This is a genomic window from Flavobacterium sediminilitoris, from assembly GCF_023008245.1.
GTDB lineage: Bacteria > Bacteroidota > Bacteroidia > Flavobacteriales > Flavobacteriaceae > Flavobacterium > Flavobacterium sediminilitoris.
In genome coordinates, this window is record NZ_CP090145.1 from 2,823,835 (window position 1) to 2,881,505 (window position 57,671).

A 57,671-nucleotide genomic window follows, 5' to 3' on the forward strand; every position below is an offset into this window, starting at 1 on the left:
TGCCCTTCAAATATTGATAATGTTAATTATCTCATTTATAGCAACAGCCTTTTTAGCCTTTCTATTAAGCAGAATAGACCATCATGTAAAGTTTATACCAATTGTACTATTAATAATTTTAATTTACGCTGTCTCTGAAATTTATCATTTACCAGCCTTGATTTTTATTATGCTATTTGGTATAATAATGGGTAATTTTGATGAATTAGAGCGCTTTAAATGGGTAAAATATTTAAAACCAAGATCCTTAGATAAAGAAGTACATAAGTTTAAAGAGTTAACCGTTGAAGCTGCTTTTTTAGTTCGTTCTTTGTTTTTCTTATTATTCGGTTTTTTAATGAAAACAGAAGATATCTTAAACCCTCATACTTTTGAGTTAGCTATTGGTATTGTAGTATTAATTTATTTAGTTAGAGCAATACAATTAAAGATTTTTAAAGTTAAATTAATGCCATTATTATATATTGCTCCTAGAGGATTAATTACAATATTATTATTTTTAAGTATTCCAACAGAAAGTAAAATTCCATTGGTTAATAAGGCATTAATAATTCAGGTTATTGTATTGACAGCCTTAATAATGATGTTTGGGTTGATATTTAACAAGCAAGAAGATAAAAAAGTTAATGATAATATCAAAGATAAAGAAGAAAATAATCTTACAATAGATATGGATGTTCCTCTATAAAACTTCTATTAAAAAAAGATAAATTAATAATTTATTAAGCTAAATATGTAAAAGTATTTAGCTTTTTTTGAATCAATATTTCTTTATACGAATTAAAACAAAATCGGATTAACATTATTGGTATATTAATGGTTTAAAATCTATAAAAAAATAAAACCCACTCGCTTTGCGAGTGGATTTTAGCACAAACTAAACCAAAAGATTGCAGTTATTTAAAAACAATATTTATTTTCGCTAATTAATTTTGCTGCAATTTTTTCTCGTAAACCAATTACGTTAGGCATATTGGTATATTTTGTAAAACGTTTTAATCCCATTAACATCATGCGTTGTTCATCACCTTCGGCAAAAGAAACAATACCTTCTTTTCCTTTTTGGTTTATAATATCAGTTGCATGATATAAATATAATTGTGCCATAGCAATTTGCTCTTGAACCTTATCAGCTCCTTCTTTCTTAGCTAATTTTTCAGTCCTAAGAATAGTACTTTCTGCCATGTATATTTCAATTAAAATATCAGAAGCAGCCATTAATAATTGTTGGTGATCTTCTAATTGTGGTCCATATTTTTGAACCGCAGCACCAGAAACCATTAAGAATACTTTTTTCAATTTTGCAATCATTTCTTTTTCTTCAGCAAATAACTCAGAATAATCTGGAGTATCGAAAGATGGAATACCCATTAATTCTTCAGCTACAGCCATTGCAGGACCTAATAAGTCTACATGACCTTTCATTGCTTTCTTCACTAACATTCCAACTGACAACATTCTGTTGATTTCGTTAGTTCCTTCATAAATTCTAGCAATACGAGCATCTCTCCATGCACTTTCCATAGGAGCATCTTCAGAGAATCCCATTCCACCAAAAATTTGGATTCCTTCGTCAGTACAGTTTTGAACATCTTCAGAAACCGCTACTTTTAAGATAGAACATTCAATGGCAAATTCTTCAACACCTTTTAATTCAGCTTCTTGATGTGTGTTTCCTTCACTAACTCTAATATTGATTCTATTTTCAATATCAGAAGCAGCTCTATAAGTAGCACTTTCTCCAGCATAAGAATTCATTGCCATTTCTGCTAATTTAGCCTGAATTGCTCCAAAACTTGAAATAGGTGTTTTAAATTGAACTCTTTCATTAGCATAGTTAACAGCACCCGAAATAGTTCTTCTTTGTGCTTCTAAACAAGCAGCTGCTAATTTGATACGTCCAACATTTAGGGCATTCATGGCAATTTTAAAACCTTCGCCACGACCTGCCAACATGTTTTCTACAGGTACTTTAGTTTCATTGAAGAAAACCTGACGTGTAGAAGAGGAACGAATACCTAATTTGTGTTCTTCATCACCTAATGAAATTCCGTTTGAAGGATCATTTTCAACTATGAAACCTGTAATGTTTTTATCGTCTTCAATACGAGCGAAAACAATAAATACAGAACAGAAACCTGCATTTGAAATCCACATTTTTCCACCAGTAATTTTATAGTGTGTACCATCTTCAGATAAAACAGCTTTTGTTTTTCCTGAATTTGCATCCGATCCAGCTCCTGGTTCTGTTAAACAGTAGGCACCAAACCATTCTCCTGAAGCTAATTTTGGAACATATTTTTGTTTTTGCGCTTCTGTACCGTATAAAGTAATTGGCATTGTCCCAATTCCTGTATGAGCACCGAAAGCTGTTGAAAATGAACCTGTTGCTCCAGAAATATAGTCACAAACTAAAACAGTGTTAGTAAATCCCATTCCCATTCCCCCATAAGCTTCAGGAACAGAAATACTTAAGAAACCAAGATCTCCAGCTTTACGCATCACTTCTTCAGTTAATGCATAATCTTTCTTTTCAAAACGTTCCTTATTTGGCCACAATTCTTTATCGACAAATTCGATAACTGAATCTTTCATTAATTTTTGTTCTTCAGAAAAATCTTCTGGTGTGAAAATATCTTCACATTTTGTTTCTTTTACAAGGAATTGACCTCCTCTGATAATATTACTCATATTTTTTGTTTTTAGGATGATAGATGATAGACGTGACTATTAATTATCATTAAATTATTTATTTTAAATTATTTTGAAATGACATTGTCGCTCGTTGAAATTCTTCAATTTTGCTTTCAATGCTATGTGTAAGTTCATTTGTTATGTATTTTCTATGATTTGCTAATATAATTTGCGTCTGTAATTCAAAAGACGATCCTAAAGAAATGTCTAGAAAATGACTAAATGATTTATCTGTTCTACTCGAACCTTCTGCAATATTTGAAGGAATAGAAATGCAACATCTATCCATTTGACTTTTTAATCCATATTTTTCATAAACTGGAAATGTGTCTGTTAAGTCTAAAATAATTTTTGATAATTCCATACTCATTAGCCAAATTTTAAGTTTCTTGAAGTTATGTCGTTTAAAATCACTCATTCTCAAAATCTATTACCTCTTCGTCTATTATCTTAGGGTCTTTATTTCAAAAACTCATAAATACCTGCGGTACCTTGACCAGTACCAACACACATGGTTACCATACCGTATTTTGCATTTCCACGCTTGCGCATTTCGTCAAATAATTGAACAGATAATTTTGCACCAGTACAACCTAGTGGGTGACCTAATGCGATTGCTCCACCATTTACGTTTACGATATCAGGATTTAAACCTAATTCACGAACAACAGCTAATGATTGAGAAGCGAAAGCTTCGTTTAATTCTATTAAATCAATATCTGACTGTTTTAAACCAGCTTGTTTTAAAGCTTTTGGAATAGCTTTTACAGGTCCAATACCCATAATCCTTGGTTCTACACCTGCCGAAGCAAAGTTTACAAGTCGAGCAATTGGTTCAAGATTTAATTCTTTAACCATTTCTTCACTCATTACCAATACAAAGGCTGCTCCATCACTCATTTGCGATGAGTTACCAGCCGTTACACTTCCATAAGCAGCAAATACAGGACGTAATTTTGCTAAGGCTTCTATTGAAGTTCCTGCTCTTGGTCCTTCATCTTTATTCACTACATAAGAACGAGTTTCTTTCTTACCGTTTTCATTAATGAAAGTTTCTTCAACAGTAATTGGCACAATTTGGTTATCAAAACGACCTTCAGCTTGTGCTTTTAAAGCTTTCATATGCGAATTATAAGCAAACTCATCTTGATCTTCACGAGAAACGTTGAATTGTTTAGCAACCGCTTCGGCTGTTAATCCCATTCCCCAATAATAATCTTCATGCCCAGCAGCAGCAGCTTTATAATCTGGAGTTGGCTTATAACCACCCATTGGAATAAAACTCATGCTTTCTGCACCACCAGCAATAATACAATCTGCCATTCCAGCTTGAATTTTAGCTGTAGCCATTCCGATTGTTTCAATTCCAGATGCACAATATCTGTTTACCGTAACACCAGGAACATCTTCTACTTTTAATCCCATTAAAGAGATTAAACGACCAACGTTTAACCCTTGTTCTGCTTCAGGCATTGCATTTCCTACCATAACATCGTCAATTCTTGTTTTGTCGAAGTTTGGTAATTCTTTCATCATGTGTTCGATTGTTTCAGCAGCCAATTCATCTGGTCTTTTGAAACGGAAAACGCCTTTAGGTGCTTTACCGACTGCCGTTCTATACGCTTTTACTATATATGCTGTTTTCATTTTTTTTTTAGATAATAGAAGAAAGAAGAAAGAGAAAAGACTAAATATTAATCTTTTTTCTTGGTTCTTTTTTCTTGGTTCTTTTTAGTTTCTCAATGGTTTCCCTTTAGTTAACATGTATTGAATTCTCTCTAAAGACTTTCTTTCACCTGTTAGTGATAAAAAGGCTTCTCTTTCAAGATCTAATAAATATTGTTCCGTTACTAATGTTGGTTCAGATAAATCACCACCAGCCATTACATAAGCTAATTTGTTTGCAATTTTCTTATCGTGTTCTGAGATATATTTACCAGCTTCCATACTGTCTGTTCCTACTAAGAACATTCCTAAAGCTTGTTTTCCTAATACTTTAACATCTTTTCTTCTTGGAGCTTGTGTATAACCTTGCTCTGCCATTTGTAATGCAACTTGTTTAGCAGTTGCAATTTGACGATCTTTATTAACCACAACAATATCTCTACCTTTTTGAAGAACTCCAGTATCAAAACCTTCATAAGCAGAAGTTGCTACTTTTGCCATACCTACAGTTAAGAAATATTCTTGTAGAACGTTTAATTCTACATCGTTTTTACGGAATAGGTCAGAAGCTCTTAAAGCCATCTCCTTAGAACCACCACCACCTGGAATTACACCAACTCCAAATTCTACTAAACCAATATAGGTTTCAGCAGCAGCAACAGCTCTGTCAGCATGCATAGTTAATTCACAACCACCACCAAGAGTCATTCCGTGAGGAGCAGCAATAACCGGAATTGCAGAATAACGACAACGCATCATAGTGTCTTGAAACATTTTGATAGCCATGTTTAATTCGTCATATTCTTGTTCAACAGCCATCATGAAAATCATTCCTAAGTTAGCCCCAACAGAGAAATTAGCACCTTGATTACCAATTACTAGTCCGTTATATTCTTTTTCAGCAATATCAATTGCTTTATTGATTCCTTGTAAAACACCAGCTCCAATAGAATTCATTTTTGAAGTAAATTCCAAATTGATAATTCCATCACCTAAATCTGTAATGATAGAATCGCTGTTATTCCATATTTTTTTGCTTTCGCGAATGTTATTTAAAATAATAAAAGCATCTTGACCTGGAATTTTTTCTACTTTTTTGTTTGTAGTAGAGTAGAAGTAAGTTGCTCCATCTTTTACAGAGTAAAAAGAAGTGATACCAGAAGCTAGCATTTCGTTAACCCAAGCAGCTGGTTCATAACCCTCAGCTTTCATTAATTCAATTCCTTTTTCAACACCAATAGCATCCCAAATTTCGAATGGTCCGTTTTCCCAGCCGAAACCAGCTTTCATAGCATCATCAATCTTATATAAATCTTCTGTAATTTCAGGAATACGATTAGATACATACTGGAACATTGAAGTAAAGTTCTTTCTGTAAAAATCACCCGCCTTATCTTTTCCTTTTACTAAAACTTTGAATCTATCAATTGGTTTGTCAATTGTTTTTGTTAATTCTAAAGTAGCAAAAGAAGCTTTTTTATTAGCTCTATATGCTAAAGTATCTAAATCTAAAGTTAAAATCTCTTTCCCTTCCTTTTTGTAGAAACCTTGACCTGTTTTACTTCCAAGCCAATTGTTTTCCATCATTTTGTTTACAAATTCAGGTAACTTAAATAATTCATGAGATTCATCATTCGGACAATTTTCATAAATTCCATTCGCAACGTGTACTAGAGTATCTAAACCAACAACGTCAACCGTTCTAAAAGTAGCCGATTTTGGACGACCAATAACCGGACCAGTCAATTTATCAACTTCTTCAACTGTTAATCCCATTTCTTTTACTTGATGGAATAAACTTTGAATTCCGAAGATTCCAATTCTATTTCCGATAAAAGCTGGAGTATCTTTTGCTACAACTGAAGTTTTTCCTAGGAATTTTTCACCATAACCATTTAAGAAATCTAATACTTCTTGTGAAGTTTGTGGACCAGGAATGATTTCGAATAATTTTAAGTAACGTGCTGGATTGAAGAAATGCGTTCCGCAGAAGTGTTTTTGGAAATCTTCACTTCTTCCTTCACTCATAAAGTGGATAGGAATACCGGATGTATTTGAAGTAATTAATGTTCCAGGTTTTCTATATTTTTCAACTTGTTCAAAAACTAATTTTTTAATATCAAGTCTTTCTACTACTACTTCTATAATCCAATCTACATTAGCAATTTTTGCCATATCATCTGTAGTATTCCCAGTTGTAATCCTATTCGCAAAACTAGGATGATAAATAGGAGAAGGTTTAGATTTTAAAGCATTTGTTAAATGATCGTTTACTAAACGATTTCTAACAACTTTGCTTTCTAAAGTTAGCCCTTTTTTGGCTTCAACATCTGTTAACTCTCTTGGAATAATGTCTAGAAGTAGAACTTCTACACCAATGTTTGCAAAATGGCAAGCAATTCCACTTCCCATAATTCCTGAACCAATGACAGCAACTTTCTTAATATTTCGTTTCATAGTTGGTTATAATTTATTTTTTCTCTGTATATATTTGTTTTTCAGCTATTAATTCATTTATTATTTCAGCCACTTCCATGAAGTGTTGTAATTTTTCTTCCGAAACATGCTCTTTAATTGTTTCATTAAATTTTAGTACTGTATTTTTTGATAATTCACGTTTTTCTTTTCCTTCATCAGTTAGATGTATAAGTACACCTCGTCCATCGATTGGATTTTTTTTACGATTAATTAATCCTTTTTCTTCCATTGACTTTAATGTTCTGGTTAAGCTTGTTGCTTCCATTCCCATTTTTGGACCTAGCATGGTTGAAGGAGTTCCTTTTTCTCGATCAATACTCAATAATGTAAATCCTGTTGCCATAGTTGCACCATATTTTGATGCTTCCTCATTATACATTCTTGAAACAGCTTGCCATGTAGCTCTAAGGACGTAGTCTATTGTTTTGTCTTTCATATAAGAATATAATTTCAAAGATAATAAAAAAATACTATGCATGCATAGTATTTATGTATTTTTTATGTTAATATTTTTATTAAAATTAAAAAGCTCACAAATAGAGTGAGCTTTAGGTAATTAATTATATATTTTATTGTATAAATCTTTATATTTTTCTAAAATAATTTTTCTTTTTAATTTCATAGTAGGAGTTAGGTGACCTTCTTCAATTGACCAAACATCAGAAGTAAGTTCAAATCGTTTAATTTTTTCCCAATTTCCAAATTTTTCATTAGCATGATCAATTTCTTCTTGAATTCGTTTAATTACTTCAGGGTTACTAATTATTGTTTCATTTGAAGTACCAATATCAAACCTTTTACGGCTTGCCCAATCTTTAACAAAATCAAAATTTAGTTGTATTAATGCTGCTGGCATTTTTTGCCCTTCACCAATTACCATTATTTGTTCAATAAAACGAGATTGTTTAAATGTATTTTCCAGCACTTGCGGAGCTATATATTTTCCACCCGAAGTTTTAAACATTTCTTTTTTACGATCTGTAATCTTTAAGAAACCTTCACTATCAATCTCTCCTATATCTCCTGTATGAAAATACCCATCTACAAGAACTTCTTTTGTTTTCTCTTCATCTTTAAAATAGCCAAGCATTACATTTGGTCCTTTACATAAGATTTCTCCATCTTCAGCTATTTTTACTTCACATTCATCGATTAGTTTTCCAACAGTTCCTATTTTGAAACCATTATTTCTCATATCATTTACAGCAATTACAGGAGAAGTTTCTGTTAATCCATAACCTTCCATTACATTAATACCCCCAGCATTAAACACACGAGCTAGTCTTGGTTGTAAAGCAGCACTTCCACATGCAATTACTTTAATATTACCTCCTAAAGCTTCTTTCCATTTACTGAAAATTAGCTTTTTAGCAATTTTTAATTTTTGTTCATAAAACCATCCATTTTTTCCGTACGGTTCAAACTCTAAGCCCAAATCCAATGCCCAGAAAAATAATTTCTTTTTAATTCCAGTTAAATCAGAACCTTTCGCAATAATTTTATCATATACTTTTTCCAAAACTCTTGGAACAGCAGTCATAACTTCTGGTTTTACTTCTTTTAAGTTATCACTTAATGCTTCAATCGATTCAGCAAAATAAATACTAACACCAGTATATTGATATAAATATAAAAGCATTCGTTCATATATATGACAAATAGGCAAGAAACTTAACGCTCTTGTATTTTTAGGAACAACTGGAAAGCGAGGTGTACAATTTATAGCATTACTAACGATATTTTTATGCGATAGCATTACTCCTTTTGGTCTACCTGTTGTTCCAGAAGTATAAATGATTGTAGCTAAATCATCAGTTTTCACACTCTCTTTTCGTTCTTCTACACTTTCTTGATTGGAACTATCTTCTCCTAAAGTTAGAAGTTCTTTCCAACTTTTACACCCTTCTATGTCATTATATGAATATATTTCTTTTAAAGATGGTATGTTTTTCTTTACTGCGTTTAATTTTTCAAACACTTCTGCATCAGAAACAAAACAATATATAGATTCAGAATGATTTAAAATATATTCATAATCTTCTGAAGTGATTGTTGGATATATAGGTACAGTTTGAGCTCCTGTTTGTAAAATACCAATATCGCAAATATTCCATTCTGTTCTATTACTAGAAGATATAAGTGCGATTTTGTCATTTTTTTGAACATTCATTCTTAGCAATGCTCTAGAAATAGCATTTGCTTTATCTATATATTCTTTTGTAGAAGTCTTTACCCATTCGCCATTATACTTAGTAACTAATGCATCAGATAAATTATATTTTTCTAGTTGGTGATAAGGAAAGTCAAATAAACGAGTGATTGTTGACATAGTTTAGGTTAAAATTTAGTATTGCAATTTAGTAAAAAAAAGGATAAATAAAAAAAATGTGAGTTAAACTATCAATATTGTTATTTTTGTACAAAATTTATAATAAAAATTAATGAAGTTGTTTTTTAGATTAGAAGAATATAAAGTTTTAGCTTATAGGATTTTATTAGCTTATTTGTTCTATTTTTTTGCCAGAATCTTATTCTATTTGTATAATTCTGAAATGGTTGAAGTTTCTTCTATTATAGAATTTTTAAAGATTTCATATCATGGATTAGCATTTGATACAACTTCAATTTTGTATATTAATGGATTATTTATTCTTTTATCAATTCTTCCATTTTTTATAAATACACATAAAAAATATCAAAAAGGATTATTTTGGTTGTATTTTATTTCAAATCTATCACTGTATTCTCTCAATTTTATAGATTTTATATACTATAAATACAATTTTTCAAGATTAACACTTGCCGCTTGGGATATTATTAAGCACGAAGAATCAAAAGGAGGTATGCTATTTCGTTTTGTTATTACATATTGGCATGTATTTATATTATATATATTAACTTGTGCATTATGGGTGTTCTTATATAATAGAGTGAAAATTAAAAATGATACACAAATAAAATCAAAAGTAGGGTATGTTCTTAAATCAATTTTAGGAGTATTAATTGTTGCTACTTTATGTGTAGGAGGAATAAGAGGAGATTTTAAAAAAAGTACACGTCCAATCAATTTAGTTGATGCAAACCGCCATGTAGCAAAAATTCAACAAGCCGATTTAGTATTAAATTCAACATTTACTTTTTTACGAACTTTAGGAGTTAAAACATTCAAAAAACAAGATTTTAATATTTCTAATGAAGTTATTGAAGAAAGCTTTAAACCAATCAAGTTTTATAGTTCAAATAATCCATCTAAACCCAATATTGTTTTAATTATAACAGAAAGTTTAGGAAGAGAATATTGTGGAGCATTTAATAAACATTTAAATATTAAAGATTACGTAAGTTATACTCCTTTTTTAGATTCACTCGCAAATCATAGCATGATTTATACTAATGCTTATGCAAATGGATACAAATCAATTCATGGAATGTCCTCTGTTCTTTCAGGAATACCTTCTTTTAAAGATGCTTTTACATCTTCTCCTTATGCAAAGCAGAAAATAGAATCGATGGTCTCTTGTTTAAAAGAAAAAGGATATGATACCTCATTTTTTCACGGTGCTCCAAATGGTTCTATGGGATTTTTAGGTTATGGAAACATCTTAGGGTTTGATCATTATTACGGTATGACTGAATATGGAAATGATACCGATTTTGATGGCTCATGGGGAATTTGGGACGAACCATTCATGCAATTTATGAATACTACAATAAGTAAAAAGAAACAACCTTTCTTTAGTACTATTTTTACCGTTTCTTCACATGAACCTTACGTCGTTCCAGAAAAATATAAAGATAAGTTTCCAAAAGGAAATATCCCAATGCATCAATGTGTAGGGTATACAGATTTTGCTTTTAAACAATTTTTTAATGCAGCTAAAAAAGAACCTTGGTTTAATAATACAATTTTTGTAATTACAGCAGACCACTGTAATCAAGTGAATTATTTTGAAGACTATTATCATAATATAATGAATAGGTTAGCTGTGCCAATATTAATTTATAAACCAAACAGTGATTTAGTAGGAAACAGTGATGAAATTGCACAACACATAGATATATATCCAACAGTGATGGATATGATAGGATATGACAAACCATTTAGAAGTTGGGGAAGAAGTTTATTAACCAAAGAAAAAGACATAAAACCATATTTAATTAATTACAATTCCAATAATTACTATTTCATGAAAGATGGTTATATTTGCGTCTTTGATGGAAAAAATGCAATTGGCTTTTATGATGAAAAGGACAAAAAATTAATACAGAATTTAATTTCTAATCGAAATCAAAAAATGAATAAATTAGAACAAGAGTGTAAAGCATTTATTCAAGACTATTTTAATAAAATAATAGATAAAAAATTATCAACCAAATAAGAATAAATGAAAAAAAAGCTATTATATTTAGTCATTTTGCTAGCTGCAATTTATGGAGGAAAATATGCTTATGATATGCATATTAATCATAATTTTGAAACAATTACAGAAGGAAAGGTATATAAAAGTGGTGTAATTCCGCCAGATGAAATTGAAGATTATGTAAAAAAATATGGCATTAAAAGTGTTATTGATTTGCGTTTTCCAGGAACAGGTGACGATGTTAACAATCCAGAAGTACCTGCTGAATTACTTGCTGAAAAAGAAGCCGTTTCAAAAATTGAAGGCGTAACTTATTTTAACAACGGTTCAGACCAAGTACCACAAAAACATAATTTAGATATGTTTTTTAAAATTATGGATGATCAAGATAATTACCCTGTATTAATACATTGTTACCATGGAGTAGGAAGAGCCGAAATGTATTCTGCTATTTATAGAATAGAATATGAAGGAATGGACAGAGATGAAGCAAGAACAAGTACACGTTTACTAACAAAATGGAGTTCTTTTGATTTAGGAACACCTAAAGGAGATTTTCTACATACTTATATTGGTAGAAAAGACAGTATAAAATAAATCGTTTAGACATTTAAAATACAAAAAAACCATAGTTTTTCAACTATGGTTTTTTTATAAACTTTTATTGCTTTCAAAAGAACAAAATTAATCCACTTTTTTAAAGACAACAGTTGTTTTATCAGGATTTGATAAAGTAAGTCTATTGTTTTCTATTTTATAATGAATACTACTAGATAATGCTTTTACAAATTCACCTTCTTTATTACCTGGACCACACATCATTCGTGTTGTAACAACATTTACGAAACGAAGTAAGCCTTTTTCAAAAAACAATTTCCCATTCATTCTGTTACAACCAGCATGTCCTGAAAAAGTATTCTCCTTAGCATTAACCTCCATTTGAGGCAATTCTTTACTAAAATCAGCAATACCAACCTTCTTTCCATTTAATTCTTCAAGAACCCAAATATCATGTAAACGGTAATCAGTAACATAATGTCCGCAACCATTAATCTTTGTAAAAGTTAAATCTTCATTCTTTTTATACTCTATACTTACTTTATAAGGCGATTTTTCACCAGACATAGCATTTGTACATTCAGATTGAGAAATAGTAATATTAAATTCATACAAATCTGTTTTTGTTCTATATAATTTAATATTACTATCCGCAGCACGAATAGGTTCTACTGAAGGAAGAGAAATAGAATCACCATCAATTGTCTTAAATATAAATGTAGAGTTAGTTAATTTAATATCCCAAAAAGGCTCAGTTCCTGTACCTATGAAATAAGCTTTTTCTTCATTTTGATTATCAGTAACAACTGTTTTTTCAATTTCTTTTGGCTCATCTACTGAAAATTCAGTACCATTTTCATTCTTTCCACTATTACACGATGCTAACATCATTAAGAAATAAAGTGCAAATAAATTAAAGACTATTTTTTTCATATCTTTTTATTTTATAATTATAATAAAATTTTTCACAAAGATAACAAATTTGATGCCATAAATGATTACACAACTGCTGCTAAAGCCAATAATCAAAAGAAAGAAGAACCAAACACTATTTTTATTTAAACCTTAAATTATGAGATATTTTTTTGAATTCAATCAAATTTTGTTCAAAATCAGTTCCAGTTATCCCATAAAAAGATATCGCCTTATCATCATTTATTAAAACGGTTAAATAAACAAGTTTTTCCATACCTTTTGATTCCGCAATATATTCAGTTTCGATACTTTCATAACCATTTATTTTTCCAATAACAGGCTTTCTTTCTTCTTTTAAGCTAAATCCATTTTGCAATAAACCATTTATTATACTTTCTGTCATCATCTCTTTTGTAGTTGAGAAATCATTAGGAAGAGTAGAAATCATAACCATTGGCTCATTATTGTAAGATTCCTTGACAATTCCATTTTCTGAATAGATAAACATATTTGCACTCGATTTTGCAAATTTAAATTTTGAATCATTTGAATCAATTTCAAAAAAGCTAGTAGCTAAAGCATCAATTATTATTTCTTTATCATACTTTATTTTTAATAATGCATCTTTAATTTCTGTTAATAAAGTTTTGTCACTTGAATTAGAAATTGCCATTACCATTACCGAAAAAGTACTATCGCCAAAAACCAAATTGATGTATTCTTCTTTTTCATTTCCTTTTAAATGCGCATATTTAGCATTGTAATTATCAATTTTAATCTCTTTGAAATCTAAGACCTTAATCCCTTTATTCTCAAATTCTGATTTTGTGAAAGTGTTTGTGTTTGAATCATAATTTCCACCTATTAAATCCATCACTTGAATCATGGATTCATTTTCTTTTTCAAGACCTACAATGCTTTTTGATATTTTGAAACCATTAGGAGGAATAATTGACAATCTAGTTCCTGGAATATTTAGATATTTGTTTTGCTTTTTTTCTTTAACATCATTACAAGAATGAAAACTTATAGAAAACAATAAAATAAAAAATAGAATGCTTCTTTTCATCAGATTTTTTTATTCAAATATAAGAATAGAATTAGAAAAGGATAAGAAGAACATATAAATTAAAAAAGACAATTTCTTGTGGAAATTGTCTTTTTATTATTTTAAAGATACATTTTTTACTTTTTTAAATTCTTTGCTAAAAAACCTAAAGTAGCCTCATACATATCAATTGAATTTTCTTCCTTATGAAATCCATGACCTTCATCATATTTTACCATATAAGGCACATCAAAACCTTTTGCTCTTAAACCAGTTACAATTTGATCCGATTCTGCAATATTCACACGTGGATCATTTGCACCTTGAATTACAAAGAGTGGTTTTTTAATTTTATTGATTTGAAAAACTGGAGAAACTTCTTTTGCAATCGCAGCTTCTTCCGGATTATCTAAATCATACCAAATTTGTTTTACAATTTCTTTATAAGGTTTCCAATATTCTGGGAATGAATCAAAGAAAGTAAAAATGTTAGAAACACCCACATAGTTCACACCACAAGCATACAAATCAGGTGTTTTTACTAACCCCATCAATGTAGCATAACCACCATGACTTCCACCATAAATAGCAATTTTATCTTTGTCTACCCAACCTTGTTCAATTGCATAAGCCACACCATCTTCTACATCATCCATTAGTTTTCTACCTATTTGTTTAAAACCAGCACGTAAAAATTCTTTTCCATAACCTCCAGATATTCTAAAGTTTACTTGTAAAGTAGCATAACCACGACTAGCAAATAATTGTGTTTCAGGATTAAAACCCCAAGAATCTCTTATACCTTGTGGACCACCGTGAGGATTCACAATTAAAGGCACTTTTTTACCTTGTAAAGCCTCTTTTGGTAAAGTAATATAGCCATAGATTGTTTTTCCATCTCTACTAGTAAATTTAATAGGTCTCATTTCTGCCATGTCAGTTTCTTTTAACTGAGGCATTAAATCATATAATAATTTAAACTTCTTCGTTTTAGCATTATATTGATAATAAGTACCATATAATTTATCACTTTGCACAATTACTAAAAATTGAGTCTCATTATCATCCTTATCAACTATGTAAGACTCTTTATTAGGAAATTCCTTTTTCATTAACCCATAAATTTCTTTGTATAGTTTACTCACAGGTATAATTTCACTTTTTTCACCTTCATAAGAAAAATTATCAATTTCATAATTTCTTTTTCTTGAAAGATTTAAACCACTCACATCAAATGTAGGGTTAGAAAACACTTCTTTAATAATTTTTTTAGTAGCTAAATCATATAATACAATACGGGTTTTGTCACTATCCAAATTAGTTATAACATAAGCCTCATCTTTATTTTTAGAAGCATAATTAAAGCTGATAATCCCAAATGAATCATCCCAATTGGTAGTAGTGTGTAATTTAAATTCTCCCGTTTTATTGTCTTTGTAATAGAATTGATTTTGTACACCATTAACCAATTTGCTATACCCTCTAAGGTTTCCGTCTTTGTCAAATTCATACCCTTGAATAGGATTAGCAATATCTTCATTTTTATACAATTGCTCTAAAGCACCTGTAACAATATTCAATTTAAAAGGCTCAAAAACTTGCTTATTGTTTTTGTTCATTGACACAATAATGTAATCCTTTTGCTCTTTTAAAATGTTATCAATACTAGCCTTAACACCATCAAAAGGAGTAAGATCTTTTAAATTATTTCCATCAAGATTTACACCATAAATATGATAATTTTCATCACCACCTTTATCCATAGCAAAAAATAAACGCTCGTCATTAATCCATCCATAACTACGCACTAGTTCATCTTTCTCCTCAATAGCCTTTTTTACAGTTCCAGTAGCTAATTCTTTAACATAAACATGACGTTTGTTGTTTTCATCCTTTTCACGATACGACATGTATTTACCATTTGGAGACAATTGAAAACCAGAAGCTTTTGGTTTAGCAAAATAATCAGAAACAGAATACTTATAACTTCCTTTATCATAAACCTTCATTTTTTCTAACTCCTCTTTAGAAGAAGGCAAAGTTATATTTCCAGGCAATTTGCTTTCGAATGAAGAAAGAGTAAGAGGTAATTTCATTCCTGCTTGACGAAATTCACCTATAATTTCTTTATTTTTAAATTCACCTACAAATTCAATCCCCATTTGTGGTGCTTTTAGCGTAATAGAATTATTATTTACTTCCGTTTTGTCTATGGCTATTCCTGAAGCTCCTTGCATAGGAACATCCATAGTTGATGTGTAAACATTGTCCTTTTGTGCAATATGAAAAATAACCTCTAATTTCATGCCTTGCACATCCAATTCTCCTTTCCAGTCTCCAACAAATTGCTGGGCTTGTGTGGTAATACTCATAAGTAATAGAATAATTAAATTTTTTGTTTTCATAGAATGTAAAATTTAGTTTTTAAAGCACCTTGCTTTTTTGCTTTAATTTTGATTGACTAAACATAGGACTTGTTTTCAACTAAAATGTTACAGACTATCGTTTGAATATTTGTAAAATTATGACAAATTTAACGCATTATTGCCCTCTAAATCTAAGATTCGATAGTAAGACGATTAACACCCGATTTTTCAATTTTCATTTATTATTTGTTGTTTCAAATATAACTATTGTCTGCCTTAGAAGCAAGACAATAAGAGTGTAAAATATAGATCAGTTAAATAAAAATAAAAACATAATTGTATTTTTAAAACAAATAATTATTTTTAACTATATACAAGAAAGTATAGATTTATCAAGTAAAAAAGCAAAAAATAATTATATTTTTTTACAACAAGTTATTTTTACACAAAGATGTTATCATTTTTTTTATTTCCCACAATCTTGTCATTCCGACGCTAGGAGGAACCCCATTAGCAACAATCAATCACACCATCTTGTCATGCTGTAAGCATCCCATAAGTAGCCCCACAAACCGATTCAATGCTTCATTTCTAACTTCCAACTTTTCATTACTCACAATCTTGTCATTCCGACACTGGGAGGAATCCTATTAGTAACAATCAATCACACCACCTTGTCATGCTGTAAGCATCCCATAAGTAGCTCCACAAAACAATTCAAAGATTCATTTCTAACTTCTAACGCTTCATTTCCCCATCATCTTGTCATTCCGACACTAGAAGGAATCCTATAAGTAACAATCAATCACACCATCTTGTCATGCTGTAAGCATCCCATAAGTAGCTCCCCAAACCGATTCAATGCTTCATTTCTAACTTCTAACTTTTCATTTCCCCATCATCTTGTCATTCCGACACTAGGAGGAATCCCATTAATAACGATTAATCACACATCTTGTCATGCTGTAAGCATCCCATAAGTAGCTCCCCAAAGCAATTCAACACTTCATTTCTAACTTCTAACGCTTCATTTCCCCATCATATTTCATTCCGACGCTAGGAGGACCTCATCAGTAATAATTAATCACACCATCTTGTCATGCTGTAAGCATCCCATAAGTAGCTCCCCAAATCGATTCAATGCTTCATTTCTAACTTCTAACTTTTCATTACTCACAATCTTGTCATTCCGACGCTAGGAGGAATCCCATTAATAACGATTAATCACACATCTTGTCATGCTGTAAGCATCCCATAAGTAGCTCCACAAACCAATTCAACGCTTCATTTCTAACTTCTAACTTTTTATTTCCCCACAATCTTGTCATTCTAACACTAGGAGTAATCCCATTATAACAATCAATCACACCATCTTGTCATGCTGCAAGCATCCCATAAGTAGTTCCTCAAACAAATTCAACGCTTCATTTCCCCATCATCTTGTCATTCCGACACTAGGAGGAATCTCATTAGTAACAATCAATCACACCATCTTGTCATGCTGTAAGCATCCCATAAGTAGCTCCCCAAACCAATTCAAAGCTTCATTGAAACTTTAAACTGTAAACTTTCCATTCTTCAAATACGGTTTCCCGTAAGCTTGCCTTAGCAGCTTAGTTTATCTTTGCAAAAAACACGTAGAAATACCTGTTGGTAGTACCAATAATTTTCGCTAAGTTTGAAAAGCATCATATAAAACAAATGACCAACCAAAACCCAGAACAAATAGCACGTGATACCATTGACAAACAATTAGTTGCTTGTGGATGGATTATACAAGATAAAAATAAATTTAATCTTGCGGCGGGTTTAGGGATTGCTATAAAGGAATACCAAACAGATATTGGTCCTGCCGATTATGTTTTATTTGTAGATAAAAAGCCTGTGGGAATTATTGAAGCCAAGCGTGCAGAGCTAGGTGGTATCTTAACCGCAGCAGAAGACCAAGCGGAAGGTTATGCCAAAGCAAAATTACGTTTACTCGATAATAAACCTTTGCCTTTTGTCTATTTAAGCAATGGAGAAATTGTAAAGTTTACCGATTATAGAGACCCAAAACCACGAGCAAGAAACTTGTTTACATTTCACAGACCAGAAACTTTAGTGCAATGGATTGGACAAGAAAAATCCTTACGTGCTCGTTTACAAGATTTACCAGCATTGCCAGTAGAAGGTTTGCGGGATTGCCAAGTAACTGCTATTACCAATTTAGACATTTCTTTTAAAGACCAACGCCCAAAAGCCTTAATACAAATGGCAACAGGTTCTGGAAAGACTTTTACAGCCATTACCTTTATTTATCGATTGCTAAAATATGCCAAAGCCAAACGTATTTTATTTTTAGTAGATACCAAAAACTTAGGAGAACAAGCCGAAAGTGAGTTCCGAGCTTTTACGGCTAATGAAGACAATAGATTATTCACCGAATTGTATGGGGTTACGCGATTAAACAGTTCGTTTATCCCTAATGATTCGCAAGTCTATATCAGCACCATTCAACGCATGTATTCTATTTTAAAAGATACAGAACTAGACGAAAGTGCCGAAGAAGAAAATCCTAATGAATCTCGTTTTATTCCAAAAGAACCCGTTCCTGTTGGGTACAATGAAAAAGTGCCAATTGAGTTTTTTGACTTTGTAGTCATTGACGAATGCCATAGAAGTATTTACAACCTTTGGAAACAAGTGTTGGATTATTTTGATGTGTTCCAAATTGGGTTAACCGCTACACCAGACAATAGAACCTTTGGTTATTTCAATCAAAATTTGGTGTCTGATTATGGCTATGAAAAAGCCGTTATTGATGGGGTTTTAGTGCCTTATAATGTATTCACCATTGAAACCGAAATTACCAAAAACGGAGCTAGTATTTTAAAAGAGTTTAGTCCTCTTATCGACAAGCGTTCCCGACAAACCCGTAAAAAGTTTTGGGAAGCCTTGGATGAAGATGAAGTATATAGTGGCAAACAATTAGATAAAGACATTGTGAACCCAAGTACGATAAGAACCATTATAAAAGCAACAAAAGACAATTTGCCAGCCATGTTTCCTGACCGATACCCTGTAGAGACAGGTTGCGACCTGTCTGCTGTAGAAAAAGGTTGCGACCTGTCTGCTGTAGAAAAAGGTTGCGACCTGTCTGCTGTAGAAAAAGGTTGCGACCTGTCTGCTGTAGAAAAAGGTTGCGACCTGTCTGCTGTAGAAAAAGGTTGCGACCTGTCTGCTGTAGAAAAAGATTGCGACCTGTCTGCCTTTGAAGTACCAAAAATGTTGATATTTGCCAAAACCGACAGTCATGCAGAAGACATTATCGACATTGTACGAGAAGAATTTGGAGAAGAAAACAAGTTTTGTAAAAAGATAACCTATCGTTCAGAAGAAGACCCCAAAAGCGTCTTGCAACAGTTTCGAAACGAGTATTACCCACGTATTGCCGTTACGGTAGATATGATTGCCACAGGAACCGACATTAGACCTTTAGAAGTGTTGTTGTTTATGCGTGATGTGAAAAGCAGAAGTTATTACGAACAAATGAAAGGTCGTGGCACGCGTACTTGTTCTATTGAGGAATTGAAAGCCAAAGGTACACCTACAGCCAAGTTTAGCAAAGATCATTTTGTAATTATCGATGCTATTGGTGTGGAGCAATCGCAAAAAACAGATAGCCGACCTCTAGAAAAAGCACCAGGCATTTCTTTAAAAGATGTAATTACGAGTGTAGCGATGGGTAATACTTCCGAAGAAATGATGAGTACGCTTGCCAATCGCTTAATTCGTTTGGAAAAACAATTGCAAGACAAACATAAAAAGGAATTTACCGAAAAAGCCAATGGTTTAAGCATTAACCAAGTGGTACAAAAACTACTAAATGCGCACGACCCAGATACAATTGAAAGTCAGAAGTGGAAAGTCAAAAGCGAAATGAGAGGAATGCCTCCAGCTGACATAGAAGCTGCCATTGAAAAAGCCAATCAACAATTGATAGACGATGCCGTAGCGGTTTTTAACAGTCCTGATTTACGTAATTTTATTATTGACATTCGTAAAAAGCTAGACCAAATTATTGATGTCGTCAATATAGATACCATTACCAATATAGGTTGGGTAAAAGACCAAGAAGTAACCAGCAAAGCATTGATTGAAGACTTTAAAACGTGGATTGAAACCAACAAAGACGAAATAACCGCTTTGCAAATCTTTTATGCCCAAGAGTTCAGACACCGCACTTTTACCTATACCATGATAAAGGAACTGTGCGAAAAACTAAAAACTGAAAAACCTTTATTAGCTCCTGTGAGTGTTTGGAAAGCCTACGAACAATTAGAAAAAACCAATGGCTCTGCTAAAAACGAGTTAATCGCTTTAGTATCTTTGATACGAAGAGTGGTGGGTATGGATAGTACGTTGACCAGTTATGACAAAACGGTAGATGCTAATTTTAAAAAATGGATTTTTGAAAAAAATGCAGGAAAACACAATGCCTTTACCGAAGACCAAATGCAATGGTTGCGCATGATGAAAGATTATGTAGCCAAAAGTTTTAGCATAGAAAAAGACGATTTTGATTTAAGCCCTTTTAATGCAGAAGGTGGTTTGAGTAAAATGTGGGCGTTGTTTGGGGAAGAAACTGACTTGATTATTAATGAATTAAATAAAGTATTAGCAGCGTAATGGCAGAAGGAATGAAAAACTCAATACCAATTCATGATATAACAGATCCTGATTTATTCCAACAAATTGTAGCTGAATATTTTCGTTGCTTAAAAAATGAAAAGCAAGATTTTCATATCTCAGATATTGATGTAGATGATACAGGAATTGGCTGTGACAATGGTTGTGATATTTTAGTAGATTTTCATTTTGAAGATGCCATAGGAAAACACACACATAGATGGGTCGTTGAATGTAAATCTCAAAAAAGAGCTGTTGGTAATAAAGATATTAATACTAATAATTTATATTCGATATTAGATAGTAATAAAGCAAGTGGTTATTTGTTAGTATGCAAAAGTGATGCAAGTAGTCAATTAAAAAAACTATTAAAAGATAATGACAAATTAAAAGCAGTAATATGGAATGGTGCACAACTATGGAGAAAATTAATAGCTTCTGAATCACTACTAAAATCATTTTTCCCAAAATATTATAAAGAGAACTTTATAATAAATAATGCTAAAGTAGATTTTGAAAATGCATTTGAACAATTTGAAAAACAAATAGAAGAATGAGAGTTTTTGTATCATATTCGTTTATAGATAAAGAATTATATCTATTAACACTCTTAGTGAGTAAACTAAGGGAGAAAGGAAATACTGTTCAATTATCTGATAATAATTATTTATCTAAAAATTACATTAATAATTCTGAATTATTTCTTGGATTAATTACAAATCACAGTGACTCCATAAACAATGTATTTAACGAGTGGCAAATTGCTGAAAAGCTTGGCAAACAAAGAATTTTATTAGTAGAAGAAGGTGTAAATGTATATAGAAATGATATTGAATTTATAAGATTTAATAGAAATAATCCACAATTAGCCATTCAACAATTGTTCAAAGAAAACGAAGATAAACCTGTTAGAAAACCAAATGTAATAGAAGACATTGTAACTGCGGGTGCAGTAATAGCAGGTATTGCAGCTTTACTATCATTATTAGATAGTGGCAATAAGAAGAAGTAAAATGAAAAAAAACTGGCAAATAAAAACTCTAGACGAAGTTTGTAAAATTATTATGGGACAATCACCACCGAGTGACACTTATAATGAAAATGCAATAGGAATGCCTTTTTTTCAAGGTAAAGCAGAATTTACAGATTTATATCCAATAGCAAGAAAATATTGTAATAAACCTAAAAAAATTGCAGAACCTTTTGATATTTTACTTTCTGTAAGAGCTCCTGTTGGAACTACAAATATTGCTAATCAACAATGTTGTATTGGAAGAGGATTAGCAGCTTTAAGATTTGAAAATTATAAATATGGTTTTTACTTTTTAAGAAGTATTCAATATGAATTAGATAGTAAAGGAACTGGAACTACTTTTAGAGCTATATCTGGTGAAACTATTAGAGAAACTCTAATTCCTTATCCATGCATAGAAACCCAACAAGCCATAGTCTCCAAAATAGAAGAACTTTTTAGTGAGCTAGACAAAGGCATAGAAGATTTAAAAACCGCACAACAGCAACTCAAAACCTATAGACAAAGTGTTTTGAAATGGGCTTTTGAAGGAAAGTTAACGAATGATAATGTTAAGGATGGTGAGTTGCCAAAGAGTTGGGAAATTATGAAATTTGGTGAAGTCGTAAATAATTATGACGGAAAAAGACGCCCACTTAGTAGAGATGTAAGAGCTAAAAGACAAGGAAAATTTAGATATTATGGAGCTACCGAAATTGTTGATTATATAGACGATTTCTTATTTGATGGTAAATACTTACTTATTGGAGAAGATGGAGCTAACTTAGTAAGTAAATCAAGACCACTTGCATTTTTAGTTGAAGGTAAATTTTGGGTTAATAATCATGCTCATATTGTCCAAACTAAAGAATTATTAAATATTGATTTTTTGTCATATTATTTCAATTCATTAAATCTTGCAGAATATGTAACTGGAACTGCTCAGCCAAAATTAAATCAAGCTAACATGAATAAAATTCCTATTCCTATTCCTAAAATAGAAGAGCAAAATGAAATAGTCCTAGAGCTAGAAAGACGTTTAAGTGTTGCCGATAAAATGGAGGAAAGCATTGCACATAGTTTGTTACAAGCAGAGTCGTTGAGACAGAGTATATTGAAAAAGGCTTTTAGTGGGGAGTTGGTTTAAAAAGATAAAATATGAGTGCTATAAAAGAAAGTCTATTAGAAAATTCAAAATCAGCTATCATTGCTGGAATTGAAATTCATAATAAACCAATATTTAGTTACAGATATGAAATTACATCAATATTAATTATCAATGCATGGGAATTATTATTAAAAGCTTACATAGCCGAATATAACCCAGAAGTAAGAATTATAAAAAAAGATGGAACAACAAAACCTTTTGAAGAATGTTTGCATTTTGTTTCCTCTAAAATAGGAAATAGTTTTAGAACCACTGAAGAAAACTTAAATAAAATCTATGAGTTTAGATGCAATGTCATACATTTCTATAAAGATAATTTAGATGCTGTGTTATATTCACTTTTGCACAAAAGTGTTTATTTCTACAATGATTTTTTGAAAAAATATTTTAATAATGATTTAGCCGAAGAAACCAACTTAATATTATTACCTATTGGATTTAAACCATTTGTTAGTCCAATAGATTTTTTAAATAAAGAATCAATATTAAATGAATCATCTTCTTCAGTTCAAAACTTCATTAAAAGTATAATATATTCTACAGAAAAATTAAATAAAGAAGGAATTGAAGAGAGTATTTTAACTGGTTTTAATGTATCAGTGGTTAATGAAAATAGAGTGAAAAATGCTGATATTATAGCAGCTATAACTAAAGATTCTTCAAAGGCATCAATATTTGTAAACAAAGTCATAGAAGGAAAATTATCTAATGATATAGATGCTCAAAAAATTAGCATTGAAGAAGAAAGTTTATTTAAAACAATTTATACTTTAAAATATAATCAAGTTACGAATAAATGTAGGGAAATATATTCTGATTTTAAACAAGGCACTAAATTTAATAAGATCATGAAATCAATAAAAGATAACCCTGATTTTCATAAAAAAAGATACTTAGATATTGTTAGCAAATCAGGTTCAGGTCAAGATTTTTATAGTAATAAAATTTTTGAAGAATTAAATAAAAATTATACTCTCAAATCATAATTTCTCTATAAAAATATATAAAATAAGTGGAATACATAATAGAAAAATACAATTTAAAACTCATTGATGCAGAAAACAACAGCTGTAAAACAGAGATATTTCCACATGAAGGACTAGCCTTTTTAAATGAAAGACGTAAGTTGTATGTAGTTTATCATGCTAGTGAAATCTTCTATGTAGGTGAAGCTCACACTTCTATTAAAACACGATTTCAAAGAGGATACAATGCATACAACTATTATAAAAGAAATAATGATACTGCTCGCAATGGCTATAAAGGTTATAAATGGTTGAATAAAGAACATAATTCTCATAGAACCCTAGCAGTAAGTGTAGTAACATTTCCCGAAGAGTATGACTGTAATAGAGAAATGATTGAGGCTATTGAAGGAGAGTTAGTATATTTGATTAGAAATAAATTTGGCTATTGGCCTAATTTTCAGAATGAAATACATTTTAGTAATTGTGAAGGAGCTTTGGAGATTGCTGAGGACATTTTGAATGAGATTTTTGGGGAGTTAGATTAAATAAAAAATATGAAATTTTACGTTAGAGCTTATCGTGAACAAATTAAGGAAGATCTACTTTATCCTTGTTTTATTTTAGTTAGTAATAATTGGGATGATTACGGTTTTAAGACAACTTTTCAGTTACAATATTATCATTCTAGGAATGAAAGATTTATAATTGAGGAAGTTAAGATTATGGATTTGAATTTAGAAGAGAAGGAAGGATTTACTTTATTAAATAGTCCTTTTGAAAATTTGGAAGATAATTTTGCTTCATTAGGAACTGGAATTAAATATTATGAGCAATTAAAAAAATTAAAAAAAGAATATGAAATTGATGTTTTAAAAGTTTTAGACTCTTTGAATGATCTTGCTTGTATGCCTGGTTTGTATGGGAATTTTGAAGATTCAAGTGCTCTAAAACATTCTCTTTTGAGAGAAAGGGAAGCTAAAACAGCTCTACAGCTTGGAAGTAGTATTATTAGTGGAGAAGGAAAAAAATATACCATTGAATTTACATTTACAACAACTTTAAAAGATGCTTTAAATCCCCATATTGTTAATTTTAAATTTGATAAGAGAAAAAAAATTCCATTAAGAACTTTTGCTATAATTGGAAAAAATGGAACAGGCAAAACCGTTTTTTTATCAAATTTAGCTAACTCTTTAAATTACTCAAGAACAAAAGACTTTACAAATACTTTTAATTCTAGAAAAAATATAAAACTAAAAGAACATGAAATTGGTTATTTTAATAATCAAATTGGACCTCCTTTTGGAAAAATAATTGCTTTATCTTATAGCATGTTTGATACTTTTAGAAGACCAAAGCCATCTAAAAGATTTTCTTATGTTTATTGTGGATTAAGAAATCAAAATGATGAAATAGATAAAATGGAATTATTTAAAAGACATATTGCATCTTTAAAAGTAATTAATAATGATTATTTAAAAAGAGAAGCTTGGGTAAGCACATTGAGTAAATTTGTAAATCTTGAAGATTTAGGTTATGATTATGATAAATGGATATACACAATTAAAAATATTGACGAGATTGAAAAATCAAATTCTATAAATTTAAGTTCTGGTCATAGTATCATTATTTATACTTTAACTGAATTGATTGCAAATATTTCAACAAATGCACTCATTCTATTTGATGAACCTGAAAATCATTTACATCCAAATGCTATTTCGAATTTAATTAATTCTATAAATGATTTAATGTCTGATTTTGATTCATTTGCTATAATTTCAACTCATTCCCCAATTGTAATTCAACAAATTCCTTCAAAAAATGTATATGTCTTTGAGAGAGATGAAAATATTTCATATACAAGACCACTAGACATTGAATCATTTGGTGAAAATTTAACAACAATCTCTGAGCATATTTTTGAAACTAATGAAATTAAAGATGGCTTTAAAACTGTGTTGAAAGACTTAACTAAAAAATATAGTCTAGAAGAAATTATTCAAATGTTTGATAATAAATTGAGTTTAAATGCTAAAATCTATTTAAGCAGTTTATTTAATAAAAATCAATAATGAAAAATCTTAATAATATTTCTACTGAAAATTTAATTGATTGGTATACTAATATAGTAAACAATAAAGACCATGGAGATATAAGAGATAATCTATTAGCACTAACAGATGATATAAAAAATAGATTTGATGATTATATAGATAAGTTTAGTTCTAGTGAATTAATTACAATTGAAGATTCTTTATATATACAAAATCATCCTAATTTGGTTAGTTGTTATAAAAGTGAGGGGAATACTTTAAAATTATTAAAGAAAGCTATAAAAGATAATCAAGATAATGATTTAAAAGGTGTTTGTCAGTATTGTGGAATTCTAAAACCTAAAACTTATGATCATTATTTACCAATTTCAATATATCCTGAATTTTCAGCTTTAGCAATAAACTTAATACCATGCTGTAAAGATTGCAACGGAAAGAAAAAGAACTATTGGAAAGAAAATCAAGAAAGAGGAATTATAAATTTTTATATTGATAATATTCCTGATAGTCAATTTCTCTTTGGGAATGTTATATTTGTATCAGGTATTCCACATATCGAATATCAATTATTGAATCCCAATAATATTATCAACTCCTTCTTTTTTGACATTGCTAAGAAGCATTATAAAAGACTCGAATTATTACAATTGTTCAAAGATACATCTACGGATGAATTAGGAGAAATGATAAGAATGTTCAAAATATATGTTGCAAACCCTACGGTTGAAGATTTAAGTCAAAAATTAAATACTGATGCTAATCAATTACAAATGCAGTTTGGATTGAATTACTGGAAAGCAGTAATGAGACTTACACTTTCACAATCTGAACCCTTTTTAAATTATTTAATAAACCAAATAAACAAATGAGCAAAGAAAACACAAACGCATCCAGTATAGTCAGTAAAGTATGGGCTTTTTGCCAAACCCTTAGAGACGATGGTGTTGGGTATGGTGATTACTTGGAACAACTAACGTATTTGTTGTTCCTAAAAATGGCAGATGAATACACTAAACCACCACACAATAGAACCATGCCTATTCCTAGCGAGTTTGCTTGGGAAACCTTAACTAATAAAAGTGGTAGCGAGTTGGAAAGCCATTATAACATAATGTTACGCGAACTGGCAAAAGAAAAAGGAATATTAGGACAAATCTTTGTCAAGAGTCAAAACAAAATACAAGACCCAGCCAAGTTGTATAAGCTCATCGCTTTAATCAATGCCGAAAGTTGGATTTTAATGGGCGTAAAAGACAAAGGGGATATCTATGAAGGTATTTTAGAAAAGAACGCAGAAGACACTAAGAGTGGAGCGGGTCAGTACTTTACCCCAAGACCTTTAATTAAGGCTATGGTAGAATGTCTGCAACCCGAACCTATGAAAACCATTGCGGATCCAGCTTGTGGTACAGGAGGTTTCTTTTTAGCAGCTTATGATTGGATTGTAGAAAATCGTAACCTAGATAAAGAGGCAGCCAAGTTCTTGAAATATGAAACGTTTTTTGGTAATGAAATTGTAGCGAGTACAAGACGTTTGGCTTTAATGAATTTGTTTTTGCATAACATTGGAGACATTGATTCTGATAATTTTATTTCACCAAATGATTCCTTAATAACCGATTCAGGCACTCGTTTTGATTACATCCTTGCCAATCCACCTTTTGGTAAAAAAAGTAGCATGACGTTTACCAATGCAGACGGTGAACAAGAAAAAGAAGATTTAACGTATAACCGTCAAGACTTTTGGGTAACAACAAGCAATAAGCAGTTGAATTTTGTGCAACACATTCGCACTATGCTTAAAACTACAGGTCAAGCCGCAGTAGTATTACCTGATAATGTTTTATTTGAAGGTGGTGTGGGTGAAACAGTTCGTAAGAAATTATTAGAAACTACCGATTTACACACTATTTTACGTTTGCCTACAGGTATTTTCTATGCCAATGGTGTAAAAGCAAATGTGTTATTCTTTGATGGAAAACCGTCAAGCAAAGAACCTTGGACAAAAGAGGTTTGGGTCTATGATTATAGAACCAATGTACATCATACCTTAAAAAAGAATCCTTTAAAACTTTCCGATTTAAAAGACTTCATTGATTTATATAAATCTGGCAATAGAGCTAAACGAAAAGAAACCTACAATGCAGAAACCAATCCAGAAGGACGTTGGAGAAAGTTTGGTTATGATGAAATTATAGCAAGAGATAAAACTAGTTTAGATATCACATGGTTAAAAGACAAATCATTAGCGGATTTAGATAACTTACCTGACCCTGATGAATTGGCTTTGGATATAGTAGAGAATATTGAGGCTGGTTTGGAGAGTTTTAGAGCGATAATTACGAGTTTGAAAAATTAAACGGACTACTTTTAGAAAAAATGTAAAAAAGTAAAATACAGTTTAATATTCCTATATGCCTAAGTACTTCAATTGAAAAATGAATCACTATCTATTTTGTAATAATTTGAAATAATTGCAACCAAAAACTTTTATCAATAAGAGTAAAACCATGGATTTAAAAAATATAACAAACTTGTTGCATCAAGTAAATACAATCTCTAAGTATAATAAAGAACTTGCTCGACTTAATGGAGAAAATTTTAATATTTTTTCCATTCTTGGGATGGAATCAGATGAAAATAAAACACATTCAAGATTTATTGCCGAACTTTTAAATCCAAAAGGTTCACATGATTTAGGTGCTATTTTTCTTGAATTATTTTTAAAACAAATCGATTTAAATACGGTATCTTTAGATAGCAACAATACCAATGTTTTTATAGAAAAATCGATTGGTAAAACAAATTATTTAGATAAATCAGGAGGACGCATAGATATCGCCTTAATAGATGATAAGAATCACAGCATATATATTGAAAATAAAATATATGCAAATGATCAAAATGCCCAAATTGAAAGGTATTACAATCATAATACAGATAAAAGTACTGTCCTATATTTAACACTACTAGGTAACGAACCTACACAAAAAAGCAAGGGCAATTTAGTATCAGGTACAGATTTTCATTGCATCTCTTATAAATATACGATTGTTGAATGGCTAGAAAAATGTGTAAAAGAAGCATCAACACAACCAGTGCTGAGAGAAACCATTAAACAATACATCATTTTAATTAATAAACTAACAGGACAATTAACAAACCAAAAAATGGAAGAAGACGTAATAAAACTTATTCAAGCTAATTTTGAAAGTGCAAGTCTGATAAATTCAAATTTTGACAATGCTAAATTTAGTATTGCAGAAAAAGTAAGAAATAGATTATTTCAAAGATTTGAAGTAACTTTTTCAGAAAAATATCGAATGATAAAGTCAGGAAAAATTAGTGATACGTATGCTAAGATTATGTTTTATCCTATATCATATCAAGATTTAGGAATATCTATTAGTATTGAATCTTTTAGTGGAAATGGACACCATCAAGGTAAGCTATTTATCGGTTTTTTAGATATAGGAGATAACAATAGATCCCTTTTTAGTGAATTTAATGTTCCTATATGGGGATGGTGGCGTAATTTAATAGAGTTTAATAATTTTGAAGGCCTTCCAGTTAGTTTTAAAGATATAAATCTCTTACAACTATTGATTAATGAAGAAAAAGCAATAGATAATTTAGTAGAAACACTATTTAGCCAAACAAAAAATTATATAGATGAAAATGAATTTATATTGTTAGAAATATATAAAAAACTGCATCTTATAACTCAAAATAAATAAACTAGTAAAAAATAGATGTATAAAAGACATACAACTGAGAATTCAATGAAATGTATATCGAACTCAAGTTAATTCATAGCTCATAGTTTTTCATTACTCACAATCTTGTCATTCCGACGCTAGGAGGAATCCTATTAGTAACAATCAATCACACCACCTTGTCATGCTGTAAGCATCCCATAAGTAGCTCCACAAAACAATTCAAAGATTCATTTCTAACTTCTAACTTTTCATTTCCCCACCATCTTTCATTCCGACGCTAGGAGGAACCCCATTAATAACAATCAATCACACATCTTGTCATGCTGTAAGCATCCATAAGTAGCTCCCCAAACCAATTCAACACTTCATTTCTAACTTTTCATTTCCCCATCATCTTGTCATTCCGACGCTAGGAGGAATCTCATTAGCAACAATCAATCACACCATCTTGTCATGCTGTAAGCATCCCATAAGTAGCTCCACAAAGCAATTCAACACTTCATTTCTAACTTCTAACTTTTCATTACTCACAATCTTGTCATTCCGACACTAGGAGGAATCCCATTAATAACGATTAATCACACATCTTGTCATGCTGTAAGCATCCCATAAGTAGCTCCACAAAACAATTCAAAGATTCTTTGAAACTGTAAATTTATTTCAAGAGACCACAAACCCACAATCCACAACCTATAACCGAGAACAAAAAACAAAAAAACTCCCTGCTGAACAACAACAAGGAGTCTAAAAAATAACAGAGATCAAACAATTACAATACATCTAAAATATGCAAAACATTATAAGATTCATTTTTTAAAGAATACTGCACCCCATTAACCTCTTGGAAAAAAGTAATACCAATCAAAAAAAGTTGTACACCCGTACCCGTAGGAACAGCAGTAGGAGTTAACACCGGTGAAACAGCCGTATAATTAATAGGAACATTCACCACCGCGCTATAAGCCAACTCAGAAACCTCCGTTTCAAAATCAATAGCCAAAGCAGCACTTTGAAAACTCACATGCGTAGCCCCTGGAGGAAAAAGCAATTGCTCAGCCGGAATAAAATCATTAATACTAACACCTCCCGTCGAAGTATCCAATACATAAGGAGCAAAAAACACAGTATTAAACGGAGCATTCGCATTAAAATCAAACCCCTTCAAAACCATCCTTCCCTCAAGAGAAGACAAACCAAGCCCCACTCTTCGCATACCCCTAGAAGAAGTTAAATCCAAATTCTTAATACGAGACATAACCGTTAGCAAACGACTAGAAAGCTTACTATCCTTAGCCTTGAAAACCATACTTCCCAAAGCCAAACGAAGCACCTTGCCACTCTTGCCACTATGCCCAAACTCCGTATTATTCTCGCGAGTACGAACAAAATTCGAGTCATTTTCAATACGCTCCTTAGAGATACCCCCTTTTCTGCGTACAAAAATCTTCCCATTTCTTTTGTAGAAAGTAAGATCCTCAACCGTACCTTCAATCTTGATAATTCCATTAATTTTTGCCATAGCATATAAAATTTAAGTGAAACAAAATGTGATCTCAAAATCACTTGTAAAACCAAAATCAAGCACAATGCCAAAGACCAAAAAAACAACCCAGCACTTCTGTAATAGACTGATATTGCCGTTTTTGCCGAAAACAACAACAAGAAAGCTAAAAAAATGTTAATAGATAATTCCTACAAATAATTGGAATAATTATTGTCCTCAAAAAAACTATAAAGCCCTATCAAAGCCTTATCAAAGTCCTATCAAAGCCTAGGATAAGTGCAATAACACACCAGTAAGCAATAATGAAGTATAATCATAAAAATAAACAACATGAACAGAATTTGTATCTACCCAAAAGACATCCAGAGAATAACAGGAAAAAGCGAAAGACAATGCCGAAACATTATTGCTAACATAAAAAAACAACTAAATAAACAAAAACACCAAGTAATCACACTAGAAGAATTTTGTGAATACATGGGACTGCAAATAGATCAAGTACTACAATTCATTAAATAAGCAAGCAAATTACCAAAATTCAAATGTAAAGGCAGTAATTCAAATAAGCGGTAATAGTAATAAAAATAAATAAAAAACAATTTCAAAAGAAGAAACACAAAATATTCTAATACTAAACTTCTTACAAGACCTTATTTTTGAGATATTTAACTCTTTTAAAATTTTGATAGTTATGGAAAATAAAATTCACAAAATTGTATTAAAAAAAATGTAATAAATTAAATACATTTGAGTTATTGATAAATAAACTTTTAAATTCAATATTTTTAGATAAATAAATGATTAAATCACCAACTCATAAAATATGTTTTATTGTTTTAAATATTTTAATAGTTTCTTTTGTTTCCTGTAATACTTTAAAAGTAAGTAAACACACAAATAAATACATAGAATATACTCATAACATAAATAAAGCAGAATCATACGTTTTGAATGGAGAAAACAGCAAGGCCTTAACGTATTATTCAAAAGCCCTAAATATAAAAGTAAAACCAATTGCTAAAAATTGTTTTACCGCAATGCAAGTTGCAGCCGTTGAAAATGATAAGAGACAATTTAAAAAATTCCTTATTAATGGAATGGAAAGAGGATTATTACCTGAATATTTTTATAAAGATACCTTATTAAATGAATATATGAATAAACATGTTGGTAAGGATTTTATTGAAAAAAAATTTCAGATTGCTAACCAAAAATATAAAAGCCAAATTAACCAATATATGGTTGACACAATTAATAAGCTTTCAGATTTAGATAATAAATGGAAGATACATTATTTAGACTCCTTGTCAAACATAGATACAGTTAATAAAGCACTTTATGAAAAAAAATATGATTCCATCGTTAAAGAAATTGTCGAAAATAAATTAATTCCAATAATTCAAGAACACGGATTCCCAGAAGAAAGAATGATTGATGTATATCGTATAGGAAGAAAAAACTCATATAGTTATACATTTGGAAATAACAAAGCGAAACTCATTTTAATTCATTATTACACTTTTCCAAGAGAAAATAATGATATTAACAATTTATTAAAAGAAGAAGTCTATAAAGGAAATTTACCATCAGATTTATATGCTGAAATTATTGACTTTTATGCTTTAAAAAGCGATTCTAAAAGTTATTATAACGAATGGCATCAAACAAAAGATTCAACTTTATTTGAAGAAATAGATCGTAAAAGATTAGAAATTGGTTTATTACCATTCAACGAAAAAGCAAAGAAATACGATAGAGGGAAAAAGACATGTAAAGAAATCAGAGAAAATAAAGCATATAAACAAATTAAACTTTTTTATTGGTGTGGATAAATAATTGATACTTTACAGTTTTTATACGTAGGTTTTTAGATTATCTGTGTAAAAAATCAATTTTCTTTTTGATATAAGCTATCTAAAACAGCAAGGTCTGCTTTAATTTCAGATATATTTTGACTAAAAGTAGCAATAGAAAAAAGTATGATGATGATTTGAAGTAGTTTTTTAATGTTATTTCTAAAATTCCCACCATTTTCGACTGCTAAGATTTATTGTAACATTGCCTATTTCATCAATCTCCCAAATAGAAGTAGCTTCAATTGTTATTGTATTTCTTTCTAAAAAATCAGAGATATCTTTATCAAAATTTAATATATTTTTTCCTAATCGTGGTATTGGTATTATGTTTGAATCATTATTTTCAATTTTCATTATGCGTTCTTTTAATAACTTTAAAATCTCATTAGAATAACTTGATTTTATATTTTTTGGAATATTAAAATTTTCATCAAAATGAAAATAATCAGTTATAAGTATTGAAAAAAATTGTTTGTTCATTATGTCATAATAAAAAATTCTTCATTAGACTGACTAAAAGCAATTTGTAACCAATTTTGAACCTGTTCTTGATAGGTTATTTCTAATTCAGATTCATTCTCAAGCATAAAAAAATAATTTTAAAAAGTAAATATAAAACATTTCCAAAAACAAAACAGCCTCAATTATAGAAACTGAGGCTGTTTTTTATATCATTTAAAAAATATTATTTCTTCTCAATCCATTCTCTTGCATTAACAAAAGCTTCAATCCATGGAGAAACCACATCGTTTCTATCTTTTGGATAATGCGCCCAGTTCCAAGGGAAAGTAGAACGCTCAATATGTGGCATCATCACTAAATGTCTTCCAGTAACATCACACATCATAGCCGTGTTAAAATCAGAACCATTTGGATTAGAAGGGTAACTTTCGTAACCATATTTAGCTACAATATTATATTGGTCTTCGCTATAAGGCAGATTAAACTTTCCTTCACCATGTGAAATCCAAACCCCTAAGGTACTTCCCGCTAAGGTTTTCAACATCACTGAATTATTCTCTTGTATCGTTACCGAAGTAAAACCACTTTCGTGTTTGTGAGAATCGTTATGCAACATTTTACCATGCACTTCATGCTCTGGATTAATCAACTCTAATTCCATCATCAATTGACAACCATTACAAATACCAACCGATAAAGTATCTTCTCTTTTGAAGAAGTTTTTCAAAGCGGTATTAGCTTTTTCATTGTATAGAAAGGCTCCAGCCCAACCTTTAGCACTTCCTAATACATCCGAATTAGAGAATCCTCCAACAGCACCAATGAACTGAATATCTTCCAAAGTTTCACGACCCGAAATCAAATCGGTCATGTGAACATCTTTAACATCAAAACCAGCTAAATACATCGCATTAGCCATTTCACGCTCAGAATTACTTCCTTTTTCACGAATAATAGCCGCTTTTGGTCTTGTTCCACTTTGAGTAACAGGAGCCAATCCAGTAAAGTGAGTTGGGAATGTATAGTTCAACGGTTGATTGGCAAAGTTTTCAAAACGTTCTAACGATTTTCCATTTTTGGTTTGTTTTTGGTCGAGTAGGAAAGAGGTTTCAAACCACATTTCTCTATATTGGTTAATATCGAAAGATAAAAGTCCAAGGTCTAAAGTAGTACTGTTAGAAACTTTTCCTAATTTAAATACTTCAACACCTGCTAAAGCTTTTTCAAAGGCAGCATCGTCTTTTGCTTGTAAAACAATTCCAATGTTTTCTGCAAAAAGGATTTTAACTAAGTCTTTTTCGGCAAACGAACTAAAATCTAATGCAGCACCAACATTTACATCAGCAAAACACATTTCTAGTAAAGTAGTAATTAAACCACCACTTCCTATGTCATGTCCAGCAACAATTAAATCAGCTTTTATCGCTTCTTGAATAGCATTGAAGGCCTTTTTAAAGAAAGCACTATCTTTTATGGTTGGAGTTTCACTACCAATCTTATTTTGTATTTGCGCAAACGAACTTCCACCTAATTTAAAATCATCTTGCGATAAATTGATATAGTAAACAGAACCTTTATCGTTTTGGAAAACAGGTTCCACAACTTTAGTAATGTCATTACAGTTTCCAGCAGCAGAAATAATTACAGTTCCAGGAGCAATAACCTCATCATTAGGGTATTTTTGCTTCATAGAAAGCGAATCTTTCCCAGTTGGAATATTGATTCCTAATTCGATAGCAAATTCCGAACACGCTTCAACAGCTTCATACAAACGAGCATCTTCACCTTCGTTTTTACAAGGCCACATCCAATTGGCAGACAAAGAAACACTTTTTAAATTGTCTTTTAAAGGAGCAAAAACAATGTTAGACAAAGCCTCAGCAATAGCATTTCTACTTCCTGCTTTTGGATCAATTAAAGCAGAAATAGGAGAGTGTCCAATAGAAGTAGCAATACCTTCCTTTCCATTATAATCTAAAGCCATGACACCTACATTGTTTAAAGGCAATTGTAAAGGTCCAGCACATTGTTGTTTGGCAACTTTTCCACCTACACATCGGTCTACTTTATTCGTTAACCAATCTTTACAAGCAACTGCTTCTAATTTTAGAACCTCTTCTAAATAAGTAGGTATATTTTCTTGCGAATAAACTATTTCTGAATAATTTCTATCTATCGTTTTATCCGTCATAATAGTTTTAGGAGAACTTCCAAAGAAATCTTCTAAAGCATAGTCCATAGGTTTTGCACCAGTAGTTTTGCTTTCAAACGTAAAACGATGATCACCCGTTACATCACCCACCTGATACATAGGAGCACGTTCCCTGTCTGAAATGCGTTGTAAAGTGTCAATATCTTGTTTACCAATAACCAATCCCATTCTTTCTTGCGATTCGTTACCAATAATTTCCTTAGCCGATAAAGTAGGGTCTCCTACAGGTAATTTGTCCAAGTCGATTAATCCACCTGTTTCTTCTACTAGTTCCGATAAACAATTCAGATGCCCACCAGCACCATGATCGTGAATAGAAACAATAGGGTTGTTATCGCTTTCTACCAAACCACGAATAGCATTAGCAGCACGTTTTTGCATTTCAGGATTCGAACGTTGGATAGCATTTAATTCAATTCCCGAACTAAATTCTCCTGTATCTGCTGAAGAAACAGCAGCTCCACCCATTCCAATTCTATAATTCTCACCACCAAGAATGACAATTTTATCACCTTCTTGAGGTTTCTTTTTTATCGCTTGATCTAATTTTCCGTAACCAATTCCACCAGCTTGCATGATTACTTTATCGTAACCCAATTTACGAGCCTGCTCTTCATGTTCGAAAGTAAGAATAGAACCCGTAATCAAAGGTTGTCCAAATTTATTTCCAAAATCAGATGCCCCGTTAGAAGCTTTGATTAAAATATCCATTGGAGTTTGATACAACCATTTTCTTTCAGCCATACCATTTTCATAACTTCTGTTGTTAGTCAAACGCGAATAAGAAGTCATGTAAACCGCAGTTCCAGCTAAAGGTAAAGAACCTTGTCCACCAGCTAAACGATCACGAATCTCTCCTCCAGAACCCGTTGCAGCACCATTGAATGGCTCAACAGTAGTTGGGAAATTATGAGTTTCCGCTTTTAAAGAAAGTACCGATTCAAACTCTTTTTTCTCGTAAAAATCAGGTTTATCTGCCGATTTAGGTGCAAATTGCTCCACTTTTGGTCCTTTTATAAAAGCAACATTATCTTTATAAGCCGAAACAATATCATTTGGATTTTCAGACGATGTCTTTTTAATTAATTTGAATAAAGACGTTTCTTTTTCTTTTCCATCAATTACAAAAGTTCCGTTGAAAATTTTATGACGACAGTGTTCTGAATTCGCTTGTGAAAAAGCAAATACTTCAGAATCAGTTAACTTTCGTCCTATTTTCGCAGCTAAATTATTTAAATACTCAATTTCCTCATCATTTAGAGCTAACCCTTCTGTTTGATTGTATTTTGCAATATCATCAATTTCAAGAATAGCTTCAGGAGAAATATTAATAGTAAAAATTTCTTGATTTAATTCGGAATATTTCTGAAAAAGCATCGGATCAAAATCTAAATAAGCTTCTGTTACTTTTTCAAATTCTTCAATTCTAATAATGCCTTCAATCCCCATATTCTGAGTAATCTCAACAGCATTAGTACTCCAAGGTGTTATCATGGCAGCTCTTGGACCAACAAAAAAAGCATCAATTGATGCCTGAGTCTTGTTTTGATCATCTACAAGTAAAGAAGCGTTAAAAAGCCAATTTAATTTCGATACAGTTTCTACTGATAGTTCATTTTGAGATTGAACAGCAAATAGAGTAGCAGTTTCGTTTCCGAAAAAATGAATCATTGTGTTGTGTTGTTTTATTCCGTTGTGTCCCATACAATTTGGTCCACTTCAGGCGTTGTTGTTTATGATGCAAATTTATTTTAAAAATATTGAAGTTCAAAAGATATTTGTAGCAACTTGATAATAAAAAATAGAGATGACTCAAAAGGCTTGAATAATCCCAGATTATGCCTTAGACTTTGTTATGAGAGAAAGGGATGCAAAATAGTTGCGAAGTACAGAAGTTTTGACCCACAAATGTAATATTAACTACATTGAGGACGTAAAACCGAATACTGAAGCAAATATAAAGTAGCCCTTTTTCGTAATAGAACTCTAATGTGTAATTTGAGATAATGAGATATTGTCACTTAATTTCTGTTCTAAATTAAGACTCCTTGTTTTTCTTTCTTTTTAAAAGAAAAAGAAAGAAAAAATAGTTGCATCCATTATTTTTTTGAACAATCTCCAGTATTTCTTTATAATTTCTGTTTAGCTAGAAAGGTTATTTTAGCGTTAGTTCGAGTATTTTTTGTGCAATAAAATGGAACAAAAAATGTATCGAGAACATATTAATGATGCTTCTCAATATAATTTCCCTTCATCCCTCTACGGAAAACCACTCGCCCCGAGGCAAAACCGAATGGAACAAAGCGAAGTGACCGAGAACCAGATTAAACTTACATCAAACTCACGTTATTTATGTGTCTGTTAAACCTCAAAAACCCGATGTTAAGCTATTCAAATTCTTACAGTTAAATTACATCTAAAAAACAAACTTTCTTTAAATCACTTTAAAAGAGATTGAGTCTTTATGTTTTTTCAGATTATTTTAAAAAAGGGGAGTTGTGCAACAGTTACTGCCGTTACCTGCTTCAGAACTATCTTTATTATTAGTAGTTTTTAAGATGTTTTGATAAAAGTCCTTAAGTTCTTACGGACTCATTATTTTCGCAAATTCAATCATTCTTGTTATGTTAAATGGCAGGTAACGGTGCGTATAAACGCAGTAGCGGATTATTGTTATGCCTCTGCTTTTCAGGTAACAATATGCTTTAATAAAATGGAATAGCGGGTTAAGATTGTACTTAACCCGCTATTGCATTTATACATTGTTGTGCACAGACTTTATCATTCCATTTCAATTATTTTTTGGTCTTTAAGTATCCCTTTTCCACCAGCCATAAGACTATTGATTTTGTTGTCTTCTATGTCCAAGTCTACTATGATAAGACTGTTAGATGGTTTTTCCATATACTTACCTTGTTGGATTTTGAATGTGTTTTTATTGATTTTAAAAATATCAAATAAATAACAAGCCAAAGGTCCGGCTGCCATCCCTGTACCCGATTCTTCCAAAATACCATAACGAGGACCAAACATTCTGGATGTTGCGTCCAAGTTTTCGCTTTCCGTTTCATCCGTAAAAACATAATAACCTATCAAGTCAAATTCTGCACTTATCTCACTGATGAGTTCGTAGTTTGGTTTTATGCTAGCCAGTACTTTACTAGATTTTACCGGAATTATTATAAATGAATTTCCTGTATTAACCAATTTCATAGGAGCGTTTTCGATAAGTTGGCTTTTCTTAAGCCCTAATGATTCCAAAATCTGTATTTCTTTGTTCTCTACATCTAAATATCTGGGTGCTGATTGTTCCATAAATGCCAATTCTCCAATGAGCTTAATTCGTCGGTTGCCGTCAATGGTTTCTTTAGAAGATTCCTCATTGGCTAACCTGCCTAACTGTTTTAGATAAGAGAACGTTGCAACGGTTGCGTGCCCGCAATGTGCAATCTGTTTTGTCGGGGTGAAAAAGTCCAGTTTAAAATCTGCAAATTGAGAACGGGAAACAAATGCAGTTTCAGAAAGGCCTACTTTTTTCGCAATTTTAAGTTTGTCTTTTATTGACAGGTTGTCTGCATCAAGAACGACTCCCGCAGGATTACCACCTGAGTTATTTTCTGCAAATGCATTAAGAATCTGTACTGTTATTAATTTTTTTTTGTCCATTGTAAATAATTTTGGATTGTTTAGAAGATGGACGCAAAAGTTTCAAAAAAGACGAAGTTTAATTTAACTTTTTTGGAAACCGAGTATATTACCTGAAATATCCGATTCTACATTCGGACAATCAAGAATATCTTCTTTCAGAATATTTCTTGCCTTTTGAACCCTTGATTTTGCACCTGAATAAGAAAGCTGTACTTGTTGTGCATATTGTTTTTGTGAAAACTTTTTCAAGTAAGTAAGAACGATTGCTTCTTTATATTCTTTTGTAAGATTTTCTATTTTTCTATTTATACAGTCAGTAAGTTTTGCATATTCAAAATCTTGATCGTTGTCTTCATTTAAATTCAAGTTTTTCATAAGCACTGAATCATTTTTCTTTTTCCGATAATAGTCTATAATCGTGTTTCTGGTAATTTGATATACCCAAGATGTAAGCTTCGATGTTTGCTCAAGTCGATGTAAATTTTCCTGTACTTTAAGAAAGACATCTTGCAAAATGTCTTTTACCGTATTTTCATCTTTAACTTTGGAAAGAATGAAGATATATAACTCTTCGTTTAAATCAATCCATATGGTTTCAATTTTATCCTGCATTTTTTTAGTTTGCCACTAATGTTTTGTAGCTAGCCTTTGTGGCGGTGATTCAAGACTAACTTTAGCAAATATAAAATTATTTTGGCTAACTGCGGTTTTTCAGAAGTAAAAACCAAGCCCAAGTCATTGAGGCTAAATGCTGTTAGCGGTTCGGTTTACGCACCCAGTTTACGTCTTGGTCAACCAACCGAAAAAAGATTTCTTTTTTCTCAAGCTAAATTTTGTTCCATCGTCTTTATAACCTGAAGGGAAAACAGGACTCTTAATTCCGAAAGGTCCAGTCCCACCTTTTTGATAATAAAACTCATTAACGTCGTCAGAATAGCGTCCCGAACATAGTAGTTGAAATACTGTATGATCTTTTTTAATTGACTCCACGGATATGTCAATCCAAACAGGAACTTTGTTTTTACGACATAATAAATCAACAACTTCTGTGGCTGTAACAAGTTCTACTGTTTTGTCGTTGTCGTTTGGATAAATATCGAACTGCTTTAAGTTTGTTTGGGTCGTCGTGAGAAAAATTAAGCCTAACATTATATTTAAAGTCATTTGGTAAATTGTCTAGAACATAAATTTTTGCAAAGTCAAATGCTAACTTAGAGGAGTCTGTGAATAATTTATGAAATTCTGTCTTTGTCATTGAAAATATCATTGTCATTCATCCGAAATTTATTTTCAGACAACTTTTTCCACGTACATTATCGTAGTTGACCTATCTCTTTTGTTGTAAAGTTTTATTTAAAATTCTTGAGTATTGATTTTTCAGCTTGCAGGTAACGGTTTTGTATATGAAAAGTAGAGGATTTATCCACTAAGTTTTCGGATTATAACAGACCTTTAATGTATTTATTTTATTTCGATTAAGCGATTAAACTGCTATTTCTTATAAGCGCTGTTAGCAGAAGATTTTTAAATAATATTTAGAGCTTTCTTCTGTTGCTCAGTTAAGTTCCATTTCTCTTGTATATCCAAATTTAATAAAATGCAATTTATTTTTAAATTTGAATTTGAATTTGACTTTTTTAACTGATTATACCATTCAAATGATTGTTCATTAAATTTATCAACAAATTTTGCCCAATTAATTATAACATAAATATTATTTTTTTCTGTTAAATCTTGATGTAATGGAGAAATATATTTAAGCCAATCATTGATAGTTACGTTTTTATTAAATTTTAAAGAATTGATTTTTTCAATTTCATTAATAACCTGCGAACATTCATTATCATTAAATCTGTTTTTAACCAAATAACCATTAGAATTAAAGAATAAAATCTCAGGGACTTGAAGTTTATCATTATTGTTAAGGTAAACAAAACTATTAAAATCTTTAATAGTATATAAATCATTTTCTTCTAATTTTACTTCATTGTCAATAAGGTAGTTGTTTAAGGTTTCTTTGTTTTCAATTGTGAAAGAAATTGATATATTTTTTTGTGCAGAGCAAGAGATAAAAATGATAAAGAAAAAAAGTTGTATTAATTTACTCATAGTTAATAATTTAAAATCCCTGCTTTGTTTACAAAACAGGGATTTATTATTTAATTAATTAGATATTTTTACTTCAAACATTGAGTTTGATTCATTTTTAATGAAAGTATATTGACCTGCTTTGATAGTAAAATTATCTGACAAACCCAAGTTGTCAGTTTCTTCTTTATCAATTGTGTAATTTTCTTCTAAAATTAGATATTTACCTCCATATTCTTTAATAATATCTCTCATGTTTTCTTCATCAACTTGAAGGATAAAATTATTAGAATCAATATTCTTTATGTTAGCAGCAAACATTCTATTACCATATACTGTTGCTTCAAGAGATTCTACTTTAATTTTAACTTTTTTCAGCTTACATATCCCAAGTCTAAAGCAATTCATTGATTTTCTACCAATTGTCCATACAGTTGTCACACTGCCACCTCCATCTTCTTTTAAAAATGATGTGTCATTTTTAAAAGCTTCACGTTCTAAATTCTCAGTATCTTCGTTTGAAGAGCAACTTGTAGTTAAAATTAAGCTTGTAATGATTCCAAGTGTTAAAAAAACTTTTTTCATAAAATATAAGTTAATTGTTAATAATAGTGAGAAAACGTTATGTCAGAAATTTTATTATCTAAATGCAGAATGTTTGTTTAATTTTCTGCTAACATTTTGCAGCTTGGCACAGTAACAGCTGCATGAACAATTATTTTCTGTTAAAGATAAAATTTATTGCGAAATGTAAACGTTTATTTACTACAAAATTCGCAATCTTGCCAAGCGCTTGTTAGCAGTAGGTTTTTTAATCATCTGCGGTTCCTTTTCTTGCTGGCTCAATATTGTCTGGCAAATTTGCTTTTACAATTTTTAGTGCTTCTTCTGCATTTCCTTCGCCAAGGTATTCATTTCTATTTTTTGTCACTACAAACTGAATTTCAAATCTATTAATATCCAGCTCATTAATCCTTTTTGCTCCTTTAATAGGGAAGTAGTTCTCAAATTGTTTTGGTGTCACATTTGGTAAATCAAGTGTGTCGTATGGATAACCTGTACATCTGCTAAAACATAAGGTGTACAGACTTGTAAAAGGAAATAACTTATTTAAAATGTTGTCATTAATTGCAAGTTTAAGAAAAGCATTAAGTTCAGTTCTCGGTTTTGATTGGTCGTTCAGAATTAAGTTCCAAGCATATTCTACTTCTTTATTTTCGTCAAATGCAAATGCTTTGTCGTTTGGCAGTACAAATAAGAATTTGTCAGCGAGTTCTTTTGTAGAAATGTCGTTGCATAGCCAAAAATCTATAACTTGAGCGAGTTCTGAAATGTCTTTAGTCTGACCATTTGCAAGACAAACACCCTCTTTCCAAAAGTCAGATAAATATATTTTTTCTTCTGCACTAATGTAAACTTGTGAAAACCTGTGACCGTTTTCAATTCTTGCATATGTCAATGGAATTTTATCCAATTCATTGTCTTGAGAAACTTTTAAAGTTGAATTAAGCTTTTTTAATTCAATATCTATTGCATTACGGAGTCCACCAACATTTTCCAACTCGGGATACATTTTCTGAATAGTTGTCTTTGATTTAAAAATATTTAAAAATTTCTTCCACATTTTAGTTATCTGTTAGTGTCGCACTAAACTTACTGCTAACGGTCTCGGTTATGTGCAGTGGCGTGGTTTAGCGTTAAACTTAGCTAGTATACACCAAATTGAAAATCCGTGAGGATTTTCAGAAGTAGGCGAGAACAAGCAATTACTTATGGCCATTGTTGTGCGACGTTTTTTTTATTCATAATCTGGAATGTTTAGCCCCAATATTAAATTTCTATTGGCTGTCCAAATTCCAAATTCCATTTTTAGTTTTACGATTCCAGAACCACCTCTATTTTTATTCAATTGTTTTTTTTTTGCTGTTAGTTTAGGGTCACTTTCAAAAAAATAACTATCAATATAATAGGAAATAGTATTAGGTTCTTTCACATAAATATGAATATGTTCAGGTTCTTGAACTTTCGGATATGGCGCTGGTCTGAAGGTATAAAAAGTAAATTTTCCGTCTTTGCCTGTTTTTAACCACCCTCGATATTGTCCGTGAGTTTTTTCCCAACCAATAGGTTTTTCACTTGGTTGATAAACTCCATTTAGGTCAGTGTGATAAATGTATAGTATTACATTTTCTGCTGGTGTTTTTCCGTCTTTTTGAAATACAGTTCCTGTTATTTTTATTTTTGGCTCATTATTTTCAAAGCCTGGCAAAGTATCAGTTGATTTTGGTTTAATATTCAGCTCTTTAAAATCTAAAACTGCTTCACAATCTTGACAAGGTCCTCCAACATTTCTTTCAATATTAGAGTTTGATTGCCCTTTACAGGAACAAACAAAAAAAGTCAATAATAACATTCCTAAGTATATTTTCATTCTCAATGTTTTTCAAATGTTGCACAATCTGTTTATAGGTACTACATATATAGCATTTTTCATATTACAATTATCAACTAGATTTTCTATTTATCTTAAACTTTACAGAAGTCTTCTTAGAAGAATATTCTTTTGGTTTACTTCTAAATTCACATAGTGAATAAATTGTAATTGAAGGGCCTAGCTATTCTTTTCTACAAACTTAAACCATTCCTCACAAACACACAATACGTATAAATACGTACAAAAGACAATTCCATCTCTTTTTCAAAGATAATGCAGTGCTTTTTTAATTTTTTACGGAAAACAGTAAACAAGAAAAAAAATCAGGAGTGCTATGTTATGTACTCTCCATTTGTATCACTTCCCTCAAAGAGCGTTTTGTAGTTTCGTTGGCTATCCCTTTTAGCTTAAACCCAGAGTTTCTAATCCCTATTTGGGATTATTACACTTGTAGGTAATACATAATTAGGATTTGGCTCACTTTTATAATAAAAAGAGGTTGTCTTATAAAAACCTTTTAGGTTCTATAAAACAACCTCTATTAGAGTTGTTGTGTTACCAACAATATATCTTAAAACAGTTTATTACGATTATTGAATAACAAGTACTTTAGTCGTGATGTTGTTTTCTTTATTTATTTTAACAAGATAAGTTCCTTTTGGAAACGTTGGAAAACGTTCTACACTTACAATCTCTTTTTCAAGTATTTTTTGCCCCACTATTGAATAAATTTCTATGGTAAAATTGTTTTCGCCCTCTATTGTAAATGAACCGTTTGTAGGATTTGGAAATATTTTGAAGTCATATTCTTTTGTTGTTATGGATAACGCTGTCTTATTTCCTAAGCCATTACAAGTGTCAATACTGTAAGTATCCCAATCACTATTGCTAAATGATGTTTTAGGAGCTGTTGCTGTGCTTTTTCTTCTTAGGGTAATATCAGAAGCAAAGTTTGATGAACCTCCATTATAAGTGCCTATTATATCAATTAATACTCCATTTTTAAATAATCCTATAGGATCATTACCATTATAAGCCATTTCAGTAGCACTAGTTGTTAGATTTGCATTTGAATAGCAACTTGAAGAAATGGCACTATTAACAATTACATATTTACCATTATTTGCGATAGTTCCACTCAAAGTTAATCCAGTACTCCAAGAACCAGAACCATTGGTTTGTTTTTTAATAGAATAGGAGGCTAAATTAATACTATTACCTGTTTCGTTCTTAATTTCAATCGCCTTATTGTTTGATGAACCTTCAATATATTCAGATAAATACAAGTCACTTTTTGTAGTGGTATTTCCTCCATCTGGATTGCTACCTCCAGAAGTTCCTCCCCAAATAGCATTTACGTAGCTTGGATTATCAATAAAGGGGTTTCTATTGTTTTGACGAGCATAAATGGCATTGTTTCGTTCAATTTCTCTTGCACTAACAGGATCTTGTGCATGCCATGCTAAAAGCATATTTAGGAAAGGAGTAGTAAAAACCTGTGTACTAGTATTATTAAACATATCGTAATTGTAATTTGCAACTGTATTTTGATAGCGTGTTGCAAAATAAAAATACATACGAGCTATATCTCCTTTAAAAGCATCTACAGGTTCAAAAACAGTCCCAGAATATCCAGAAACAGCACTTGTTCCTAATTTACTTCCATTTCTAGTTGTTATAGATGCTGATGCAACATCTCCGTGAGGATAATTAGAGCGAATACCATTTACTTTTCCATCTGTAGGTGTTATAAAATGAGCATCTGCAACCATTGGAGAAGCAGAATTAAATACAGATTGAGGAATCATGTGTTCCCTATTATAACAATTCCCTTCTACAGAGTAAGTACCACATTGATTTGAACCATAAGTAAAATTATAAGGATCTCTTCCATTTTGAATTTCAGAGTATAAATCGAAAATAGTATTATCATTTTCGTTTTGATGATCCCTGTCAGATGTGCTATATGTAGTCCATAAACCACTATATCCTCTATTGGTATGATTTTTAATTATATTGTAGAGTTGAGTTTTTAGTGTATAACCGCTACCAGTAGCAGCAGAATAATAACCATTTGGAGCTTGTGCGTAAGTAATACAGCTTGAGAGTATTACAAAAAATAATACGTTAATTTTTTTCATAATAGTGTGTTTTGGTTTTTAGTAAAATTAAACACAAAAATTAAATTTAAAATTAACGTATTATTAATTTATTAACATTTTTGTTAAGAATTTTTAAATAAAAGTTATTTTCTTCTTTTTAATAAGATTTCCATCGTTTTATATTCAACATTATCATAACCAGTATCATATATTTCTAATCTATGTGTGTCATTGTCAATATAAGTAATTACTTCTCTCATCACTTTCATTTTTTTTGTTACAGGGTCAATGCTTTGTCCTTCCATTTTTAAAACATTAGACTCCTTATCTAATTTTCCCCTCATAGTAGTAATACCAGAACTCATATTGTCTATCCAAGTAGAAATGTATTCTTGTGATGCATTATCAAAAGACATCGTTCCTCTTCCTTCAAATGGCATACCCATAAAATCTCCTTTATGAATCATTTCCTGATGCAATCCATTAAGAATCATTCTATATTCGGCTGTTGCTTTCGTGGTTTCTGGTTGTGCGTCTGCACTCATCCACATAGTTAATTCTTCATCCCAAATCCCATTATCCTTAGCTAAGTTTGTATGCATATCTGAAGGAGTCATATAATCCATCCATGCTTTATTTATTGTAGCAGAATCAGGAATTGAAACAGGTTCTTCAATTGCAATTTCTGTAGTATCAATGACTTCTTTAGTTACTTCAGGTTCAGGAGTTTCAACTTTTTTACAAGAAACAATACTTATTGAAACCAATAAGAGAGGTAGTGCTAATTTTTTCATAATTAAAAGTTTTTAGAATTTGTTTAATCTTTGTTTAATCAAAGATAGTAAAATTATAAGCACCAATATCAGTAGGGTTTATTCTTGGATATCCTAGAATATCATTTGTTCCAGATGAGAAATTAAAATCTGCACTTCCTTTTGCAGCCGAATTTTCACCTATATATAATTGATTATCATTTGGGTTTTTAAAATCCGGTTTATTCGTGTTTGAATTTGTAGCAATTAGACAATTTGTGTATTTACTTCCTGTAAATTGATATTCTGGATGCGATGAAAACTGATTACTAAAATCATTAAATTTTATTAAACAATTATTAAACTGATAATTAAAATTAGAGTCACTTCCTTCTTTTTTTAATGAGATAGAATAGTTGGTAGAACTGTAAATAAGACAATTGTTGAAATTAGCCTGTGTTAAAGCATAAATAGGATTACCATCATAATCATCAATTACGATAGCAGTTTGATTTGGAGTAGGCCAATAGTTAGCAAAAGTACAATGAGTAAAATCATAGTTTCCTCCAAATGTACAAGCTAAACTAGACTGTCCAGAATTATTGATGACTATGTTTGAACCTGTAATATTACCTGTTCTGGCTAAAATTCCGACGTTACTAGAATTGTATATTTGAACATTGTTCATGGTTAGTGTTGGAATGTTTGTTTCATCATTTCCTGTTACTAAAAAGCCTACAGTTGCATTTTTTAAGGTTAAATTAGTAATAGTATTATTAACACTTCCTTTAGTTAACCATATCGTTCCCCATTGCCCAGGTATTTCTGAAAAATTAGGTTCTAAACGATCTCCTTCAAAAATAACTTCATTTTCTAAATCATCAGTATTTGAAAGGGTTCCATTAACTTGTAAAGATGCGTTATTTGCAACTATTAACCCTGATTCGGCATGAAAATGTACTCTTGCTCCAGCATCTACAATAAGCGTTTTATTTGAAGGAACAACTGCATAACCATATATTACATAAGGTTTCAAATTGGTCATGTGCAATTCATTTCCGTTAATCGGATCCGTCTCGTCGAGTACAGTTCCTCTAATTTCAATAGGATTTCCATCGTTATCTATTCCTAAATTTATTGTTTCATAAGTAAAACTCTCATCAGGATTTTGTGTTCTTTGAGGATATATGAAATAAGCATCTTGAATTAATGTTACTAATTCTACTTCTTGAGTTTGGCTACCTTCACCAAATAAAATAGTATCAGTATATAAAAAATCAGTTGGATCTGTGTCTATGACATCAGCAGTAACTTCAATAAAAATATACATACTATCTTTGGCTAACATTTCAACACCTTCAAATACTTTTCCAGGAACACCATCTACCATTAATCGATATTTTGAATTATTTCCATTGCCTAATTGTATTTTTGGAATCGAAATATTCTTATTACTTTTATTATAAACCTTTAAAGTGTATGTACTTGAACCAATATTTGTGAAAACAGTATCTAAATACACAGTATCTTTTGAAAAAGCTAAATTTCCAGTACTCGATTCAAAGTCAAAATCATTTCTACAAGAATAGAAAACAGTAAATAATAAGATGAATATATAAAAGTAATTTTTCATTAGATTTCTTAGATTAGCAATTTTGATTTGTAAATGTAATTATTTTTTTAAAAGTATAACGTAGTATATATTGATTTGTTATATGTGATTTTAGTTAGTAAGAATTTGTATTTTTGTGAAAAAGAAGATAATGTTTAATAGAGAAAAAATATTGGAAGTTTGTGAAAAAATGTCTCAAAATACATTAATGCAAACTTTAGAAATTGAATATATAGATGCTGGAGAAGATTTTTTAACAGCAAAAATGCCAGTAAATCCAAGAGTACATCAACCTATGGGATTACTTCATGGAGGAGCAAGTGTAGCTCTTGCAGAAAGTGTAGGTAGTGCTGCTTCAGTGATGTTTATTGATTCAGCAACACAAGAAGTTAGAGGTATTGAAATAAGCGCAAATCATTTAAAAAGTAAAAAAGAAGGAACTGTTTTTGCAACAGCTAAAATTATCCATAAAGGAAGAAGTATTCATTTGTGGGAAATTAAAATTACGGATGAAGAAGGTAGTTTAATTTCACTTTGTAAATTAACCAATATGGTTTTGTCAAGAAAATAATTATAATGCAGAGGATTTTATACGAAGCGAAAACGCAAATTAAAAAAGAATTACCTTTTGTTTTATATGCAAATCCTAATTCTAATAAATTAAATGCTTATTTTCAAAAAAATGATGAATTAGAAGTTTTTAAAGGACAATCTGGATTTGTTTTTGCTCCATTTTCTAATACTGAATCATACATTATTAGTCTTAGCAATAGTAATTTTCTTTCGGAATCTATTGAAGAAATTGAAATTGAAAATATCTTACTTGATATAAGTATTGATCAAAAAGCTAAAAAAAACTTTGAAGATTTAGTTAATAAAGGAATTGTAGAAATTAATAATAATCTTTTTGAAAAAGTAGTTTTATCAAGAAAAGTAGTAGTTCCTGTAAAAATGGATTTTGAAGCTACTTTTTTAAGATTATTACAGAGCTATAACACTGCTTTTAGGTATCTTTTTTATCATCCAAAAATTGGAATGTGGATGGGAGCAACACCAGAACAATTACTTAAAGTAGAAGGGGACAAGATAAGTACAGTTGCATTAGCAGGAACACAGTTGTACAAAGATTCATTAATATGGGAAGAAAAAGAATTGCAAGAACAACAATTTGTGAGCGATTTTATTATTCATGAAATTACACCTTTTGTAAAGAATATTACAATTTCCGAACCTTTTACGGCAAAAGCAGGAACACTAGCACATATTAAAACAACGATAAGTGCTTATTTAAAAGAAAAAGAATCTGCGAATAAATTATTATTTCAAATACACCCAACACCAGCAGTATGCGGATTACCTAAAAAAGAAGCAATGGCTTTTGTGTTGCAAAATGAAGGATATGATAGAAAATTTTACTCTGGTTTTTTAGGAGAGTGGAATATTAAGGATGAATCCAATTTGTTTGTTAATTTAAGATGTATGGAAGTTGAAGAAGAGAAAATTAACCTATATGTAGGATGTGGAATTACAAAAGATAGTAATCCAGAAAAAGAATTTTTTGAAACAGAAAATAAATTAGTTACAATGCTAAAAATAATAAAAGTATAACATGAAAATAGATATTTTAGCTTTTGGAGCCCATCCAGACGACGTTGAATTAGGTTGTTCAGGTACTATTGCAAAAGAAGTTTCTTTAGGTAAAAAAGTAGGAATTATAGATTTAACTAGAGGAGAACTTGGCACTAGAGGTTCGGCCGAAATTAGAGACGAAGAAGCAGCAGCAGCAGCAAAAATACTAGGCGTTACAATAAGAGAAAATTTGAAATTTAGAGATGGCTTTTTTGTTAATGATGAAAAACATCAATTAGAAGTTATAAAAAAAATACGAAAATATAAACCAGAAATTGTATTGTGTAATGCAATTGAAGATCGTCATATAGACCATGGTAAAGGAAGTAAATTAGTAAGTGATGCTTGTTTTCTTTCTGGCTTACCGAAAATTGAAACTATAGATGAAGAAGGTAATAAACAGGAATCTTGGAGACCAAAGCGAGTATATCATTATATACAATGGCAAAATATTGAACCAGACTTTGTTTTTGATATCTCAGGATTTATGGATAAGAAGATGGATTCGGTTTTAGCCTATAGTTCACAATTCTATGATCCAAAATCTAATGAACCAATTACTCCAATTACATCTAAAAACTTCTTAGATAGTATAAAATATCGCGCACAAGACCTTGGAAGATTAGTAGGAGTAGATTGCGCTGAAGGATTTACTGTAGAAAGGTATTTGGCAATCAATAGTTTAGAAAATTTAATATAATTTTTTTATTTTTTATTTGCAGAATCAAAGTTTTGCTGTATATTTGCACTCGTTAAACAAATGGTGATTGTAGCTCAGTTGGTTAGAGCATCGGTTTGTGGTACCGAGGGTCGTGGGTTCGAGCCCCATCATTCACCCTAAAATAAAAAAGTGTTGAAGTAATTCAACACTTTTTTTAGTTTATAGCAATTTGAATTACCATTATAATTCCAATGAATAAGATTAAAACCAAAGAAGTTTGTTTGAATCGTTCTTGTGGTATAAACTGTAAAATGTATTTTCCAATATAAGTACCAATTAATCCAATTATTAGTAAAAAGGGAACATAGATTAAATCGTGTTGGTGTATAAATCCGTTTTTGAAATAAACAATAGTACGTGTAAAATCAATAGCAAAATCGATAGCTGCAGAAGTAGCAATAAAAACGGTTTTTTCTAAATTAAAAGCTGCCATTGTAATACCTCTAATAGCTCCACCAGTTCCTAATAAGCCTGCTGTAAAACCAGATAAAACTCCACCTGTAATAGATTGCTTTGGTCCAGGTTTAATAACCAATTCTTTTTTTATTAGAAATAACAAACTAAAACCTATTAAGAAAATAGCTAAAATGATTTTTAAAACATAAGAATCCAAATAGTTAGATAATATACCTCCAAGAATAACAAAAAGAACAGAAGGAACACCTATATATAACAATAATTTTTTATCCAATCCTTTTCGGAAAAGTGCAATTTTACTTAAATTACTAGATAAATGAAAAATAGCAGTTAAGCCTAATACCGTTTGAAAATCGAAGAAAAAACTGGAAATAGGAACAAAGAATACAGAAGAACCAAAACCACCAATTGTTCCGATAACTTCTGCTATTAGTGCAAAAAATAAAAAGAGATAATTGATTCTTTCAAACATAGATTCTTTTTTTTCAAATATAAATAAAAAAAACTCCTGAACATCAGGAGTTTTATAAATGTATTTTCTAATGCAAAATTATAATTTATGCATATTTTGAGATAAAGTCTCAATGAATTTACTAATAGGTCCTTTAATCATCATTGCCATCATAGGGTTAAACTGACCTTCAAAAAGAAGCTGTACTTCACTTTTATTCTCTTCTAAAGAAATAATATTACCAGTTAAAGTAAAAGGTAACTTATCACTTGCAGCACCTAAAACTACTTTTGAATTTGGAGTTTGTTCTTTCATTTTTAATTTTATCTCTGGCATACCTTTTAGACCAAAAATGAAAGCATCTTCACCTAATACTTCAAATTTTGAAATAGTATCAGGCATTAACTTTTCAAAATTTTTAACATCAGTTAAAGCAGTGAATAAATATTCAGAAGATTTATCAACGGTTACTTTTGGGCTTTCTAAATTCATTTTATAGTTATATTTTATATATTATATTTCAACTTTCCAAGTAGAAGGGCTTTTTCTCCATTCTTGTAAATTTATTATTTCATCTTGATCGATATATTTTTTAGTAACAGCTTGTTTTAATAAATTTTCATAATCACTTAATGTGAATAAGTCAATGTTTTCTTCTTTAAAACGATTAATAGAAATATCAAACCCATATGTAAAAATAGCAGCCATTCCTTTTATAATAGCCCCTTCATTTTTAAGAGCTTCAACGGCCAATAAACTACTACCACCAGTACTAATCAAGTCTTCTACCACTACAACACTTTGTCCTTTTTGTAAAAAACCTTCAATTTGATTTTGACGACCGTGTTTTTTAGGTTCAGGTCTTACATATACAAATGGCAATCCCATATACTCAGCAACAAGTATGCCAATACCTATTGCTCCTGTGGCAACACCAGCAATGACATCAGGTTTTCCAAATTTTTTCTCAATATTCTTTGCAAATTCTTCTCTTATGAAATTCCTAACAGGTGGAAATGAGAGAACTATCCTATTATCACAATATATTGGAGACTTCCATCCAGAAGCCCATGTAAAAGGATTTTTAGAATTTAATTTAATTGCGTTTATTTGTAAAAGCAATTCAGCTGTTTTTTCGGCGGTGTTGTTATTAAAAATCATATTGCAAATGTATAAAGTTTTTGTGAACGATAAACCACTTTTTTTGACAAATAAAGTTCAAAAAGAGGTCAACTTTCAAATTTTTCTTTTAGAAAGTATTGATATTAAAAAGTTAATTGTAAAAATGTTTCAAAATAAAATTGAAAAAGCTTTTCTATATCATCCAGATGAAAAATTGATAATGAAGACATTAAAAGCTAAAATTCCAGTTGTAAAAGCAGGAGGAGGTTTAGTTTATAATGAAAAAGGTGAAGTATTGTTTATTTTTAGAAATGGAAAATGGGATCTTCCTAAAGGAGGAACTGAAAAAAATGAAACAATTGAAGAAACTGCAATGAGAGAAGTGGAAGAGGAAACAGGTGTTTCAGGGTTGTCAGTTGTAAAAAAACTCGAAAAAACATACCATGTTTTCAAACGAAACGGACATTATAAATTAAAACAAACCTATTGGTTTGAAATGAAATCTACCTTTAAAGGTCTACCTAAAGGACAAGAAGACGAGGGAATTGAAAAAGTTGAATGGGTAGAACCAGAAAGGATTCCTGAATTATTAGAGAATTCTTATGAAAATATCAAGTTATTATTTGAAAAAGAAAACGTATAATATTTAGTTAGTAAAAAACTAAGGATTCTTAAGATATGATTAAGTTTCACTATTACAAGTTAGATTATTAAATCAAATAGATAAAAAATATTTATATTTGCCTACATGAAATGGTTAAACATCATATTATCTATCTACCTTATTATTTTGTCATGTATGCCTTGTACTGATGATGTAGTTAGTGCTGATGTTTCAAATTCTTCTCATTCTGAGTTAGCTTTAAATCATGAAAACCACTCACATGATGATAAAGAAGACACTTGTCCACCATTTTGTATTTGCAACTGTTGTGGAATACAAGTTATGACTTATTCAACTATTGTAACATTTGATTTTCCTTTTACATTTAAAATAATACAGCCTAAACATACTTTCTATAAATCAACACTATCTTCTAGTTTTTTTGGAAGTATTTGGCAACCACCTCAATTAGTATAATGAAATCCGAATAAGTTCGGATACTATCATTTGGCCTTTAAAGAAAATGTAAAGGCAATTAACTTATTATTTTCATTCATTATACTAAAAAATGTTAGATAAAATCATTCATTTTAGTATCAATAATAAATTTATTATTGGACTATTTACATTTATTTTAGTCATTGTAGGAGTATATTCAACCTATACTTTACCAATTGACGCCTTACCAGATATTACAAATAATCAGGTACAAATAATTACGACTTCACCTACATTAGCTACACAGGAAGTAGAACAATTCATAACCTATCCAATTGAACAATCGGTAAAATCTATTCCAAAGGTTATTGAATTGCGTTCAATAAGTCGTTTTGGATTAAGTGTAGTTACCGTTGTTTTTGAAGAAAGTGCAGATATATATTGGGCAAGAGCTCAAATTTCAGAACGGATTAAGGAAGCTGAAAATGTTATTCCAGGAAATTTAGGAACTCCTGAAATGGCTCCAGTATCTACAGGCTTAGGCGAAATTTATCAATATGTTGTTTTTGCAGAAAAAGAGTATGAAGATAAAATAGATATTACACAATTGAGAACTATTCAAGATTGGATTATAAAACCACAACTTATAGGAACAAAAGGTGTTGCTGAAGTAAATACTTTAGGCGGAAATTTAAAACAGTATGAAATTGCCGTTCAACCAGATAAGTTGAAAAGTATGAATACTACAATTACTGAAATTTTTGATGCTTTAGAAAGTAATAATGAAAATACTGGTGGAGCATATATTGATAAAAAACCATATGCCTATTTCATTCGTGGAATAGGAATGGTAAACAGTATAGAAGATATTGAAAAAATAGTAGTTAAAATTCAAAATGGAATTCCAGTTTTAATTCGTGATGTTGCTAAAGTTCAAATAGGAAGTAGTATTCGTTATGGAGCAGTTACAAAAGATGGAAAAGGAGAAGATGTTTCTGGTATGGTAATGATGCTAAAGGGAGAGAATAGTGGGGAAGTGGTAAAATTGGTAAAAGATAAAATAGAGAAAATCAGAAAAACATTGCCTGAAGGTGTTGTTGTTGAACCATTTTTAGATAGAACTGTTTTAGTTGATAATGCCATTGGTACTGTTCAAAAAAATTTAATTGAAGGAGCTTTAATTGTTATTTTCATTTTAGTCTTATTATTAGGTAATTGGAGAGCAGGATTAGTAGTAGCTTCAGTAATTCCACTTGCATTATTATTTGCCATTTCAATGATGAAGCTTTTTGGAGTAAGTGGTAATTTAATGAGTCTTGGCGCAATCGATTTTGGACTTATTGTAGATGGAGCTGTTATTATTGTAGAAGCTATAATTCATCGATTACAGATAGGTAAAAAAGGAAAACTCTCCAAGCAAGAAATGAATGATGAAGTATATCAAGCTTCTTCAAAAATTAGAAGTAGTGCTGCATTTGGAGAAATTATTATTCTAATTGTTTACCTACCTATTCTAGCATTAGTAGGAATAGAAGGTAAAATGTTTGGACCAATGGCTCAAACAGTCTCTTTTGCGATTTTAGGTGCTTTTATTTTGTCTTTAACTTATGTTCCTATGATGTCTGCTTTAGTGCTTAAAAAGCAAACAGGACATAAGAAAAATTTTAGCGATAAAATTATTGAAAAAATTCACAATATTTATGAACCTATTTTAGAAAAAGCATTAAAAATTAAGGTTGTAATTATATCTGTAGCTGTAGGGTTGTTTGCAATTTCGTTATTTATTTTTAATACTTTAGGAGGTGAGTTTATTCCAACATTAGATGAAGGAAATATTGCAACACATGTAATTATTGCTTCTGGTAGTTCACTGTCACAAGAAATTGAAACAACTACAAAAGCAGAACAGATTTTAAAAGCCAGATTTCCTGAAATAAAAATGATTGTTTCTAAAATTGGTTCAGCAGAAATCCCTACAGATCCAATGCCTATTGAAGCAGCCGATATGATGATTATCTTAAAAGATAAAGATGAATGGACTTCAGCAGAAACAAAAGAAGAGTTAATGGAAAAAATGGAACATGCTTTAGATGAAATTCCAGGTGTATTTACCGAATTTTCTCAACCTATTCAAATGCGTTTTAATGAATTAATGACTGGAGTAAGAAGTGATGTTGCTGTTAAAATATTTGGAGAAGATATTGACATGCTTGTTAGTAAAGGAGATGAAGTTGTGCAACTTATTAAAGATATTAAAGGAGTAACAGGAGTAAAAGCCGAACGTGTTGCAGGTTTGCCCCAAATTACAATTCGATATAATAAAGATAAAATGGCAGCTTATGGCTTAAATGTTAATGATTTAAACAGAGTTGTAAGAATGGGATTTGCAGGAGAAAAAGCAGGAGTTGTCTATGAAGGAGAAAAACGTTTTGATTTAGTAGTTCGATTAGAAAGTAATAATAGAAGTGATATTTCAAATTTACAATCACTTTTTGTTACATTACCATCAGGAAACCAAATCCCTTTAAATCAGGTTGCAGAAGTAAACTATGAAGATGGACCTATGCAGATTTCTCGTGAAGATGGAAAACGTAGAATTGTTGTAGGCTTCAACGTTCGTGGTGCAGATGTTAAAACAGTAGTTGAAAAAATTCAAGCTAAATTAGATACGAGTTTAAAATTACCAGATGGTTATTATACAACATACGGAGGACAGTTTGAAAATTTAGTTCAAGCAAATAAAAGACTTTCTATTGCAGTACCAATTGCATTAGGATTAATATTGGTCTTGCTATACTTTACTTTTAAATCAATGAAGCAATCTTTATTAATTTTCACAGCTATTCCGTTATCAGCTATTGGTGGTGTATTTGCACTTTGGTTAAGAGGAATGCCTTTTAGTATTTCAGCAGGAGTAGGATTTATTGCCCTTTTTGGTGTTGCAGTTTTAAATGGAATAGTATTAATAGGATATTTTAATCAGTTAAAACAGGAAGGAATGGATAATATTTATGATAGAATTAAAGAAGGAACAAAAGTAAGGTTACGTCCAGTAATTTTGACTGCTGCGGTTGCATCATTAGGATTTTTACCAATGGCAATAAGTAGTAGTGCTGGAGCAGAAGTTCAAAAACCATTAGCAACAGTTGTTATTGGAGGACTTTTGACAGCTACATTATTAACCTTAATTGTGCTTCCTATTCTGTATTATTATTTAGAAAATGGAATAAAAAAATCAATTGGTATAAATACTAAAATTATTCCTATTGTTATACTTAGCTTGTGGTCAATGAATAGCAATGCACAATCTACACAAGAATTGGATATAAACAAAGCAATTGAATTAGGACTAAAAAATAATCAAAATGTTCAAGCTTCTGTTTTAGAATCTAAAATGGCAGAACAGTTAACAAAATCAGCATTTGAGTTACCTAAAACAGATATTTCAGGAACTTTTGGGCAAATTAATACATATTCTAATGATAAAAACTTCAGTATTAGTCAAAGTATTAATCCTTTTCAAATAGGAGCGAAGAAGAAACTGCTAAAAGAAAATAGTAATGCAAGTCAAAACAAATTAGGAATTGCAAAGCAAGAAATGATATTTAGTATTAGACAATCTTGGAATGAGATGCTATTTTTTCAAAAACAAAAAACATTACTTGAAGAACAAAATATTGTAATGCAAAAATTTGTAAAAGCGGCATCACTCAAATATTCAACAGGAGAAACAAATGCACTAGAAAAAAATATAGCAATAGCAAAACAGCAAGAATTAGAACAAAAGATAAAACAAAATAATACCCAAATTTCCATTGAAAAATCAAAACTAAAAATGTTAATGAATTTGGAAACAGATTTTGTAGCTGTTGATACTTCTTTTTTAGTATTACCAATAATTATATTAAAAGATAGCACTTATTTTGAAAGTAACCCTTC

At 30.7% G+C, this 57,671-nt stretch carries 46 protein-coding genes and 1 tRNA gene (2 of these 47 only partly in view); 22 read left to right on the plus strand and 25 right to left on the minus strand.

The annotated features are described in order from the left end of the window. Positions 1 to 688 carry the 3' portion of a cation:proton antiporter gene (locus LXD69_RS12890; protein ID WP_045966909.1) on the plus strand. The gene continues 548 nt to the left of window position 1, outside the view, so only the last 688 of its 1,236 coding nucleotides appear in the window; its start codon lies off the left edge, out of view; it ends in the stop codon at positions 686 to 688. 212 nt (positions 689 to 900) lie between these two features. Here the strand turns inward: LXD69_RS12890 and LXD69_RS12895 are convergent, their stop codons facing one another. The 6 genes from LXD69_RS12895 to LXD69_RS12920 all read right to left on the minus strand — a co-directional run bounded on the left by LXD69_RS12895 (position 901) and on the right by LXD69_RS12920 (position 9,166). Further along, entirely contained in the window at positions 901 to 2,691 is a 1,791-nt protein-coding gene (locus LXD69_RS12895; protein ID WP_246915708.1) for an acyl-CoA dehydrogenase family protein, read from the minus strand. Between the two features lie 58 nt (positions 2,692 to 2,749). Further along, positions 2,750 to 3,112: a four helix bundle protein gene (locus LXD69_RS12900; protein WP_246915709.1), complete on the minus strand. Its 363-nt coding sequence runs from the start codon at positions 3,110 to 3,112 to the stop codon at positions 2,750 to 2,752. A 41-nt stretch (positions 3,113 to 3,153) separates the two neighbouring features. Further along, positions 3,154 to 4,341, minus strand: coding sequence for an acetyl-CoA C-acyltransferase (locus LXD69_RS12905; RefSeq protein WP_246915710.1), 1,188 nt, complete (start codon positions 4,339 to 4,341; stop codon positions 3,154 to 3,156). 84 nt (positions 4,342 to 4,425) lie between these two features. After that, positions 4,426 to 6,816: a 3-hydroxyacyl-CoA dehydrogenase/enoyl-CoA hydratase family protein gene (locus tag LXD69_RS12910; protein WP_246915711.1), complete on the minus strand. Its 2,391-nt coding sequence runs from the start codon at positions 6,814 to 6,816 to the stop codon at positions 4,426 to 4,428. Positions 6,817 to 6,829: 13 nt separating this feature from the next. After that, positions 6,830 to 7,273 (minus strand): MarR family winged helix-turn-helix transcriptional regulator, encoded by a 444-nt coding sequence (locus LXD69_RS12915; protein ID WP_045966918.1) that lies wholly within the window; start codon positions 7,271 to 7,273, stop codon positions 6,830 to 6,832. A gap of 120 nt (positions 7,274 to 7,393) precedes the next feature. Continuing rightward, on the minus strand, positions 7,394 to 9,166 hold the full coding sequence (locus LXD69_RS12920) for an AMP-dependent synthetase/ligase (protein WP_045966920.1): 1,773 nt from the start codon (positions 9,164 to 9,166) through the stop codon (positions 7,394 to 7,396). 112 nt (positions 9,167 to 9,278) lie between these two features. Between LXD69_RS12920 and LXD69_RS12925 the strand changes: the two genes are divergently transcribed. After that, positions 9,279 to 11,216, plus strand: coding sequence for an LTA synthase family protein (locus LXD69_RS12925; RefSeq protein ID WP_045966923.1), 1,938 nt, complete (start codon positions 9,279 to 9,281; stop codon positions 11,214 to 11,216). 6 nt (positions 11,217 to 11,222) lie between these two features. Next, entirely contained in the window at positions 11,223 to 11,795 is a 573-nt protein-coding gene (locus LXD69_RS12930) for a dual specificity protein phosphatase family protein (protein WP_246915712.1), read from the plus strand. A gap of 87 nt (positions 11,796 to 11,882) precedes the next feature. On the opposite strand, the gene LXD69_RS12935 is transcribed toward LXD69_RS12930, so the two are convergent. The 3 genes from LXD69_RS12935 to LXD69_RS12945 all read right to left on the minus strand — a co-directional run bounded on the left by LXD69_RS12935 (position 11,883) and on the right by LXD69_RS12945 (position 16,124). Next, positions 11,883 to 12,689 (minus strand): META domain-containing protein, encoded by an 807-nt coding sequence (locus LXD69_RS12935; RefSeq protein WP_045966926.1) that lies wholly within the window; start codon positions 12,687 to 12,689, stop codon positions 11,883 to 11,885. A gap of 121 nt (positions 12,690 to 12,810) precedes the next feature. Beyond that, positions 12,811 to 13,740: a hypothetical protein gene (locus tag LXD69_RS12940; protein ID WP_246915713.1), complete on the minus strand. Its 930-nt coding sequence runs from the start codon at positions 13,738 to 13,740 to the stop codon at positions 12,811 to 12,813. A 116-nt stretch (positions 13,741 to 13,856) separates the two neighbouring features. Next, positions 13,857 to 16,124: an alpha/beta hydrolase family protein gene (locus tag LXD69_RS12945; protein ID WP_246915714.1), complete on the minus strand. Its 2,268-nt coding sequence runs from the start codon at positions 16,122 to 16,124 to the stop codon at positions 13,857 to 13,859. A 1,662-nt stretch (positions 16,125 to 17,786) separates the two neighbouring features. On the opposite strand from LXD69_RS12945, the gene LXD69_RS12950 reads away from it, so the two are divergent. The 10 genes from LXD69_RS12950 to LXD69_RS12995 all read left to right on the plus strand — a co-directional run bounded on the left by LXD69_RS12950 (position 17,787) and on the right by LXD69_RS12995 (position 29,698). After that, on the plus strand, positions 17,787 to 20,756 hold the full coding sequence (locus LXD69_RS12950; protein ID WP_246915715.1) for a type I restriction endonuclease subunit R: 2,970 nt from the start codon (positions 17,787 to 17,789) through the stop codon (positions 20,754 to 20,756). 11 nt (positions 20,757 to 20,767) lie between these two features. Further along, a complete protein-coding gene (locus tag LXD69_RS12955) occupies positions 20,768 to 21,313 on the plus strand; it encodes a restriction endonuclease (protein WP_246915716.1) in 546 nt (181 codons plus the stop codon). Continuing rightward, the gene (locus LXD69_RS12960) at positions 21,310 to 21,768 is read left to right on the plus strand and encodes a toll/interleukin-1 receptor domain-containing protein (RefSeq protein ID WP_246915717.1); all 459 of its coding nucleotides are present in this window, start codon (positions 21,310 to 21,312) and stop codon (positions 21,766 to 21,768) included. Before LXD69_RS12955 ends, LXD69_RS12960 begins: the two co-directional genes overlap by 4 nt. Position 21,769: 1 nt before the next feature. Beyond that, on the plus strand, positions 21,770 to 22,915 hold the full coding sequence (locus tag LXD69_RS12965; protein WP_246915718.1) for a restriction endonuclease subunit S: 1,146 nt from the start codon (positions 21,770 to 21,772) through the stop codon (positions 22,913 to 22,915). Between the two features lie 11 nt (positions 22,916 to 22,926). Next, a complete protein-coding gene (locus LXD69_RS12970; protein WP_246915719.1) occupies positions 22,927 to 23,922 on the plus strand; it encodes a DUF3644 domain-containing protein in 996 nt (331 codons plus the stop codon). Positions 23,923 to 23,948: 26 nt separating this feature from the next. After that, positions 23,949 to 24,449, plus strand: coding sequence for a hypothetical protein (locus tag LXD69_RS12975; protein WP_246915720.1), 501 nt, complete (start codon positions 23,949 to 23,951; stop codon positions 24,447 to 24,449). Positions 24,450 to 24,458: 9 nt separating this feature from the next. Beyond that, the gene (locus LXD69_RS12980; RefSeq protein WP_246915721.1) at positions 24,459 to 25,979 is read left to right on the plus strand and encodes an ATP-dependent nuclease; all 1,521 of its coding nucleotides are present in this window, start codon (positions 24,459 to 24,461) and stop codon (positions 25,977 to 25,979) included. Continuing rightward, a complete protein-coding gene (locus tag LXD69_RS12985; RefSeq protein WP_246915722.1) occupies positions 25,979 to 26,830 on the plus strand; it encodes an HNH endonuclease in 852 nt (283 codons plus the stop codon). The genes LXD69_RS12980 and LXD69_RS12985 overlap by 1 nt, the downstream gene beginning before the upstream one ends. Next, complete coding sequence (locus LXD69_RS12990) at positions 26,827 to 28,320, plus strand: class I SAM-dependent DNA methyltransferase (RefSeq protein ID WP_246915723.1); 1,494 nt, start codon at positions 26,827 to 26,829, stop codon at positions 28,318 to 28,320. Before LXD69_RS12985 ends, LXD69_RS12990 begins: the two co-directional genes overlap by 4 nt. 151 nt (positions 28,321 to 28,471) lie before the next feature. After that, a complete protein-coding gene (locus LXD69_RS12995) occupies positions 28,472 to 29,698 on the plus strand; it encodes a PDDEXK-like family protein (protein WP_246915724.1) in 1,227 nt (408 codons plus the stop codon). Positions 29,699 to 30,449: 751 nt separating this feature from the next. Here LXD69_RS12995 and LXD69_RS13000 read toward each other — a convergent pair. Further along, complete coding sequence (locus tag LXD69_RS13000; protein WP_045966932.1) at positions 30,450 to 31,199, minus strand: hypothetical protein; 750 nt, start codon at positions 31,197 to 31,199, stop codon at positions 30,450 to 30,452. A 315-nt stretch (positions 31,200 to 31,514) separates the two neighbouring features. Between LXD69_RS13000 and LXD69_RS13005 the strand changes: the two genes are divergently transcribed. Both LXD69_RS13005 and LXD69_RS13010 read left to right on the plus strand, forming a co-directional pair. Beyond that, positions 31,515 to 31,703, plus strand: coding sequence for a hypothetical protein (locus LXD69_RS13005; protein ID WP_082084288.1), 189 nt, complete (start codon positions 31,515 to 31,517; stop codon positions 31,701 to 31,703). 278 nt (positions 31,704 to 31,981) lie between these two features. Beyond that, the gene (locus tag LXD69_RS13010; RefSeq protein WP_246915725.1) at positions 31,982 to 33,016 is read left to right on the plus strand and encodes a hypothetical protein; all 1,035 of its coding nucleotides are present in this window, start codon (positions 31,982 to 31,984) and stop codon (positions 33,014 to 33,016) included. A gap of 183 nt (positions 33,017 to 33,199) precedes the next feature. On the opposite strand, the gene LXD69_RS13015 is transcribed toward LXD69_RS13010, so the two are convergent. The 12 genes from LXD69_RS13015 to LXD69_RS13070 form a co-directional block, all read right to left on the minus strand. Continuing rightward, entirely contained in the window at positions 33,200 to 33,520 is a 321-nt protein-coding gene (locus LXD69_RS13015; RefSeq protein WP_246915726.1) for a hypothetical protein, read from the minus strand. A 205-nt stretch (positions 33,521 to 33,725) separates the two neighbouring features. Next, a complete protein-coding gene (gene purL / locus LXD69_RS13020; RefSeq protein WP_246915727.1) occupies positions 33,726 to 37,385 on the minus strand; it encodes a phosphoribosylformylglycinamidine synthase in 3,660 nt (1,219 codons plus the stop codon). 1,110 nt (positions 37,386 to 38,495) lie between these two features. After that, complete coding sequence (locus LXD69_RS13025; RefSeq protein WP_246915728.1) at positions 38,496 to 39,380, minus strand: PhzF family phenazine biosynthesis protein; 885 nt, start codon at positions 39,378 to 39,380, stop codon at positions 38,496 to 38,498. 63 nt (positions 39,381 to 39,443) lie between these two features. Further along, entirely contained in the window at positions 39,444 to 39,974 is a 531-nt protein-coding gene (gene sigZ, locus LXD69_RS13030) for an RNA polymerase sigma factor SigZ (RefSeq protein ID WP_246915729.1), read from the minus strand. 168 nt (positions 39,975 to 40,142) lie between these two features. Then, the gene (locus tag LXD69_RS13035; RefSeq protein ID WP_246915730.1) at positions 40,143 to 40,526 is read right to left on the minus strand and encodes a hypothetical protein; all 384 of its coding nucleotides are present in this window, start codon (positions 40,524 to 40,526) and stop codon (positions 40,143 to 40,145) included. A gap of 360 nt (positions 40,527 to 40,886) precedes the next feature. Further along, positions 40,887 to 41,471 (minus strand): hypothetical protein, encoded by a 585-nt coding sequence (locus LXD69_RS13040; protein WP_246915731.1) that lies wholly within the window; start codon positions 41,469 to 41,471, stop codon positions 40,887 to 40,889. A 54-nt stretch (positions 41,472 to 41,525) separates the two neighbouring features. Further along, positions 41,526 to 42,035, minus strand: coding sequence for a hypothetical protein (locus LXD69_RS13045; protein ID WP_246915732.1), 510 nt, complete (start codon positions 42,033 to 42,035; stop codon positions 41,526 to 41,528). 226 nt (positions 42,036 to 42,261) lie between these two features. Next, a complete protein-coding gene (locus tag LXD69_RS13050; RefSeq protein ID WP_246915733.1) occupies positions 42,262 to 43,074 on the minus strand; it encodes a DUF6193 family natural product biosynthesis protein in 813 nt (270 codons plus the stop codon). 174 nt (positions 43,075 to 43,248) lie between these two features. Beyond that, positions 43,249 to 43,881 (minus strand): dioxygenase family protein, encoded by a 633-nt coding sequence (locus tag LXD69_RS13055; RefSeq protein WP_246915734.1) that lies wholly within the window; start codon positions 43,879 to 43,881, stop codon positions 43,249 to 43,251. A 593-nt stretch (positions 43,882 to 44,474) separates the two neighbouring features. Then, a complete protein-coding gene (locus LXD69_RS13060; RefSeq protein ID WP_246915735.1) occupies positions 44,475 to 46,025 on the minus strand; it encodes an endonuclease in 1,551 nt (516 codons plus the stop codon). A gap of 104 nt (positions 46,026 to 46,129) precedes the next feature. Then, the gene (locus LXD69_RS13065) at positions 46,130 to 46,780 is read right to left on the minus strand and encodes a DUF1579 domain-containing protein (protein ID WP_246915736.1); all 651 of its coding nucleotides are present in this window, start codon (positions 46,778 to 46,780) and stop codon (positions 46,130 to 46,132) included. Between the two features lie 34 nt (positions 46,781 to 46,814). Then, positions 46,815 to 48,371: a hypothetical protein gene (locus tag LXD69_RS13070; protein WP_045966945.1), complete on the minus strand. Its 1,557-nt coding sequence runs from the start codon at positions 48,369 to 48,371 to the stop codon at positions 46,815 to 46,817. A 130-nt stretch (positions 48,372 to 48,501) separates the two neighbouring features. Here LXD69_RS13070 and LXD69_RS13075 point away from each other — a divergent pair, with 130 nt between their 5' ends. The 4 genes from LXD69_RS13075 to LXD69_RS13090 all read left to right on the plus strand — a co-directional run bounded on the left by LXD69_RS13075 (position 48,502) and on the right by LXD69_RS13090 (position 50,817). Further along, the gene (locus LXD69_RS13075; protein ID WP_369793048.1) at positions 48,502 to 48,921 is read left to right on the plus strand and encodes a PaaI family thioesterase; all 420 of its coding nucleotides are present in this window, start codon (positions 48,502 to 48,504) and stop codon (positions 48,919 to 48,921) included. 5 nt (positions 48,922 to 48,926) lie between these two features. Further along, positions 48,927 to 49,958: an isochorismate synthase gene (locus LXD69_RS13080; protein WP_246915737.1), complete on the plus strand. Its 1,032-nt coding sequence runs from the start codon at positions 48,927 to 48,929 to the stop codon at positions 49,956 to 49,958. A gap of 1 nt (position 49,959) precedes the next feature. Then, complete coding sequence (bshB1, locus tag LXD69_RS13085; protein WP_045966949.1) at positions 49,960 to 50,679, plus strand: bacillithiol biosynthesis deacetylase BshB1; 720 nt, start codon at positions 49,960 to 49,962, stop codon at positions 50,677 to 50,679. 62 nt (positions 50,680 to 50,741) lie between these two features. Continuing rightward, a tRNA-His gene (locus LXD69_RS13090) sits at positions 50,742 to 50,817 on the plus strand. Between the two features lie 37 nt (positions 50,818 to 50,854). Here LXD69_RS13090 and LXD69_RS13095 read toward each other — a convergent pair. The 3 genes from LXD69_RS13095 to pyrE form a co-directional block, all read right to left on the minus strand. Continuing rightward, on the minus strand, positions 50,855 to 51,589 hold the full coding sequence (locus LXD69_RS13095; RefSeq protein ID WP_246915738.1) for a sulfite exporter TauE/SafE family protein: 735 nt from the start codon (positions 51,587 to 51,589) through the stop codon (positions 50,855 to 50,857). A gap of 78 nt (positions 51,590 to 51,667) precedes the next feature. Then, on the minus strand, positions 51,668 to 52,060 hold the full coding sequence (locus LXD69_RS13100; RefSeq protein WP_045966953.1) for a hypothetical protein: 393 nt from the start codon (positions 52,058 to 52,060) through the stop codon (positions 51,668 to 51,670). A 21-nt stretch (positions 52,061 to 52,081) separates the two neighbouring features. Next, positions 52,082 to 52,729 (minus strand): orotate phosphoribosyltransferase, encoded by a 648-nt coding sequence (pyrE, locus tag LXD69_RS13105; RefSeq protein WP_045966955.1) that lies wholly within the window; start codon positions 52,727 to 52,729, stop codon positions 52,082 to 52,084. A 7-nt stretch (positions 52,730 to 52,736) separates the two neighbouring features. Between pyrE and LXD69_RS13110 the strand changes: the two genes are divergently transcribed. The 3 genes from LXD69_RS13110 to LXD69_RS13120 form a co-directional block, all read left to right on the plus strand. Beyond that, positions 52,737 to 53,333 carry an NUDIX hydrolase gene (locus LXD69_RS13110; RefSeq protein ID WP_045967456.1) on the plus strand — a complete coding sequence of 199 codons (597 nt, stop codon included), beginning with the start codon at positions 52,737 to 52,739 and terminating at the stop codon, positions 53,331 to 53,333. Between the two features lie 105 nt (positions 53,334 to 53,438). Beyond that, positions 53,439 to 53,771 carry a DUF6660 family protein gene (locus LXD69_RS13115; RefSeq protein WP_045966957.1) on the plus strand — a complete coding sequence of 111 codons (333 nt, stop codon included), beginning with the start codon at positions 53,439 to 53,441 and terminating at the stop codon, positions 53,769 to 53,771. 91 nt (positions 53,772 to 53,862) lie between these two features. Next, a protein-coding gene (locus LXD69_RS13120) for a CusA/CzcA family heavy metal efflux RND transporter (protein ID WP_246915739.1) crosses the window boundary here: on the plus strand, positions 53,863 to 57,671 show its 5' portion. 541 nt of this gene lie beyond the right edge of the window; only the first 3,809 of its 4,350 coding nucleotides appear in the window; its start codon is at positions 53,863 to 53,865; its stop codon lies beyond the right edge, outside the window.

Coding starts and splice junctions, on each gene's coding strand:
- purL (WP_246915727.1), bottom strand. CDS start 37,385: ATGATTCATTTTTTCGGAAACGAAACTGCTACTCTATTTGCTGTTCAA.
- LXD69_RS12905 (WP_246915710.1), bottom strand. CDS start 4,341: ATGAAAACAGCATATATAGTAAAAGCGTATAGAACGGCAGTCGGTAAA.
- LXD69_RS12970 (WP_246915719.1), top strand. CDS start 22,927: ATGAGTGCTATAAAAGAAAGTCTATTAGAAAATTCAAAATCAGCTATC.
- LXD69_RS13000 (WP_045966932.1), bottom strand. CDS start 31,199: ATGGCAAAAATTAATGGAATTATCAAGATTGAAGGTACGGTTGAGGAT.
- pyrE (WP_045966955.1), bottom strand. CDS start 52,729: ATGATTTTTAATAACAACACCGCCGAAAAAACAGCTGAATTGCTTTTA.
- bshB1 (WP_045966949.1), top strand. CDS start 49,960: ATGAAAATAGATATTTTAGCTTTTGGAGCCCATCCAGACGACGTTGAA.
- LXD69_RS12940 (WP_246915713.1), bottom strand. CDS start 13,740: ATGAAAAGAAGCATTCTATTTTTTATTTTATTGTTTTCTATAAGTTTT.
- LXD69_RS13080 (WP_246915737.1), top strand. CDS start 48,927: ATGCAGAGGATTTTATACGAAGCGAAAACGCAAATTAAAAAAGAATTA.
- LXD69_RS13110 (WP_045967456.1), top strand. CDS start 52,737: ATGTATAAAGTTTTTGTGAACGATAAACCACTTTTTTTGACAAATAAA.
- LXD69_RS12985 (WP_246915722.1), top strand. CDS start 25,979: ATGAAAAATCTTAATAATATTTCTACTGAAAATTTAATTGATTGGTAT.
- LXD69_RS13050 (WP_246915733.1), bottom strand. CDS start 43,074: ATGTGGAAGAAATTTTTAAATATTTTTAAATCAAAGACAACTATTCAG.
- LXD69_RS12935 (WP_045966926.1), bottom strand. CDS start 12,689: ATGAAAAAAATAGTCTTTAATTTATTTGCACTTTATTTCTTAATGATG.
- LXD69_RS13035 (WP_246915730.1), bottom strand. CDS start 40,526: ATGACTTTAAATATAATGTTAGGCTTAATTTTTCTCACGACGACCCAA.
- LXD69_RS12915 (WP_045966918.1), bottom strand. CDS start 7,273: ATGAAAGACAAAACAATAGACTACGTCCTTAGAGCTACATGGCAAGCT.
- LXD69_RS12925 (WP_045966923.1), top strand. CDS start 9,279: ATGAAGTTGTTTTTTAGATTAGAAGAATATAAAGTTTTAGCTTATAGG.
- LXD69_RS12920 (WP_045966920.1), bottom strand. CDS start 9,166: ATGTCAACAATCACTCGTTTATTTGACTTTCCTTATCACCAACTAGAA.
- LXD69_RS13005 (WP_082084288.1), top strand. CDS start 31,515: ATGAACAGAATTTGTATCTACCCAAAAGACATCCAGAGAATAACAGGA.
- LXD69_RS12895 (WP_246915708.1), bottom strand. CDS start 2,691: ATGAGTAATATTATCAGAGGAGGTCAATTCCTTGTAAAAGAAACAAAA.
- LXD69_RS13045 (WP_246915732.1), bottom strand. CDS start 42,035: ATGAAAAAAGTTTTTTTAACACTTGGAATCATTACAAGCTTAATTTTA.
- LXD69_RS12930 (WP_246915712.1), top strand. CDS start 11,223: ATGAAAAAAAAGCTATTATATTTAGTCATTTTGCTAGCTGCAATTTAT.
- LXD69_RS13025 (WP_246915728.1), bottom strand. CDS start 39,380: ATGGACAAAAAAAAATTAATAACAGTACAGATTCTTAATGCATTTGCA.
- LXD69_RS13095 (WP_246915738.1), bottom strand. CDS start 51,589: ATGTTTGAAAGAATCAATTATCTCTTTTTATTTTTTGCACTAATAGCA.
- LXD69_RS12945 (WP_246915714.1), bottom strand. CDS start 16,124: ATGAAAACAAAAAATTTAATTATTCTATTACTTATGAGTATTACCACA.
- LXD69_RS13055 (WP_246915734.1), bottom strand. CDS start 43,881: ATGAAAATATACTTAGGAATGTTATTATTGACTTTTTTTGTTTGTTCC.
- LXD69_RS12950 (WP_246915715.1), top strand. CDS start 17,787: ATGACCAACCAAAACCCAGAACAAATAGCACGTGATACCATTGACAAA.
- LXD69_RS13075 (WP_369793048.1), top strand. CDS start 48,502: ATGTTTAATAGAGAAAAAATATTGGAAGTTTGTGAAAAAATGTCTCAA.
- LXD69_RS12980 (WP_246915721.1), top strand. CDS start 24,459: ATGAAATTTTACGTTAGAGCTTATCGTGAACAAATTAAGGAAGATCTA.
- LXD69_RS12910 (WP_246915711.1), bottom strand. CDS start 6,816: ATGAAACGAAATATTAAGAAAGTTGCTGTCATTGGTTCAGGAATTATG.
- LXD69_RS12900 (WP_246915709.1), bottom strand. CDS start 3,112: ATGAGTGATTTTAAACGACATAACTTCAAGAAACTTAAAATTTGGCTA.
- LXD69_RS12990 (WP_246915723.1), top strand. CDS start 26,827: ATGAGCAAAGAAAACACAAACGCATCCAGTATAGTCAGTAAAGTATGG.
- LXD69_RS13100 (WP_045966953.1), bottom strand. CDS start 52,060: ATGAATTTAGAAAGCCCAAAAGTAACCGTTGATAAATCTTCTGAATAT.
- LXD69_RS12960 (WP_246915717.1), top strand. CDS start 21,310: ATGAGAGTTTTTGTATCATATTCGTTTATAGATAAAGAATTATATCTA.
- LXD69_RS13070 (WP_045966945.1), bottom strand. CDS start 48,371: ATGAAAAATTACTTTTATATATTCATCTTATTATTTACTGTTTTCTAT.
- LXD69_RS13060 (WP_246915735.1), bottom strand. CDS start 46,025: ATGAAAAAAATTAACGTATTATTTTTTGTAATACTCTCAAGCTGTATT.
- LXD69_RS13010 (WP_246915725.1), top strand. CDS start 31,982: ATGATTAAATCACCAACTCATAAAATATGTTTTATTGTTTTAAATATT.
- LXD69_RS13040 (WP_246915731.1), bottom strand. CDS start 41,471: ATGAGTAAATTAATACAACTTTTTTTCTTTATCATTTTTATCTCTTGC.
- LXD69_RS12995 (WP_246915724.1), top strand. CDS start 28,472: ATGGATTTAAAAAATATAACAAACTTGTTGCATCAAGTAAATACAATC.
- LXD69_RS13115 (WP_045966957.1), top strand. CDS start 53,439: ATGAAATGGTTAAACATCATATTATCTATCTACCTTATTATTTTGTCA.
- LXD69_RS13015 (WP_246915726.1), bottom strand. CDS start 33,520: ATGAACAAACAATTTTTTTCAATACTTATAACTGATTATTTTCATTTT.
- sigZ (WP_246915729.1), bottom strand. CDS start 39,974: ATGCAGGATAAAATTGAAACCATATGGATTGATTTAAACGAAGAGTTA.
- LXD69_RS12965 (WP_246915718.1), top strand. CDS start 21,770: ATGAAAAAAAACTGGCAAATAAAAACTCTAGACGAAGTTTGTAAAATT.
- LXD69_RS13065 (WP_246915736.1), bottom strand. CDS start 46,780: ATGAAAAAATTAGCACTACCTCTCTTATTGGTTTCAATAAGTATTGTT.
- LXD69_RS12955 (WP_246915716.1), top strand. CDS start 20,768: ATGAAAAACTCAATACCAATTCATGATATAACAGATCCTGATTTATTC.